The organism is Nostoc sp. ChiQUE01b (assembly GCF_034531255.1).
In the GTDB taxonomy this organism is placed as follows: domain Bacteria; phylum Cyanobacteriota; class Cyanobacteriia; order Cyanobacteriales; family Nostocaceae; genus Nostoc.
On sequence record NZ_JAVRBM010000017.1, the window covers coordinates 57,672 to 115,342 of the forward strand.

General features: G+C 41.4%; 50 protein-coding genes and 1 tRNA gene (1 of these 51 only partly in view). 14 read left to right on the forward strand and 37 right to left on the reverse strand.

From position 1 onward, the window contains the following. From RMY63_RS13885 to RMY63_RS13915, 7 genes are all read right to left on the reverse strand, one after another. Window positions 1-781 carry the 5' portion of a terminase large subunit domain-containing protein gene (locus tag RMY63_RS13885; RefSeq protein WP_322729259.1) on the reverse strand. It extends 482 nt beyond the left edge of the window, so 781 of the gene's 1,263 nt are visible here — the first part of the coding sequence; it begins with the start codon at window positions 779-781; its stop codon lies beyond the left edge, outside the window. Further along, complete coding sequence (locus RMY63_RS13890) at window positions 782-1,285, reverse strand: hypothetical protein (RefSeq protein ID WP_322729260.1); 504 nt, start codon at window positions 1,283-1,285, stop codon at window positions 782-784. It abuts the gene before it with no gap. Window positions 1,286-1,343: 58 nt separating this feature from the next. Continuing rightward, window positions 1,344-1,718 carry a hypothetical protein gene (locus RMY63_RS13895; protein WP_322729261.1) on the reverse strand — a complete coding sequence of 125 codons (375 nt, stop codon included), beginning with the start codon at window positions 1,716-1,718 and terminating at the stop codon, window positions 1,344-1,346. Window positions 1,719-1,754: 36 nt separating this feature from the next. Continuing rightward, the gene (locus RMY63_RS13900; protein WP_322729262.1) at window positions 1,755-2,147 is read right to left on the reverse strand and encodes a hypothetical protein; all 393 of its coding nucleotides are present in this window, start codon (window positions 2,145-2,147) and stop codon (window positions 1,755-1,757) included. A gap of 189 nt (window positions 2,148-2,336) precedes the next feature. Further along, complete coding sequence (locus tag RMY63_RS13905) at window positions 2,337-3,467, reverse strand: hypothetical protein (RefSeq protein ID WP_322729263.1); 1,131 nt, start codon at window positions 3,465-3,467, stop codon at window positions 2,337-2,339. Between the two features lie 148 nt (window positions 3,468-3,615). Next, window positions 3,616-3,780, reverse strand: coding sequence for a hypothetical protein (locus tag RMY63_RS13910; RefSeq protein WP_322729264.1), 165 nt, complete (start codon window positions 3,778-3,780; stop codon window positions 3,616-3,618). Window positions 3,781-3,892: 112 nt separating this feature from the next. Further along, window positions 3,893-4,111: a hypothetical protein gene (locus RMY63_RS13915; protein WP_322729265.1), complete on the reverse strand. Its 219-nt coding sequence runs from the start codon at window positions 4,109-4,111 to the stop codon at window positions 3,893-3,895. 935 nt (window positions 4,112-5,046) lie between these two features. Here RMY63_RS13915 and RMY63_RS13920 point away from each other — a divergent pair. The 4 genes from RMY63_RS13920 to RMY63_RS13935 all read left to right on the forward strand — a co-directional run bounded on the left by RMY63_RS13920 (window position 5,047) and on the right by RMY63_RS13935 (window position 8,159). Then, window positions 5,047-5,280: a hypothetical protein gene (locus RMY63_RS13920; protein ID WP_322729266.1), complete on the forward strand. Its 234-nt coding sequence runs from the start codon at window positions 5,047-5,049 to the stop codon at window positions 5,278-5,280. 131 nt (window positions 5,281-5,411) lie between these two features. After that, complete coding sequence (locus tag RMY63_RS13925) at window positions 5,412-5,558, forward strand: ribbon-helix-helix protein, CopG family (RefSeq protein ID WP_322729267.1); 147 nt, start codon at window positions 5,412-5,414, stop codon at window positions 5,556-5,558. Between the two features lie 77 nt (window positions 5,559-5,635). Beyond that, complete coding sequence (locus RMY63_RS13930) at window positions 5,636-6,367, forward strand: phage regulatory protein/antirepressor Ant (protein WP_322729268.1); 732 nt, start codon at window positions 5,636-5,638, stop codon at window positions 6,365-6,367. A gap of 172 nt (window positions 6,368-6,539) precedes the next feature. Then, complete coding sequence (locus RMY63_RS13935) at window positions 6,540-8,159, forward strand: hypothetical protein (protein WP_322729269.1); 1,620 nt, start codon at window positions 6,540-6,542, stop codon at window positions 8,157-8,159. Window positions 8,160-9,713: 1,554 nt separating this feature from the next. Here the strand turns inward: RMY63_RS13935 and RMY63_RS13940 are convergent. From RMY63_RS13940 to RMY63_RS13960, 5 genes are all read right to left on the reverse strand, one after another. Next, window positions 9,714-10,346 (reverse strand): hypothetical protein, encoded by a 633-nt coding sequence (locus RMY63_RS13940; protein ID WP_322729270.1) that lies wholly within the window; start codon window positions 10,344-10,346, stop codon window positions 9,714-9,716. A 62-nt stretch (window positions 10,347-10,408) separates the two neighbouring features. Next, window positions 10,409-10,555, reverse strand: coding sequence for a hypothetical protein (locus RMY63_RS13945; RefSeq protein WP_322729271.1), 147 nt, complete (start codon window positions 10,553-10,555; stop codon window positions 10,409-10,411). A gap of 110 nt (window positions 10,556-10,665) precedes the next feature. Continuing rightward, complete coding sequence (locus tag RMY63_RS13950) at window positions 10,666-11,820, reverse strand: tyrosine-type recombinase/integrase (protein ID WP_322729272.1); 1,155 nt, start codon at window positions 11,818-11,820, stop codon at window positions 10,666-10,668. Between the two features lie 123 nt (window positions 11,821-11,943). Beyond that, window positions 11,944-12,017, reverse strand: a tRNA-Val gene (locus RMY63_RS13955). Window positions 12,018-12,240: 223 nt separating this feature from the next. Continuing rightward, on the reverse strand, window positions 12,241-12,819 hold the full coding sequence (locus tag RMY63_RS13960; protein ID WP_322729273.1) for an NAD(P)H-dependent oxidoreductase: 579 nt from the start codon (window positions 12,817-12,819) through the stop codon (window positions 12,241-12,243). 104 nt (window positions 12,820-12,923) lie between these two features. Here RMY63_RS13960 and RMY63_RS13965 point away from each other — a divergent pair, with 104 nt between their 5' ends. Next, window positions 12,924-13,412, forward strand: coding sequence for an NUDIX hydrolase (locus tag RMY63_RS13965; protein ID WP_322729274.1), 489 nt, complete (start codon window positions 12,924-12,926; stop codon window positions 13,410-13,412). Here the strand turns inward: RMY63_RS13965 and RMY63_RS13970 are convergent. From RMY63_RS13970 to RMY63_RS13980, 3 genes are all read right to left on the reverse strand, one after another. Then, window positions 13,409-14,143, reverse strand: a complete 735-nt coding sequence (locus tag RMY63_RS13970) for an amino acid ABC transporter ATP-binding protein (protein ID WP_322729275.1) — start codon at window positions 14,141-14,143, stop codon at window positions 13,409-13,411. The genes RMY63_RS13965 and RMY63_RS13970 overlap by 4 nt on opposite strands. Further along, a complete protein-coding gene (locus RMY63_RS13975) occupies window positions 14,136-15,620 on the reverse strand; it encodes an ABC transporter permease subunit (protein ID WP_322729276.1) in 1,485 nt (494 codons plus the stop codon). The genes RMY63_RS13970 and RMY63_RS13975 overlap by 8 nt, the downstream gene beginning before the upstream one ends. 273 nt (window positions 15,621-15,893) lie before the next feature. Further along, on the reverse strand, window positions 15,894-16,484 hold the full coding sequence (locus RMY63_RS13980; RefSeq protein ID WP_322729277.1) for a TetR/AcrR family transcriptional regulator: 591 nt from the start codon (window positions 16,482-16,484) through the stop codon (window positions 15,894-15,896). Window positions 16,485-16,534: 50 nt separating this feature from the next. Here RMY63_RS13980 and RMY63_RS13985 point away from each other — a divergent pair, with 50 nt between their 5' ends. Further along, window positions 16,535-17,089 (forward strand): hypothetical protein, encoded by a 555-nt coding sequence (locus RMY63_RS13985; RefSeq protein ID WP_322729278.1) that lies wholly within the window; start codon window positions 16,535-16,537, stop codon window positions 17,087-17,089. Here RMY63_RS13985 and RMY63_RS13990 read toward each other — a convergent pair. The 5 genes from RMY63_RS13990 to RMY63_RS14010 form a co-directional block, all read right to left on the reverse strand. Further along, window positions 17,072-18,253, reverse strand: a complete 1,182-nt coding sequence (locus RMY63_RS13990; RefSeq protein ID WP_322729279.1) for a 2-dehydropantoate 2-reductase — start codon at window positions 18,251-18,253, stop codon at window positions 17,072-17,074. The two genes, RMY63_RS13985 and RMY63_RS13990, sit on opposite strands and share 18 nt — an antisense overlap. A gap of 35 nt (window positions 18,254-18,288) precedes the next feature. Then, entirely contained in the window at window positions 18,289-19,158 is an 870-nt protein-coding gene (locus RMY63_RS13995; RefSeq protein ID WP_322729280.1) for an inositol monophosphatase family protein, read from the reverse strand. Window positions 19,159-19,751: 593 nt separating this feature from the next. Next, entirely contained in the window at window positions 19,752-20,354 is a 603-nt protein-coding gene (locus RMY63_RS14000) for a PEP-CTERM sorting domain-containing protein (RefSeq protein WP_322729281.1), read from the reverse strand. 95 nt (window positions 20,355-20,449) lie between these two features. Continuing rightward, window positions 20,450-21,817, reverse strand: a complete 1,368-nt coding sequence (locus RMY63_RS14005; RefSeq protein WP_322729282.1) for a protein kinase domain-containing protein — start codon at window positions 21,815-21,817, stop codon at window positions 20,450-20,452. Window positions 21,818-21,930: 113 nt separating this feature from the next. Next, the gene (locus RMY63_RS14010) at window positions 21,931-23,478 is read right to left on the reverse strand and encodes a serine/threonine-protein kinase (protein WP_322729283.1); all 1,548 of its coding nucleotides are present in this window, start codon (window positions 23,476-23,478) and stop codon (window positions 21,931-21,933) included. A gap of 200 nt (window positions 23,479-23,678) precedes the next feature. Here RMY63_RS14010 and RMY63_RS14015 point away from each other — a divergent pair, with 200 nt between their 5' ends. After that, window positions 23,679-24,323: a hypothetical protein gene (locus RMY63_RS14015; protein ID WP_322729284.1), complete on the forward strand. Its 645-nt coding sequence runs from the start codon at window positions 23,679-23,681 to the stop codon at window positions 24,321-24,323. A 223-nt stretch (window positions 24,324-24,546) separates the two neighbouring features. Here the strand turns inward: RMY63_RS14015 and RMY63_RS14020 are convergent, their stop codons facing one another. The 8 genes from RMY63_RS14020 to RMY63_RS14055 form a co-directional block, all read right to left on the reverse strand. Continuing rightward, on the reverse strand, window positions 24,547-28,959 hold the full coding sequence (locus tag RMY63_RS14020; protein WP_322729285.1) for a beta strand repeat-containing protein: 4,413 nt from the start codon (window positions 28,957-28,959) through the stop codon (window positions 24,547-24,549). A 784-nt stretch (window positions 28,960-29,743) separates the two neighbouring features. Next, window positions 29,744-30,472 carry a HEAT repeat domain-containing protein gene (locus RMY63_RS14025; protein ID WP_322729286.1) on the reverse strand — a complete coding sequence of 243 codons (729 nt, stop codon included), beginning with the start codon at window positions 30,470-30,472 and terminating at the stop codon, window positions 29,744-29,746. Window positions 30,473-30,642: 170 nt separating this feature from the next. After that, window positions 30,643-31,488 carry a HEAT repeat domain-containing protein gene (locus RMY63_RS14030; RefSeq protein ID WP_322729287.1) on the reverse strand — a complete coding sequence of 282 codons (846 nt, stop codon included), beginning with the start codon at window positions 31,486-31,488 and terminating at the stop codon, window positions 30,643-30,645. Then, window positions 31,485-31,748 (reverse strand): phycobilisome linker polypeptide, encoded by a 264-nt coding sequence (locus RMY63_RS14035; protein WP_322729288.1) that lies wholly within the window; start codon window positions 31,746-31,748, stop codon window positions 31,485-31,487. Before RMY63_RS14035 ends, RMY63_RS14030 begins: the two co-directional genes overlap by 4 nt. 82 nt (window positions 31,749-31,830) lie before the next feature. Beyond that, window positions 31,831-32,700 carry a phycobilisome linker polypeptide gene (locus RMY63_RS14040; protein ID WP_322729289.1) on the reverse strand — a complete coding sequence of 290 codons (870 nt, stop codon included), beginning with the start codon at window positions 32,698-32,700 and terminating at the stop codon, window positions 31,831-31,833. Window positions 32,701-32,850: 150 nt separating this feature from the next. Continuing rightward, window positions 32,851-33,663 carry a phycobilisome linker polypeptide gene (locus RMY63_RS14045; RefSeq protein ID WP_322729290.1) on the reverse strand — a complete coding sequence of 271 codons (813 nt, stop codon included), beginning with the start codon at window positions 33,661-33,663 and terminating at the stop codon, window positions 32,851-32,853. A 656-nt stretch (window positions 33,664-34,319) separates the two neighbouring features. Continuing rightward, complete coding sequence (gene cpcA, locus RMY63_RS14050; RefSeq protein WP_322729291.1) at window positions 34,320-34,811, reverse strand: phycocyanin subunit alpha; 492 nt, start codon at window positions 34,809-34,811, stop codon at window positions 34,320-34,322. 87 nt (window positions 34,812-34,898) lie between these two features. Then, window positions 34,899-35,420: a phycocyanin subunit beta gene (locus RMY63_RS14055; protein WP_322673570.1), complete on the reverse strand. Its 522-nt coding sequence runs from the start codon at window positions 35,418-35,420 to the stop codon at window positions 34,899-34,901. A gap of 842 nt (window positions 35,421-36,262) precedes the next feature. On the opposite strand from RMY63_RS14055, the gene RMY63_RS14060 reads away from it, so the two are divergent. Continuing rightward, window positions 36,263-36,919 carry a class I SAM-dependent methyltransferase family protein gene (locus tag RMY63_RS14060; protein WP_322729292.1) on the forward strand — a complete coding sequence of 219 codons (657 nt, stop codon included), beginning with the start codon at window positions 36,263-36,265 and terminating at the stop codon, window positions 36,917-36,919. Between the two features lie 263 nt (window positions 36,920-37,182). Here RMY63_RS14060 and hpnH read toward each other — a convergent pair whose 3' ends face one another. The 3 genes from hpnH to RMY63_RS14075 are packed head-to-tail and all read right to left on the reverse strand — an operon-like array spanning window position 37,183 to window position 42,077. Continuing rightward, complete coding sequence (gene hpnH / locus RMY63_RS14065) at window positions 37,183-38,202, reverse strand: adenosyl-hopene transferase HpnH (RefSeq protein WP_322729293.1); 1,020 nt, start codon at window positions 38,200-38,202, stop codon at window positions 37,183-37,185. 42 nt (window positions 38,203-38,244) lie between these two features. Beyond that, window positions 38,245-39,297, reverse strand: coding sequence for a hopanoid-associated sugar epimerase (gene hpnA, locus RMY63_RS14070; RefSeq protein ID WP_322729294.1), 1,053 nt, complete (start codon window positions 39,295-39,297; stop codon window positions 38,245-38,247). Then, window positions 39,297-42,077, reverse strand: a complete 2,781-nt coding sequence (locus tag RMY63_RS14075; protein WP_322729295.1) for an efflux RND transporter permease subunit — start codon at window positions 42,075-42,077, stop codon at window positions 39,297-39,299. Before RMY63_RS14075 ends, hpnA begins: the two co-directional genes overlap by 1 nt. Window positions 42,078-42,480: 403 nt before the next feature. Here RMY63_RS14075 and RMY63_RS14080 point away from each other — a divergent pair, with 403 nt between their 5' ends. Together RMY63_RS14080 and RMY63_RS14085 are read left to right on the forward strand one after the other, a co-directional pair. Then, entirely contained in the window at window positions 42,481-43,170 is a 690-nt protein-coding gene (locus RMY63_RS14080; RefSeq protein ID WP_322729296.1) for a phosphorylase, read from the forward strand. 448 nt (window positions 43,171-43,618) lie between these two features. Further along, the gene (locus RMY63_RS14085; RefSeq protein WP_322729297.1) at window positions 43,619-45,319 is read left to right on the forward strand and encodes a bifunctional diguanylate cyclase/phosphodiesterase; all 1,701 of its coding nucleotides are present in this window, start codon (window positions 43,619-43,621) and stop codon (window positions 45,317-45,319) included. 288 nt (window positions 45,320-45,607) lie between these two features. On the opposite strand, the gene RMY63_RS14090 is transcribed toward RMY63_RS14085, so the two are convergent. Further along, complete coding sequence (locus RMY63_RS14090) at window positions 45,608-46,270, reverse strand: LuxR C-terminal-related transcriptional regulator (protein ID WP_322729298.1); 663 nt, start codon at window positions 46,268-46,270, stop codon at window positions 45,608-45,610. A 222-nt stretch (window positions 46,271-46,492) separates the two neighbouring features. Here RMY63_RS14090 and RMY63_RS14095 point away from each other — a divergent pair, with 222 nt between their 5' ends. Then, window positions 46,493-46,909: a DUF6220 domain-containing protein gene (locus tag RMY63_RS14095; protein ID WP_322729299.1), complete on the forward strand. Its 417-nt coding sequence runs from the start codon at window positions 46,493-46,495 to the stop codon at window positions 46,907-46,909. Window positions 46,910-46,965: 56 nt separating this feature from the next. Then, window positions 46,966-47,799, forward strand: a complete 834-nt coding sequence (locus RMY63_RS14100; RefSeq protein WP_322729300.1) for a sulfurtransferase — start codon at window positions 46,966-46,968, stop codon at window positions 47,797-47,799. A gap of 38 nt (window positions 47,800-47,837) precedes the next feature. Here the strand turns inward: RMY63_RS14100 and RMY63_RS14105 are convergent, their stop codons facing one another. Then, window positions 47,838-47,963, reverse strand: coding sequence for a hypothetical protein (locus tag RMY63_RS14105; RefSeq protein WP_322729301.1), 126 nt, complete (start codon window positions 47,961-47,963; stop codon window positions 47,838-47,840). 523 nt (window positions 47,964-48,486) lie between these two features. On the opposite strand from RMY63_RS14105, the gene RMY63_RS14110 reads away from it, so the two are divergent. Then, window positions 48,487-49,611, forward strand: coding sequence for a site-2 protease family protein (locus RMY63_RS14110; RefSeq protein WP_322729302.1), 1,125 nt, complete (start codon window positions 48,487-48,489; stop codon window positions 49,609-49,611). 903 nt (window positions 49,612-50,514) lie between these two features. After that, entirely contained in the window at window positions 50,515-50,664 is a 150-nt protein-coding gene (locus tag RMY63_RS14115; protein ID WP_322729303.1) for a hypothetical protein, read from the forward strand. A gap of 38 nt (window positions 50,665-50,702) precedes the next feature. Here the strand turns inward: RMY63_RS14115 and RMY63_RS14120 are convergent, their stop codons facing one another. The 4 genes from RMY63_RS14120 to psb34 form a co-directional block, all read right to left on the reverse strand. Next, complete coding sequence (locus RMY63_RS14120; RefSeq protein WP_322729304.1) at window positions 50,703-53,240, reverse strand: calcium-binding protein; 2,538 nt, start codon at window positions 53,238-53,240, stop codon at window positions 50,703-50,705. A 357-nt stretch (window positions 53,241-53,597) separates the two neighbouring features. Continuing rightward, on the reverse strand, window positions 53,598-54,320 hold the full coding sequence (locus tag RMY63_RS14125) for a choice-of-anchor K domain-containing protein (protein WP_322729305.1): 723 nt from the start codon (window positions 54,318-54,320) through the stop codon (window positions 53,598-53,600). A 555-nt stretch (window positions 54,321-54,875) separates the two neighbouring features. Then, window positions 54,876-57,089 carry a tetratricopeptide repeat protein gene (locus tag RMY63_RS14130; RefSeq protein ID WP_322729306.1) on the reverse strand — a complete coding sequence of 738 codons (2,214 nt, stop codon included), beginning with the start codon at window positions 57,087-57,089 and terminating at the stop codon, window positions 54,876-54,878. Between the two features lie 266 nt (window positions 57,090-57,355). After that, window positions 57,356-57,535 (reverse strand): photosystem II assembly protein Psb34, encoded by a 180-nt coding sequence (psb34, locus tag RMY63_RS14135; RefSeq protein WP_322673558.1) that lies wholly within the window; start codon window positions 57,533-57,535, stop codon window positions 57,356-57,358. Window positions 57,536-57,671: the final 136 nt, after the last annotated feature.

The following is a 57,671-nucleotide window of genomic DNA, read 5'->3' on the forward strand; positions in this document are numbered from 1 at the left end:
CTACAACGCATGGATTTCTATCCCCCCAATCTCCTCCAATGTAATAAGAAAGGTTATTAGGTATATCTTTTAAATAATGTTTATTAGATAGCTGGTCAAACAACTGACCTGAGAAGTTTTCAAAACTAGCTTGATATTCTTGTTTATATGATTTCTCAGGCATCTGAGCCTTTGCTTGCCTAAGTTGTTTTAGGGGGAAGTGAGGATTATCACGGGTGGTGAAATGGTAATAACTCCACTCTGCTAAATCTTTTATCTTTAAATAGAATTTATATAGTGGATGATTTTTTCCTTTGGGAGTGGCACATAATGTAGCTGTTGAACCTGGTGTATCTCCTAATGCTGGGAAAACTACTTGTTCCCAAACATCAGGTTTGATATCTTGAAATTCATCTGCTGCTACAAAATAAAATTTAAGTCCTCTTAACCCATCCCCAGCATCGTCATTTGTACCCCTTAAAATGATGTCTGGTTTGGAACCTTTAAAAGTTATTCTATAATCTGAATGGTTGATATTTTTTACAAAAGGAGCGTCCTTTAACATTCCTACAAGTGCTTTCCAATGTACTGCCTTACACTGTTTTAGGGTTGGCATAATTAGAGCAATTGTTGGAGGAAAGTTAGGGTCAATTGGTTGGTTATAGGTTAAGGCGCTAACTATAAGTTGAGTTCTTAGTAAATGACTTTTACCAAAGCGTCTACCGCAAACCAGCAGCCTAAATCTATTTGGGTCTACAAATATCTCCTTTTGTTTGGCGTGTAGTTTAATCTCAAAGCTCATTTACAAATCCTCATCTCCAGCCAAGGATTCTTCTTGTACAGGTTCTGAGTCTTTAACAATAATTGTGTAAGAAGATGTAGGTTCAATCCTCTCTGCCCATTCTTCTTTGAGAGCCTTAATAGCATCAACTGCTGTCTTTGGTTCCCTCTTTATAAGGTTTACTACCTCTCCTCTGCTACTTTGAGTTTGGTAGTCATAACCATCTAGGCACATCCTCACAATACTTTGTAGCTCAAGGGTTCTGCTGATTTTAGAATGTAAATTTACTAACCCTACTTTGATAGCTAACTCTAAAGTTAAAGCTTCACTCTTCTGAAGTTCTTCAACTTTACTTTTGCTATTTTTGATTAATGTTTTTAACTGCTGTACTGTCAGCTTTATCTCAAACTTATCCTCAAACAAGGCAGTCATTTGATTTTGAGTTAGATGAGGCTGAATTGATAAAAGTAATATTAAAAAATCTCGCTGAGCTGATGTCAGCATTAGTGCTTTATTCGTTCCCATAAAAAAAGGATGCTAAGGAGCACCCATATAGTTTAGATATCTATTATTAAAATCTGTCCTAAATCAGCTTCATGGCCTCGAAGGAGAGGAGTTCAAGTGCCTCCAAGTATGTTGTACCTAACCAGGAATCTAAGCTGGTCTGCTGCTTATCCTGGAAGTACTCATGTCTCACTATTAACCAAGATTTCTCAGAAGCTGTAAAGTGATATTCAAGGATAGCCCTATGTAATTTACCTAGTCCCCAAATTGCACTCTCAAGTTCATCAGAATCAATTTGACCAAACAGTGAGTTACCTGGTTTTAGCTCAGAAGAATCTTTGTAGATGCGAGGTAAATATTGGTCAATATTATCAAGCTCCCCTTCAAAAAATAACTGTAAACATTCTTCCAAATTTGCTGTATCAATATAAGAAGTCAATAGTTGAGTAGTCATAATTTTAAAATCCTTTATTTATTAGTAGAATTAATATTAATAAGTTGAAGTTAATGTGTTCTCAAATAACTGTTTCCAATCACCTTTTTTGTAGGAGCACTCTAACTCAGTTAATTGTTGGAGTTTTCTGTTTGTGTATAAGGGTTTATCTAGGTTAGCCCTCTCACTTTCAATAATTTGATTGAAGTTTTGATTCATCCAATCCCGTATCTGTTGCTTATCCCTAGCTGATAAAGATTTATCATTTAAATACTCTTGAACTATTGGTATGAGTCCCCAGTGATTCCTTTGTTCTGCATAATCTGCCCCATAAGCCTTTCTGAATTTGTAACTTAGTGTACTTTTAGGAATCTTAAATATCTTTGCTAATGATCTTAAGGAATACCCTTTTAAAAATAATTCATAAGCTCTACTAATGACGTTGCTCATTTGAATTCTCTAGCTCCTTTATCTTCTAAAAATAGCCTTTTTGCATTAGTAAAAGGTAGGATATATCTATTAACTAAAAGCACCTTAAGCGCTGCGCTAGGCTATTAGTAGAATAAGAGATATTGGCTTAAATTTAGACATTAAAAACCTCCCTGATTAAAGGAGGCTTCTATTAGTTACTTATTTGATTTATGCTGCTTTAGCACTCTTCAAAATAGGTAACTGAATAACGTTGTCTGTCTTAGCTGACTTTATTAATCTCCCAGTCCTGTAAGCTTCAACAATAGAATTATTTAACTTTTCTATTGTTCTACCGCCTACTACACAATTGAACCCTTCTTTAATTAATTTACTCTTAAACCAGAAGTGAGATTCAATGCAAGAATTAGTAAGGTAGTTATTAACAAGCCTCTCTGAGATAGCCTGGGTGTCTATAAAACTTACTTTAACCTTTGCTCCAGGAAACATAGTAGAAGCATTGTCATTGATCTCCTGGATGTAGCTTTTAGCCTCCCAACTGATTCCTACGGGTGAGGTGAAAACTAACTCAATGGGTTTACTTTTGTAATGTTGAAGTGCTAACTCAATGTAATGCTTATCAAGTATTGTAACCTTTACATTTTCCTCTGAGATTGTTCTTGATTTTAACTCATAAATTTTGGTTACTTTTGGAAGCTGCTCTACAAAATCAAATCTTCTGTGAGAACCAGGGTTAAAGGTGTCATAGACTGGTACTTCAAATTTGAGATTAATATTTGAGTGCCCAGCTAATTCCATAAGCTTCAATTGGAGGGTTGGCTCAATAGTATGAGTGGATTCTTCAATCTCTTTTTTAACTGAAGTTTCAATAGCTAACGAACCAAGTGTTTGGAAATCTTGGGCAGCTTGAGAAGAACCTTGAGTTAAGTAACTGTAAGCGTGTAAAAAATCACCAACCCAAAGTGCTTTTATTTTACCTAGTGATACCTTATTTTGCTGCGCATACCTAGCTTTAAAATCAATTAATAATTGACCCTCTAATTTACAGGCCTTACCAGCTAAGGTTCCCAACGACCTCTCTTTTGTAGAGGTTGCTAAATCTGTTTTATTAGCCCAATTTTTTAAGTAATCTTCACTACTTAAACCTTTAGCAACACTTAGGCTACTCATTATGTAAATTGCATTTTCACCTTTACTATTAGTCGTCCATTTTAAGTCATACTCTTCAGTCAATCTACAAAGTTCATTAACTATAGTTTGGTCAACATTAGGGTCTGCTGATTTAATAACTGATTTCAATCTAGCTGTGGAATTTGAAGGGGAATTAAGAATAAGTGTCATTTTTTAATGTAGTATTTAGTATTGATAATTAGGTCTCTTTCAACCTTTCTGTATTAATACTAACTTGACTGTACATGCTAAATGTAGGCAACACAACAGCCTCCTATTTGCGGTAGGAGGCTGTTAATTAGAAATCTGTGTGTGGATGTTAGTTACGGTCAGATAAATCAGCAAAGTCACGTTGAAAGTCAGTGTAAGCAGCCAAGTTATCTTCTATTAGCTGGGGCTGTAAAATTAACTTTCCTACAAGTACTCCAAGTACAAAGCTGAATAAAATCAAAGTAAAAATAATCAGCGTAATAATTTCTATCATTTTAATATCCTTATTATGTGGTGGGAAGTTTTTAGGCTTCCCAATTACTCAATTTACTTTAGGGGGTTTCTGATGTCATCTACTAACAGTTGAATGATGCCAGCTACCAAGCTTAATTGATATACAGCAAAGTTACCTGGTATTTAGTGTTCTCTTTAGTCCTTAGTGACTTAATAATTAGTTTATTGAACAAAATATCATTCAGCAATCCTATTAAGCTTTCACGACTAGCTACCATCATTCTGTGAGTGGAATCTACAGTTAACCAGAAGGCTGTGACTTCTTCACCTTTGTAACCTGTAATTAGAGCGCGGTCAGTTAAGTTAGACATAAATTTAAATTCCTTATTTAATCTTATATGAATATATTAACTGTTAGCTATGTGAACAATGTAGGCAGTATTCTATTAGTAAATATCTATGAAATTAGTTTTAAAATAATTTACAAATGCCTATATTTTACCTATCAAACTATTGACAGTTGTAATAAAATGTAGTATAATAGTAGTATAAGGGTGAGGGAGGGAATACATAAACTCCAGCTAGATACGCCTCAAAATGATCTAGCAACGATGAGGTCACAACATATTAACCTTATGCAGCTAATAGGGGTTCTGCTAAAACAAGTCCACCTGGTCAATTAGCCTTTCACCACCTAAAGTAAAAAGGACGCTGGTAGAGACTCCCGCAGAAAACTTGGATAGGTCAGTGTTAGAACGTTATCCTGTAGAATTTTTAAATTAGTTTTTACTAATAAGTTTTAAACATATATAAACTGAAAATCCCTGGTAGAGAAATCTACTGGGGATTTTTTAATAGTGTCTACACTCAGGAGATCCATTAGGCTGCTGAAGGTAAATGAGGTGCAGGAAGCTCAAGCTGAAGGGAACTGAAACTGTGTTAACTATATGCCTGCGGCGCTATGAGGGGAATGAGGAATTACCTGCACATTTTTTTTAGATTTCTCACTCCTGATAATTAAGGAATGAGCCTTAACTCTGCCGCCCAAAATTAAGGTTTTTTTTCAATTTTCTTAGGCAAAGGTAATAGAGGAAAAGAAGGTAAGAATAAGGAATAAGAGGAGATAACTAAAGGGAGAAAAGGGATAAAGAAGCACAGTATAGTATAGGTGATTATCTAAATACTCTACAATATATACCCTGTACAGTTTTCAGCCTCTAAAATTGCTTCGTTTTAAACACTTAAAATAAATAACTGGGACAGTTTTCATTAGTAGAAGACGTTATAACTTTGTTGATACAGACTAATGAAAGACACAAATATCACCATTAGAATCAATCCTTCTATTAAGGAACAATGGCAGCAGGTAGCTGAAGATAATAATACCTCCCTCTCCGCCCTTATAGTGACTGCTGTAACCAGATACATCACTGAATTGACTACTAACACAGAAAAATTGGATAGGGGTGCTATGGGAATAGCCAGGTTAATATTATCTGAAATAGAATCACAATACTCTGAATTTCAAAAGTTAAATTGATTATTATAAGTGCTCATTTAATACCACTTTTTAGTGGCCATTTATAATACAATTTGCTACAATAGATATATACAAAAGGGAAGAGAAAACAAACCCTTACCAAACTATATTGAAAACACTTTTATAACATTATGGCAAACGATAAACACATCGCAGTTAGAATTCCTCTTCAACTTTGTAACTTAGTAGATAGTGAAGCACAGGATGAGTTACTAAGCAGGGCTGACATCATCAGGAGAGCATTACTCCACTACTACAAGTCTAAAGGTATTGTTTAACTTTCGAGGGGCACCTAAGCCCCAGCTACTATTCTCAAATTAACTAATAAACTTTTAATAAATCAAACATAAATAAAATGACAAACATTACTATTCAAACCATCAATTCTACTCTAGTTATTGACTCTCGTTTAATTGCTGCTGAATTAGGTATTGAACACAGAGCTTTGAAGAAGACTATTCAAACTTATCAATCTGATTTTGAAGAGTTTGGTACTTTAGACACTGTGAGTGCTGAAAGTACTTTTGGTAGACCTGAGACTTTCTATTACTTAAATGAAGACCAATCCTACCTATCTCTAACTTATAGCAATAACACTCCTCAAGTTAGACAAGCTAAAGTTAACTTGGTTAAAGCATTTAAAGCAGCAAGAGAAGCTACTATTCCTAAACCTAATACTGATATTCTTTACTTACTAGAACAGTCAGCAGCAGCTATCAGAGAAGCTAGGGCACAAGCTGCGATCGCTGAAGAGAAGGTGGCTTTAATGGCTCCTAAAGTTGATGCTTATGATGTGGTCTTAGAGTCAGGGAAGCTACTGTCATGGGGTGAGGTAGCCAAGATTATAGATTCTCCAAATTTGGGGAGAAACAACTTACTAAAAGTTCTGAGAGGTGGGAAGATATTAGATGATAATAATATCCCCTACCAAAGTTATGTTAATAGAGGATTTTTCAAGGTAATTGAAACTGATACCTTTGCTGGTTTTAAACTAGTTAGCAAATGCACCCAGAAAGGGCTAGACTACCTTATTAAATACCTTAAGGGTGAAGGGTTCATTATTCCAGATAAATCTAAGGCTGCTTAAGTCTAATATCTGACAAATAACCAAATTAAGGGGACTTTAATAAGTCCTCTTTTTAATGTTTACTAATGCCTAATTAGTGTAACTTTCGTGTGGCCATTTGTAACACGACTTGTTATAATGATAGGTATAAGAAATATATTTATATTTAACTTTAATATTTTAATTTAAAATTATGACAGCTACTAAAGTAAAGAAATCAGCTCCAGTTTGTAAGGGTTATATAATTTCAACTTATAGAGTTATTAAGTCTCAATTAGATTTTGTTAATAGTGTACTGGGTAATGTTAATGAAGATACTAGAACTTTATTCTGCCACATCTTAGTTAGTGTTATCATCAACATCAAGAAGATTGAGTGGATTCCAGTATCCTCAACCTTAATTAAAAAGAAGATTCAGAAAGCAAGCTGGAAGGCTTTAGAAGAATTAGGTTTAATTGAAGTAACTAACTACTCACATGAGAATGGGTTATCTAGAGAGTTCAAGGTCACTGATGTTATCCTAGACCGCTTCCTAGAGCTATCTAATTTATCCCCTGAGGAAATTATTAGCAGCACTAAATATAATTTATTTACTGGTAGAAAATCTGATAGCAAACTGACTAACCAAAAGTATGATGAGAATAGAAATGAGGAACCTATATTAATTACCAGCGCACTTGACTTGATAGCTCAAGGATTCTTCAATATGAAGGCTATCATTGTACATTTAGATGAGTTACAGAGAGAAGAAAATAAAGCTGCTGAAGAATATGGGCAATATTCTAAAGAACATAAGAAAGCTAGAGCAAGATTTATTAATGATGATCATTGCTTTAAAGCTATCCTCAACCAATCTCCTGTTAGAATTAGTGAAGATATATGGTGCTACAGCCCTGCTTATAGAGTTCAGATGAGTGGAAGGGTTAGTCATATCTTAGGAGGTTTACAATCTGCTAGTAGAAGGATGAAGGCGGCTGCTTATATGGGAATAGAAGATTTGAGAAATTACGATTTGAAAGCTTCTCAGGTTAGTGGATTAATTCAACAATTTAAATTAGCTAAATTAGATACCAGTTGGTTAGAAGACTACAAAGAAAGACCTAGTGCTAAAAAATACTATGCTGCTCAAGTTGGTATCAGTGTAGATTGCTGGAAGAAATGCCTCTGTGCCTTAATGTTTGGAGCTTATGTATCAACTGCTAACGATCGCACTAAAGGTAAACTGAAGGACTTAGAAGGTACAGTAGAAGGGGAACCTAAGAAAAAACCAAATGCAATAATAGATGCCTTATTTGAAGAAGCTGGTGATATAGATTTGGCTTTAGAATACATCACTAAATTTTTTCAAGTAGTAGCTCCTTTAAAAGTTGAGATTGATAAATGGCATAACTGGTTACTAAACACATGGGTAATTAAAATAGGTTACTTAGGTAAAAATGGAAAGCGTTATATAAATAATCCAACGGGTAAAAAACTTTGCATAACTGACTTAGAAAACGATTATCCACTTTGGAAAGTAAAAGCTATGGTCTCTGCTTTTGTTCTTCAAGGCCAAGAATCCTGCTTTATTCATAACCTGACTCTAACAAGTATAGAATATGACTTTCAGGTTATAAGTAATGAGCATGATGGGTTAGTTACCTTGGGTCCTATACCTGCTGAAGCAATTGAAAAGGCTGCTGCATTGTCAGGTTTAAAAGGAGCCATCTTAGAAGAGAAAGCTTTAGAAGGAATGGATTTGATAGCAGAACTTATAGAGAGAGAAGATAGTTCAGGAGAATTAGAAGTAGAGGAACTACTAAATTATTTCTAAAGCTGAAGATTAATTAGCAGACCCTGCGGGTCATTTGAGAGGGTGGTAGAACTTAGCTTCGCCGCCCTTTTTTTCAATTTTCTTAGGTAAAGGTAATAGAGTAGAAGAAGAAAGGAAAAGTAGAGAAGTAAGTAGGTAATAGAGTAGAGAAAGAAGGTAAAGAAGCTAAGTATAGTATAGGTGATTATGGTAAACAGCTAGAACCTATACTGGGTATACCTTACAACCCCTAAAATTGCTTCGTTTTAACTTGTAAATCACCTTCATTTTAGGCCCCCACATTAAGCGATCGCACCCAAGGAAAATTAATTAATATCTAAAGCTAGGGGTTGGGCACTCAGAATAACCACAAGGTCCTACTCTACTAGGTGACTCATATTGATAAGTTGTATTAGGTTGATAATTACCTCTAATACAGGATTTAACCCCCATCATTATTAATAGTGTAAGAATCCCTCCAACCACTTGACCACCTGAATTATTATTACTACTCATATAGCCTACTTGAAAATATTTCAAAACTTCTATCTCAAACTACTATATATAATAGCTACCTAATCAGAGAAGAAATACTGAAATATAATTTTAAGTAAAACCACTGTTTATAGGTTTACCAAGTCTACGGTTATAATGTATACCACCAGTCACACAGGGTAACTCCCATCTGCAGATGGTTGTAGTTTAACTGTGTAAAACGCTAAAGGGTACGGCCCATTTCTTAAGGATGGTTGAACGTTAACTTTAGTGCGGCTACTTATGAATATCCAGTCTCAGGCTAGGTTAACCTCTTAGTCTTTCTTAATTAATTGCTTTGTGAGTTACCAGGTGTAAGTCATCTCCAATGTGCGATCGCTGCAAGTATAGTATCCTTGAGTATAAATACTACTGAAGTTTGGGTGGCACTTACAATATAGGAGAGAAGAGAGACAACTACAGTAGATAACTGAAATAGATAACTGGCAGTAGAAATCTGATTAGGTATTTTGAATAGTTATCTACCTATCCCTGACCCTGAAGAAAACACAGCCACAGAAAACTTCAATCTCAGTTTTCTATTTTAATTTACTTAATACTCTAACCATTAGGTTTCCTAACCTTAGTAGACTCATAAAGAAAAGTGATTTAATGCCCCTTAAGCATAAGGATACTTTGTTAAGGGAACTTGAGTAGAAAACTATTTCCAGTAATTAAACTTCCTAAAAGTTATCTAAACCTTACCTGAATCAGCTATCTACCCACAAGCCACCACAAGGGTCAACACATTACTGCTGCTACACTTCAGGCATATTTGTGTGGTGGAAAATACAGGCTGCTAGAGGGTCAATATAGCTCTGGTACTCTTAAAAAAGATCCAGATAAATTTAGCAGAACCAGACAATTTACCTACTAATTTACCCTATCACCCTCTCCTTGCTATATGGGGTAATTTAACAGGCTAGTTATTTTTGCTCTATTTCTGGTTAGATTTCAAGGCAGTTGTAGAGTATGTTAACTGGATCTGGTATTTTAGTACCAGACCAAAATTAAAATAGAACTAGACTTAGCCCTAATAAATTAACCTTTTTTGGTAGACATAATTACCTTTGTATACTTAATTTCAAATCCTAGCTGATTTATAGACAGAATTAGAGATAATGCATCTGGATGAATAGAGGGACCCACCAATCGACCTTTAGTCTTGCCACTGCTTTTAAGATAGCGCAGTAATTGTCCTAATGTATTGCAATCTATAGTCTTTCTTTTAAGCTCAATCACTTCACCATCAACAACAATATCTGCTCTGCCTGAATCTAATTTAAGTTGTCTGTGACCCCCAAAATAAAATTGATATTCCTTTTCAATATCAGTTTCTTTAAATCTCATACCTGTAGGCTCTAGACAGGTATTTAACAACAGATAGCTACACGCGCCTAAAGAATCAGTTATCCATAATCTTCTAGACTTGAATAAATCATCTCCATGTTTATGGTTAAAAGTATATTTAAAAACTTTCAATCTATTTCCATTTATTATTTCAAAGTTTCCTGGGAGTAAGCACTTCCCGTTTACTATAAAATTCTTAGCAAAGTCCTTTGAATCTTTTCCTTTAGCCTTTGTTAAATGACCCACCACAAACTTCATTTCACCTTCAAATAAAATCCATTGAAGGTTATATCTTTTAATTAGAAAACTTAATTGTTCTAACACTGTCTTTGCTGCATCAGGCTGCTTTTAAAATAAGTTTGATTATACCTAATAATGGTTAGTCTTTAAGTTTCCTCTTCATCTTCACCATTAATTTCATCTTCTTCCTCAATAAAAAGTATGCTTTCCCAAATTACGCCGTCCATTCTTCGCAGAATCTTCCCATCAGCAAAATGAACTTCATCTCCTTCATTCAGTATCTTTGTGTACATTATTATTAATTCGAGGTCTCTCATAATAACTCCTTGTTTATTTGATTGATGTATATATCAAAGTTCAGGCAGCTTAGGTTTTCTAATATAGTGGTTAATGAATTACTACTTTAAAAGTATTCTGGTATTTCAGTCTTCTTAATACAGGCAGCATAATTCCTCAACATTGTTCTAAGGTCATGTCCTGTTTGTTCACTCAATTCTAGGGGAGAAACCTCAGCAGTTAATGCATGGGAGATATAAGTTGATCTTGTGTAGTAGAATTTTCTATAACTGATACCTAATCTTTTTAAAATAGTTTTCCATGCTCTCTGACAGAAATTATGGTCATCAACAGGGTTCCCTTGTCTTGTAGTAAAAACAAAGGATTCTGGATCAGGATTACTGAGACCTTTTTCTATTAATATTCGCTGCATGTTAGGGCTTAATCTAACAGTCCTATCCTTATTATTTTTAGCAGACTTCCTTATTTTTCCTCTTCCTAAACTTTCACCCACCCATACAATTTTATAATCTGGGGATATATGTTTCCATAGAAGTCCATTAACCTCACCAGTTCTCATCCCTGTACCAAAAGCAAAGGTAACATAGTCTGAGTAGTGTTTGTAGTGTGGGTCATTTTTGAATGCTTCTATAATTTGCTTAACCTCTTCTGAGGTAAATGGTCTAGGTTTTTGCTTAGGGGATATTTTGATGGATTGATATATAGGAAGCCAGGGATTAGATTCCACCCAATGTTTAGATTTACTCCACTCCCAACAGGCACTGAGTAAACCTATTCGCTCCTTAAATACTCTGTCACCTGACTTTTGTTTAACCCAGTCAGCAAACTGTTCAGAGCATATAGAACCTAGTAATTCAGCATGTTTATTTGCTAGACATTCTTTATCTAGACCATTATCACAAACAAACTCTTTTAGATAATGTAGGGTCGCTGTGTATTTCTGGGAGGTTAGAGGGTCATTATTTTTGGAGCGGTGAGCAGTGAACAGGTCAAACATATCCGCTATGGATATCTTATTTTGATTAGTATCTGATTTAGTATCAACATCTCCTCTGTAATGAATTAGTTTAGAAGAGTCAAAAGTCTTAAGTAGTAAGTCTCTACTTATCTCTGAGGCTATACCCTCTGCCACTTTGCGGTTAACTGGGGTGTCAGCTAGTTTAAGAGCTAAGGTGTGTTGCTTGCTATTGTAGGTGAATCTTAAACGCAACCTGTCCCTGAAGCACTCTATATGAACAGTCCCTGCTGGAGCCTTGGGCATAGGATAGAATTAGGATACTAATCTGATACTAAAACTAGGTCAGATTTGTGTCAATATGGGGTAGTAACTGGCAATATTCAAATCCAGTTATTTCTGAAACCCTTACTATATATGGATTCTTAATGGACGTAACTGGATTCGAACCAGTGACCTCTACGATGTCAACGTAGCGCTCTAACCAACTGAGCTATACGTCCTTAACCTTTTTGCCTCTCCCAAGTATACCATCTGAGACCGATTTGGGATAATGCGAGAGATTAAACCAATAAATCATAGTGGCTCCATACAGCTTAAGTTTACCTTTGGGGGTAAAAAGCATATTTTCAACCCTATACTCGGTGGGCAATTTGTGATAAAAGGGATATGGCTACGGCGCAGGCGATCGCTACTAAAATCCAATTTACTGAACACCTGAAAAATTTAGTTAAGCTTCAGCAATATCTTTGTTAAGCCATCGCCTAACTGCTCAATAGATTCTTGCTGTTTGGGATCTTTTAAGGTGCCATCAGCATTAAAAGCTTCGTAAGCTTTGGGTAAGGCTATCTGGTCGGGAAGTACTAAAACTTTGATGTTTCCCAAAATAGACCGCAGGTGAACCAATCCCCGCAAACCACCAAGAGCACCAGGGGAAGTACTCATAATAGTAGCAACTTTACCTGCAAAAGCAGCTAACGGTGCTTCGTTTGGTGCTGGACGAGATGCCCAGTCAATGGCATTCTTCAAAACTGCTGTGAGTGAACTGTTATATTCTGGCGAAGCAATCAGCAATCCTTGATGAGAAATTAGCAAATCCTTGAAAGTACGGGCATTGGCTGGTAGTCCTTCTTGAGCTTCCAAATCTTCATCATACAAAGGTAAAGGCAAATCGCGCAGGTCTATATAAGTCACTTCTGCGCCTGCTGCCTTCGCGCCTGCTGCCGCAATTTTTACTAATTTTTTGTTGTAAGAATCTATACGCGTGCTGCCGGCAAAGGCGAGGATTTTAAGTGTAGATGCCATAATTCTAGGTTGAATAGGAAGGATTAACCTGTTCAGGTGCATTATCCTGTTTTCAGGCGATCGCTATTTGCTACCTTTAGAGTTTCTTTACAAACTTTCTGGTTATGGCGAATTGGTCAGACTCTTATCTTGGCAAATTACGACAAGTTGTGGGCGATCGCCTACTTCTATTATTTGGCGTACGTGTGATTATTGAAGATAGCTTAGGGCGCGTTTTGTTGCAAAAGCGGAGTGATTTCGGAATTTGGGGGCTACCTGGCGGTTGTCCTGAAGTCGGTGAATCTGCTGAAGAATGTTCAGCACGAGAGGTTTTTGAAGAAACTGGTTTAACGGTTAAGCGTTTTGCAGGTGTGGGGTTTTCTTCTAACCCAGCCTTTGAAACTGTAACCTATCCCAATGGCGATCGCGTGCAAAACTTCATTTTGATTTTGCGAGCTGTTGAATGGTCAGGCAGTGTCGCTTGCTTAGATGGAGAATCCCTGGCACTGGAATTTTTTGATTTGGCTGATTTACCTACGTTAATGCCAAACGATCGCCCTGTTTTGCAAAAGTTTCAAGAATATAAAAAAAGCGGCGAATTTCTGATGTTCTAAAGCATTTTTTCTAAGAACTGCTTGGCGCGATCGCACTGAGGATTTTGGAAAAATTTGCCAGGAGTAGTATCTTCTGCTAAACTACCCTGGTCAAGGAACATAATCCGATTGGCAACAACTCTTGCAAACCCCATTTCATGGGTAACGATCGCCATTGTCATTCCAGATAATGCTAAAGCTTTCATCACTTCCAGCACATCTTTAACCATTTCTGGATCAAGAGCAGAAGTGGGTTCATCAAACAAAATCATCTCAGGTTGCATTGCTAATGCCCGAGCGATCGCTACTCGTTGTTTCTGTCCCCCCGATAGTTTAGATGGGTACACCTCAGCTTTTGGCTCTAAACCTACCTTAGCAAGCAATTCTAAGCCATGTTCTTGTGCTTTTTGCTTATTTATTCCTTTCACCTTTATAGGCGCGTAGGTGACATTTTGCAGCACATTCATGTGGGGAAACAAATTAAAATGTTGAAATACCATCACCAATTGCTGGCGTACTTTAGCAATGTTTGCCTTGGGCTTGGTAATTTCTTGGTCGTGAAAGTAGATTCTGCCTCTGGTGGGTTGTTCTAGCAAGTTTATGCATCGCAGAAAGGTAGACTTACCTGAACCAGAAGGGCCCAGTATAGCAACCACTTCCCCTTGGTAAAACTCAGTGGAAATATCTTTGAGTACCTCAAGTTTGCCAAAGGATTTACATAAGAATTCCGTGCGAATTAGTACATTACTCACTTTCCCGTAACCTCCTTTCTAAAGCGGATGCACCCAAGGTCATACCCATTACCAAAACATAGTAGATTAACCCTGCAAATAGCAGTGGTTCAAAATAAATATACTTATTTGCACCAACGATTTGGGCGCTGCGTAATATTTCCACCACCCCAATCGTTGACACCAGCGCCGAATCTTTGAGCAATCCGATAGTTTCATTTACCAATGCTGGGAGAATGTTCTTTAATGCTTGGGGCAAAATCACATCCCACATCATCAACCAATAGGGAACACCCATAGACATCGCCGCTTCACTTTGCCCTTTATCCACCGCTTGAATCCCACCCCTGATGGTTTCCGACATATAAGCACCAGAATTTAGGGTAAAAGTTAGCACCCCAGCTTCCAATGCGGAAATGTCATAACCTGTAAGCTGGGGTGTTGCGTAGTAAACTAACGCCAACTGTAATAACAAAGGCGTACCTCGGAAAACAGAAGTGTAGGCGTTAGCAACCCAGGTAAGCGGTTTGATGCTGAGAATTTTTAATAGAGATAGGATTGTTCCCCAGATTAACCCCAAGGTTACAGATAATAGCGTGAACAACAAAGTTAAAGGGATTCCCCGCAGAATAAAGGGAATGTCGGGAAGAATTCTGGTGAAGTCAAGATTCAATCCGCCTTTAGCAGGAGTTGAGGATGCAGGATTAGCGGTAGTGTTCTGTGAAAACCATTTGGCAACAAGCTTATTCAATGTGCCATCGTCTTTCATTTGTTGAAGGACTTTGTTAAACAGTTCTACAAAAGAAGAACCTTTAGGAAAAGCGATCGCCGATCCACTTGCTTCCTCTGAGGGAATAATGTTAAATTCTAAATCTGGGTTAGCTTGGGCAAATCCCTTAGCAACAGTATCCTCAACAATTGCTACATCAATTCGCCCAGATTTGATTTCTTGAACTACTTCCGGCACTTTGTTGAGTTGCTTTAGCTGAATATCTGCAACTTTTTTAGCAATTTTCTGAGCATTTTGTTCTTGTATCGTTCCTAGTTGCACCCCAACTTTTTTTCCTGATAAGTCTTGGGGCTGCTTCAGATTGCTACCTTTAGGAGCGACAATTGTATCTTTGGCTTCGTAATAAATAATTGAAAAATCAACATTTTTTTGACGTTCTGGAGTCGGAGTCATCCCAGCCATTACAAAGTCAGCGCGATTTGCTTGGAGTGCAGGGATTAATCCATTAAAATCGGATTCCATTATTTGAAGTTTAAACCCTAGTTTTTCAGCAAGGGTTTTGGCAATATCTATATCAAAGCCAATGATTTGGCGATCGCCTCCTTTTGTATCATAAAACTCATAAGGAGGATAATCTGGCGAAGTAATCATCGTCAGCGTGTCTTTCCCTAAAGATGAGGCAGCTTTTAGAGAGTTACTATGTCCGATGATGCTGATTTCTACTACTGTTAGAACCAGTATCGTTAATAGCCATACTTTTTTTTTCATGAACTTGATATTTCTTTAGAGACAGCCTCTAAAAAAGAAGGGTCAACATAATTCGTAATTGATAATTCGTAATTCGTAGTTATAACCAGTGGGCGCTTGAACCCACCACGCTCTTGAAGACCACCAAATATTTGATTTAGTGGGGGCTTGCACCCATTTAATTACGAATTACGAATTACGAATTAGTAATTATTTGGTCATATTAGCAGCTAGCCAAATATTTTAGTGGATCTAGAAGTTTTGTGCAGAAGTTTTTGAATCTGCATTTGTTTTTTAAACCACTTTATCTTTTAACAGAAAATCTAGAAGACGGCGAACATAAGCACTCCACGATTCAGCAACAGGTGGAAAAACTGATGCATAAAGCATAATACTGCTGATTGTGTCGAAGAATAAATCAGAGTCGGCATCGGCTTGAAATTCACCTCGCTCTTTCGCACGTTTTAGCACGATCGCAAAAGCTTCCCGTCGAGGCTGTAGATATTTTGTCCAATACATCTGAGCAAACTGAGGATTGGTTAATGCAGTACTAACAATCATGGCAACAGTCTGTTTTCCTAAAGAGTTGAGTGTAAGTTGTGCAGCATTCTCAATCAGAAAATCTATGTCACCCCAGAAACTCCCTGTATCAGATATCGCAACTTCTTGTCTAAGACTTTCAATCGCATCTGCAATCAACTCTTCCTTGGAACTATATCGTCGATAAATCGTAGTTTTGCCTACTCCAGCACGGGCAGCGATCGCATCAACACTCATCTCAGTAAAACCAACCTCTATCAGTAAATCAATTGTCGCTTGCAGAATTGCCTGATGAGACTCAACACTGCGAGGTCTTCCAGGTCGCTTTTTAGCAGGTTCACTCATGTAGCAAGAACTTCATATTAATTTTTATCTCTGACAAGCTACAAATGTGATTGACATTTGTATTTAATATTATCGATACTAATAGTATCGATAATATTATTGGCAAACCTATGTCTTTGCGAACTCGACCCCAATATACCAACAAAAATAGCACTCAAACTTTACGTCAAGGACTAGAGGAATACTACGCGGTCAATTTCGATCTCACTCATCCCAGTACTCAACCAGAGGATTTTGCCAAAATCTTATTTGCTCATGATGCTAGTCACGTCATTTATGGCTGTGATACAGATATGTACGACGAACTTAAGATTTTGCCTCTGACATTTTGGACAAGTGACTTCAAATTTAGAGATTGGTTGCGTGAGCGGCAAAATCCATCTGTAAATGTGATGTACGAAGACTTGATCAAACGTCATGGTGTGATTTGGTTGTATAGTTCCATCTTTTTTGAATTACTGCGATTAATGCCAGAGTTGATTTCAATGTGGTTAAAAACTCGCAATCATCAGATTTTTGTCCCATTTCTTAACTTTGAACCAATGTTAGACCGTTCACTGTTAGAAATTCGTCAAGAGTTTGACCTTTTACCTTTCATCAAATAGACTTTTGTGTTTGGTTGCCTCTAACAACTTAACACTGGCATAAATCGCATCAATATAAGGTGTGGGAATTTGAGTCAGTTTTCCCAATTCTGCCACCGCGCCAACGATCGCGTCTATCTCCGTAGCCCGTCCGGCTTCAATATCTTGTAGCATTGAGGTTTTATGGGCACCAACGTTTTCTGCACCATTAATTCGCGCCTCCAAAGTAATGCCAAACTTTATACCCAAATTTTCGGCGATCGCTTGAGTTTCACTCATCATTTGCCGCGCTAGTTCACGGGTGAGGGGATAGCGGCAAATATCCTCTAGAGTAGCACCAGTTAAAGCACTGATCGGATTAAATGCCACATTTCCCCACAACTTGATCCAAATTTCCGTGCGAATTTGATTGCGGATTGGTGCTTTGAATCCTGCCTGTTTTAAAGTCTGTGCTAATGATTGAATGCGTTCTGTTTTAGTGCCGTCGATTTCACCGAGAGTAAAGCGATCGCCTTCAATATGTTTAATTACACCTGGTTCAATTATCTCAGTTGCCGGGTAAACCACACAACCAATGGCACGTTCAGCACCGATACTAGTTTCAATAATCCCATCTGGATCGACAGATTGAATCCGCGTACCTTCATATTCGCCGCCATGCTGACGAAAGTACCACCAAGGAACGCCATTTTGGGCTGTCACCACCATCGTCTGACGATTGTAGAGTGCAGGAAGAAAAGGTGCGATCGCAGGTACACTGTGAGCCTTCACAGTTAAAATTACTACATCTTGTGGCTTTGCTGACTGAATATCGCTAGTTGCCAAAGTCGGAGTAGCAATTTGGCTGGAACCGTCTGCCATAAGCAACTTCAGCCCCTTTTTTTGAATTGCTTCCAAATGAGAACCACGCGCGATTAGTGTCACCTCTTCACCTGCCAGTGCCAGTTTTGCCCCTAAATATCCACCAATCGCACCAGCGCCAACAATACAGATTTTCATTTTGTCAAAAGAAATATTAAGTCGTGGAAGACGGTATCCAGTCGTTTGTGATCTAGACCGAATACCTTGGACTAGCTTACCTTCAACATCAACCTGTGAATATAACAGTACCCATCGGTGAAAGTATCCTTTTCTTTGTCGGTCATCCGCCTTACCTTTGTCATAGGCGACACTAAAATGGTACAAACAATCGAATTATCATCTCCAAACCGATATTGCCCTCAAACAGCTACGCTTTGCAGCGCTGACAGCAGGTCTTGATGAACATATTTTGAGGCAGCTACGATCAATCCAGGCAGACTATAGTTTTGACAAGTATGCAGTGGCGGTAAAGTCGAACCGTCCAGAGTAGTTACAATCCAGCCAGCCTCTTTCGCAATAAAAGCGAGTGCAGCACTATCAAGAAATTTACCCGCTTTAATGACTGCTCCACTCAAGTCGCCACTGAGAATACCATTGAGATTGGGAATTTGAATATCACTAGAGTAATCAGTTGCTATATCGATTACTTTATATCGATCTTTTAAAAAATGTGCGATCGAATTCATTCCCCATCCCAACAAAATAGAAGAATTGGCGGATGTTATATGTAAAGGGGCACAAGCTGCTAAGTTCATTTCCAGCGTCCCTTTAAAAGCACCTTCACCTCGAAGGGCATAAAAATAAATGTTTTGGGCAGGAGAAATGGCAATTACTGCTTCAAAGTCATCCGAATTTAGAATACTGAGAATAATTTGGTAATTAGAATGTCCATCCATATAAAACTTTGTGCCATCAATCGGGTCGAGTGTGACTAAATAATCACCTTTTGATCCGAGGTCGATACCGCGAAAATACTTGGTATTATTAGAACCTTCATATTCTTCACCATAAAAGCGAATATCTGGGAAAGTTCCTAGTAATACTACTTCTACCAGATTTTGAATAGCCACATCTGCATCAGTAAGGGCGGCAGCAAAAAAGTTTTTTGCTTGTTCTTTGGCAGGAAGTGCAGCAATTTTTGGTTGAAGAAAATGGGCATAGGCTGCTGCCACTTTGAGATGGGGGAGTAAAGTCTCTAAAATTAATCGAGTAGTTGGTTTTGTGGACATTGCAGCAAACTCCTTTTAGAAATAATCTACCGTTGGCAGGGCGATAGAATTCTATATCTAGACAAAATTACGGTATCATTTTGATGCAATGATACCACCGTTGCTATATTACTTTAATCTGTATGTCTCAAAAAGCCTATAGAGAGATTGCAATTTTTATCGTCAAATTAAAGGTTTAAGACCGAACGTCAACATTTAGTACAACATTTCATTAATTCATAGCGAATTAAATTTGGCAATATCCTACAATCCCAATGCGTCGGCTTACATTGTTAACAAAGTGTAGGGGTTTAAATCCCCGGCTTTTATCAAGCCGCAAGTGTTGTGGCTCTTGTCTTTATTCCCGTTACAACACGGAAAAAGCGAATTGCCAATTGCGAATTGCGAATTGTGAATTGCGAATTGGTTTAATGGGTTCCCCTGCATTAAAAACACTACGCTTTTACGCAAAACTGTACTTAGCTAAAGTTACCCTACAAAAAGCAAGCTACAATCGGGTTTTAAATTCCTATCTGAAACTCTCTTTTCTACCAAGACGCTATGCGTAGCTTGCTTCCCTGTAAGGGTACAATTTTGAATTGTTATTGATGGTATTAGGAAACTTTTTCGAGCTTCTTCTGAGTAAATTTGGATAGCTTGTGGCGTTTGAGTAATGAAAGTGGGCCAAGAGTACCAAGAATAAGTAAGCTAAGGATAGAAGCGGGTTCAGGAACAGTGATTATAGTTGCAGAAAAATTAATGGGTAACTCACTATCTTCCAATCCCAAATTTTCAAAACCTGGTATGATTGGCGGTGCAGAAAAAACCTCTAAATAACCTGGTGTCGGCAAAAAACTTGCGAAAAATGGACTAGAATAGTTTCCTTCCGAAGTGGAATACCCAAAACCATCACCTGTTAGCTGCTGACTATTAAGACTAATTAAATTATCAACATTAAAAGGTTCGTTTCCTGGTATTGGAGTCCCGGCGGATTGCAGACCAGTAATTGTTTCACCATTTCGTGTACCAGTAATTTCAGTAATCAAGTAAAAACCCAAATCGTTAGGGGTGTCATTAGTGGTAAAAGTACCGTTCGCCGCTACGCCAGTACCAAAATAATTCCAACTCCAACTTAAAGCAGAAGCAGCTGGCATTGTCCCGAAAACTGATCCAGATATGGTGGCGAGGGCTATGGCAGATAGAGTTAGATTTTTCATGGAAGTTGTTAGTGCGATCGCGGATCATAGTAGAAGGTTCCCGTGTATTATACGGAATTCGTAATTCACATAGATAAAAACTGCTGTAAACTCTACTATGACAACGCACTTAACAATGCCCGCTTAAATTCAGCTGCACTCTTAAAATGGATTTCTGGCTTATCAACCAATGCCAAATCAATCACCTGCGCTAGGGGTTGGATAATTGTTGCATCTCGTTGGCGAATTGGTATGGGATTATTCTGTAAAACTGCCAGAAAAGGATCGCCTGTGAAGTTGCGGGGGAAACAACCTGTTAGCATATTGTAGAGACAAGCCGCAACTGCCCAAATATCTACCTCCGGTTGGGCATATTTAAAGTTAAGCACCTGCTGTCGCGGCATGAAAACGGGAGTACCTGCTTGAGTTCCAGTCAAAGTTTGACCACTTAAACCAGCCAAGTCAAAGGCTTTAGATAAGCCGTAATCACCGATTTTAGCCACCAGTTTTCCGTCAATATTAGTCAAGAAGATGTTACTCGGTTTCAGGTCGCGGTGAACTATACCTTTACCTTTGCCAAACTTCCCATTAGCCAGTTTGACATAGGGAAGTTCAACATTGTGGGCATATTCTAAAGCGTCTAAAATTTGCAGAATAATCGGTACAGCAATATCAACAGACAATCGCCCACCCAGTTGTTGCATGAAATCCCAGACAGTACCGCCCTCACAGTATTCCATTGTAAAAAAGAAGATGATTTCCGAAAAGCCACAATCCATCAGTTGCACTACATGAGGATGTTGCAAAGCCTTGGTGTTTTCCGTCTCCCGGAGAAACATCTGCACAGCGAAGTTATTCGCCGCCACTGCTGGTAACATGACCTTTAAGGCTATGAACTTGCCAGAGTGATTATCCCGTGCTAGGTAAACTTCGCCGAATTCACTAGTGCTGAGAAGTTTGACAAGATTATAACCCCTAATTGCTTTGAGGTTGCGATCGCCACTCTCAGCCAAATTCAGAAAGTATTTGATGATATCTAAGAAATGAGGCTGTTGTACTGGGTTATTTTTGACAGTAACATCGTCAGGGATGAGGGTTGGTGGACTTACTTCTTTTTGGTATACTTCTGTACTAACTTGAAAGACAGTGTGACCTAAGTTGATTTCGTCGCCTGTTTGTAAGTCATACTCTGGAAAGTTGAATTTTACAGCTTCTTCAGCCGTTTGATTTGGTTGGCGTTGTCCGATGTTTTTACCGTTAATGTAAGTGCCATTTTTACTACCAAAGTCCCGCACCCGAATATTAGGAGGATTAATATCCAGTAGACAGTGATAGCGAGAGATGCCCCGATGATTCTGATCATCTGGTAACTGGGGATTGCAATCTGGACTTCTACCGATGATGCAGCTAGTGCGGCAGTCAAAAATATATTTCTGTCCTAATAATTGTCCTTGGATAACGGTGAGGATGATTTTAGCTGACATCTGAACAATAAAAAATTAATGTCCACGATCATAGCTTACCTGTATCAGATGTCACATTGGTGAACCACTGATGTCCCGCAAAGTCTCTGAGATTAAATCCGGTTAAATACTGATTACAAATCTTGATGGGAAAGAAAACAGCCACAACCCCACATAAAACCATGATGAGGGAGGGGGAGGTGTCCGTATGGTGCATTTAAATTCCAAGTACACAGGTGTCTGGAGTATAAGATCCATTCTCCATCTTTTTTCCAACCGACGCGATCGGCAAAAGCTTCCCAAGTTTTTTTATCGTAATTTCTAGTTCCACCCAGACTTTGATGAATGCGCTTTTGCACCGAAAAACCAAAGCGTCCGTCGCTGTATTTTACCCACAACTTGTCAATGGTACGGATGTCCTCACAGGGAAAGTCGTCAATGTCTTGAGGGCGAAACCAGCCTTCCTTTTCTCTTTTAGGGACTGCTAACATAACTCGCGTCGCCTCTTCATTTGCTTCTTTCCACTCTCCATCTGCTAGTAAATCTCGCAATCGGGTGTAATCTATGCCTACAGCAGAGATTAACTTCATCTCAGGCGATTTTTCTTCAGACTCCGGCACTGATTTTAGACCTTTTTGGGATGGCAATCCTATATGTTTAACAATCCAATCCTTTACCCTGTCGCTAATTTGAGGATTAAATTGCCTTGGCAACACTACAGTTATGCTTTCCTCTGATTTTTCTTTATCTATCCCCAGCAATGCTTTAGACTCTGACGCCAATTGCTGCAACTCTGGAGATGCCAACGCCAAACTTTTGATATCTGAAATTAACTGTTCCCTCTCCTGTTGACGTGGTTTGGTGCTAGCAATACCCAGCAATTCTCGAAACTCTAATACAGACTGTAGACGCTCTTGAGGTTGCAACGCCATTCCCTTGATAATCGCATCATTTACTTTGTCGCTAATTTGGGGATTAAATTGCTTTGGTGGTGGTAAGGGTATACCCTTATCCCTAAAATTAGCAGGAAAAGGTACCTCGTTTGTGAGCAAACTATACAGCGTCGCAGCTAAGGCATAAACATCAGTATAATGACCAAAATTGCCCTGTCTTTCATACTGTTCAATGGGTGCATAACCATTGGTTCTTTCGTTAGTCATGCTTCCCACTTGTCCAATGGTATATTCTCTTGCTAACCCAAAATCAATTAAAACTGCTTCTGATTTACCAGAACGCAAAATAATATTGTTGGGTTTGACATCTCGATGTAAAAACCCCTGTTTATGGATATATTCTAAAGCCTGACTTACTTGGTCAATGGAACGTAAGGCTTCATCTTCTGACAATTGCCCATGTTGTTCAAGATAAACACCTAAATCTTCTCCATCAATATATTCCATTACCATGCCCCAGAGGGTATCTTCTTGGATAACTTCATAGACTTGGACAATATGGGCATGGCTGCATCTGGCTAACCGCAAGGCTTCATTGACAAATTTTACCTGTCGCTGCTGGAAGTCTTCTTTACTTTGTTGAATATGGTTGAGGGTTTTGATAACAACTAATTTACCTGTAGCCTGTTCTATGGCACTATAGGTGACACCAAAGCCACCGCCACCAAGGACTTTTTGTATAATGAATCTTCCGTTGTCCAGATGTTGATTGGGCGTCCAAAGTTTCATTGATTTATAGCTTGATTTATAACTTGTAAATATATTCGCGTGAACTCACTCCTAATCCTTCGCTGCAAGTAAGGGGAGGAAAATTTTTCCCTCTTTCTCCTGGCAGAGTTAAAAGGTGAGGTTCTACTTGAAGTCTTCTATTGCTGTTTTAACAGCATGTACTTATTTTTTCCAATACTCAGAATGGTTATACTGCCTCTATGCCTACAGAAAACTTTATGGATATTTTATTTTATAACTGGCAATATACACTCCAACCCTTTGGCGTTGACCAGGTAGCGGCTGAGAAAGCCTTTAATCTCTTGGTTGAAGCTTACTCTACCCCTGGTCGTTATTACCATACACTGAAACATATCGATCGCGTCCTCAGCACAATTCAGATTTTGCAAGGCTACACGAATAACCTAGCTGCTGTTCAACTAGCTGCCTGGTTTCACGATGTAGTGTATGACACTGAAGCTAAAGATAACGAAGAACGAAGTGCAGACTATGCTTTTGAGTTGCTGAGTAAGTTGGGTATTCTAGAAAGTACTATAATTACTGTCACTCGTCTGATTCTGAACACTAAAGACCATCAAGCTGCGGTAAATGACTATGATAGCCAAGTCCTAATTGATGCAGATTTAGCGATTTTGGCTATCAACCCAGTTGATTATCAAGAATACGCCCATGCCATTCGTCAGGAATATGCCTGGGTGGCAGAGGCAGAGTATATCACAGGTCGTCGGCAAGTTTTAGAACGATTTGTACAGCGATCGCGTATCTATTTTACGCCTTTAATGTTAGAGTTCGCCGAACCATCTGCCCGCAATAATATCCAGAGAGAAATTCAGTCTTTAGGTTAAACTGACCAAATAAGAGAAAAGTAAAAAGTTAAAAGGTGAGCCACTGCGGTGGACGGGTTCCCTGGCATAAAGCAAGTGGCGTTAGCGAGCTTGCGTTCGCGTAGCGTCTCGTAGAGAGCGTCACCCGAAGGGCAAAAGAAAGAAGATAGGACTAACCTTTAATGAAATAAATGATATTTTAACGTGAGTCTCTGTTGGAGACTCACGTTATAGTTAGCTTTCGTTAGGCAATGACAGTAATATTTGCACTACTAAGCACTGCCTGATTGGAGAAGAGGGCAATTTGAACTTGTGCAGCCTTACCAACCCCATCAGCGTCAAAGAAAAGATTACCGGTAGTTTGATCGTAGATAAAGCGATCGCTTGCTATTGTAGCACTAGTCCCAAGTCGGAACAAGCTGGTATTGAGGGTAGTATTCGGAGATTGGCTCAGTGCGAATTCTGCCTTGGAAACGAAGATAGTATCATCTCCAACAGTAAAATCAGCAATGGTATCATAGCCTCCAGTGCGGCTACCAGCCAGATCAAAACTATCTCGCCCAGTTCCACCAGTCAATACATCTCGACCAACTGCACCAGTGAGTACATCGTCACCTGCACCACCGAACAAGGTGTCATTGCCTGAGTTCCCAAAGAGGCTATCGTTGCCATCTCCTCCTGTTAACGTGTTAGCAGCATTATTTCCTGTGAGGATATTATCGAGGCTGTTACCAGTACCATTAATTGTCCCAGTTCCAGTCAAAGTCAAGTTCTCCAAGTTATTTCCCAACACCCAGTTCACCGAAGACTTGACTAAATCTGTACCTGCATTTAAGCCTTCAGTAATCAAATCGTTGAGGTTGTCTACAGTGTAAATGTCATTGCCGACTCCACCATCAAGACTGTCAGTCCCTGCACCTCCATCCAAGGTGTCATCGCCTGCACCGCCGAACAAGATGTCATTGCCTGAGCTACCAAAGAGGCTATCGTTGCCATCAACTCCATTCAAGATGTTAGCACCAGTATTTCCCGTCAGAATGTTGTTAAGACTGTTACCAGTACCATTGATTGCTGTGCTTCCAGTCAGAGTCAAGTTCTCCAGATTATCTGCCAACACCCAAGTTACCGAAGACTTAACTAAATCAGTGCCTGCATTTAAGCCTTCAGTAATCGCATCGCTGAGGTTATCTACAGTGTAAATATCATTGCCGACTCCACCATCAAGAGCATCAGCTCCTAAACCTCCATCTAAGATGTCATCACCTGCACCGCCCAACAAGGTGTCATTGCCTGCACCACCAATTAGGCTATCATTGCTATCTTCTCCGCTTAAGATGTTAGCGCCAGTATTTCCCGTGAGGATGTTCTTAAGGCTATTACCAGTACCATTGATTGCCCCACTTCCAGTCAGGGTTAAGTTCTCCAGGTTATTTCCCAACACCCAAGTTACCGAAGAATTAACTAAATCTGTACCTGCATTTAGACCTTCAGTAATAACATCGTTCAGGTTATCTACGATGTAAGTGTCATTACCGATTCCACCATCGAGACTATCAGCTCCCAAACCTCCACCTAAGGTGTCATTGCCTGCACCACCTAACAAGGTATCATTGCCGTCATCACCAAAGAGGTTATCATTACCACTTTCTCCACTCAAAATGTTAGCGGCAGTGTTTCCTATGAGGATGTTATTAAGACTGTTACCAGTACCATTGATTGCTGTGCTTCCAGTCATAGTCAAGTTCTCTAGGTTATTTCCCAACACCCAACTCACCGAAGACTTAACTAAATCTGTGCCTGCATTTAAGCCTTCAGTAATCGAATCGCTCAGGTTGTCTACGATGTAAGTATCATTGCCTTTACCACCGATGAGACTGTCAACTCCTGCACCACCATCTAAGGAATCATTTCCATCACCGCCATCAAGAGTGTCGTTATCACCTAGTCCTTTGAGGGTGTCATTGCCCTGCAATCCAGAGATGATATCCATGTTCACGGTACCAGTTAGGTTGTCTATACCTTGAGTACCATTAATCACATTAGTAGGTTGATTAATGGTCAAGTTGACAGTAGCAGTACTGCTACCTCCATGCCCATCATTTATGGTGTAAGTGAAGCTGTCAGAGCCATAATAGTTGGAGATAGGGGTATACGTGTAAGTACTGTTGCCGTTGTTAAATAAAGTTCCTTGACTAGGTTGAGTGAAGCTAGTAATGCTCAATACGTCACTGACATCCACATCTGTATCATTGCTCAACAGAGTAGTAGCACTAATGACAATAGGTGTATTTTTGTCTGTGGTGATGCTGTCGTTAACAGCAACGGGTGCATCATTCACCGCCGTAATATTAATATTGCGGGTAACGGCAGTACTATTAGCAGTCCCATCATTGACCACAAAGCTGACGGTACGAGATGTAGTACTGGGGTTGTCGCTGCTATTGGTATAAGTAATAGAACGCAGTGCGGTTTGATAGTTAGCAAGGGTGGCACTGCCGATTAAGGTTAAAATGCCTGTGCTGCTGTTGTAACTGCCGATAATCCCATTTTGGTTGGTGAAGGCGAGGGTATCTTGAGTAGAGGCGAAACCACTGCTAATGCTGATAGTGGCACTAACTAGGTTAGCGGAGTCTACGTCGCTGACGGTGATGCCTGAATCGATAGCTGTAGTGGCGTTCTCGGTGTATGCCAAGGCAGAGTTACTGGCAGTAGCAACGGCTGCATCATTCACTGCCGTAATATTAATATTGCGGGTAACGACGGTACTATTAGCAGTGCCATCATCGACTACAAAGCTGACGGTACGAGATGTAGTACTGGGGTTGTCGCTGCTGTTGGTATAAGTAACAGAACGTAGTGCAGTTTGATAATTAGCAACGGTGGAACTACCGATTAAGGTTAAAACGCCTGTGCTGCTGTTGTAGCTGCCCGTAATCCCATTTTGGTTGGTGAAGGCGAGGGTGTCTTGAGCAGAGACGAAACCACTGGTAATGCTGACAGTGGCACTAACTAGGTTAGCGGAGTCTACATCGCTGACGGTGATACCTGAGTCTATGGCTGTAGTGGCGTTCTCGGTGTATACCAGGGCAGAGTTGGTGGCAGTAGCAACGGGCGCATCATTCACCGCCGTAATATTAATACTGCGAGTAACGGCAGTACTATCAGCAATGCCATCATTAGCAACAAAGCTGATGATACGAGGTGTGAGATTGGGGTTATCACTGCTGTTGGTATAAGTAACGGAACGCAGTGCGGTTTGATAATTAGCAACAGTGGCACTGCCGGTTAAGGTTAAAACGCCTGTGCTGCTGTTGTAGCTGCCCGTAATCCCATTTTGGTTGGTGAAGGCGAGGGTGTCTTGAGCAGAAATAAAGCCACTGGTAATGCTGACGGTGGCACTAACTAGGTTAGCGGAGTCTACATCGCTGACGGTGATGCCTGAGTCGATGGTTGTAGTGGCGTTCTCAGTGTATGCCAAAGCAGAGGCAGAACCAGAGGTGATTGTCGGGCGAACTCCAGTGTTGTTGTATAGTTGGGCATATATCCCATCGTTAGACCCATCTTGCTCAAAGCTTTGCCAGGAAATGACAAAGTTCCCATCTGTTGCGATCGCAACAGATGGGTTATTTTGATTATCGGTGGTGGTGTTATTGACTTTAAATTCGTTCCCTTGAGCGACCCCAGAACTGTTGTAGCGTCGGGCATATATCCCATTGTTATCCCCGTCCTGACCTAAGCTAGTCCAAGAAATAACAAAATCCCCATTTGCATCCATCGCTACTGTGGGGTTCTTTTGATCGGATATCGTAGTACTATTGACTTTAAATTCGTTCCCTTGAGCTACCCCAGAACTGTTGTAGCATCGAGCATATATTCCATAACCAGACCCATCCTGACCATAGCTTTGCCAGGAAATGACAAAGTCCCCACTTGCATCCATCGCTACTGTGGGGCTAAGCTGATAACCGGTGGTGGTGGTGGTGTTATTGACTTGGAATTCGCCCCCAACAGCTATCCCAGAACTGTTGTAGCGTTGGGCATATATCCCATAGTAATCCCCGTCCTGACCATAGCTTTGCCAGGAAATGACAAAGTCTCCATCTGCATCTATCGCTATTGTGGAGTTATTTTGATTGCTGCTGGTGGTGCTATTTACTCTGAATTCGCTCCCAACAGCTACCCCAGCATTGTTGTAGCGTTGGGCATATATCCCATTACCAGAACCATCTTGACCAGTCCAAGAGATGACAAAATCCCCATCTGTATCTATCGCTATTGTGGAGTTAAATTGATTACCGCTGGTGGTACTATTGACTCTGAATTCAGTCCCAACAGCTATCCCAGCATTGTTGTAGCGTTGGGCATATATCCCGTTACCAGAAGCATCTTGACCAGTCCAGGAGATGACAAAGTCCCCATCTGCATCCATCGCTATTGTGGGGTTAAATTGATTACCGCTGGTGGTGCTATTGACTCTGAATTCGTCCCCAAGAGCCACCCCAGCACTGTTGTAGCGTTGGGCATATATCCCATTGCTAGACAACTCGTCTTGATCAAAGCTTTGCCAGGAAATAACAAAGTTCCCATTTGTATCTATCGCTACTGTGGAGTTAGATTGACTATTGTTGATGGAACTATTGACTTGAAACTCAGTCATAAAAAAACCTTTCTTAAAAACTAATAATTTGATTTCAACAATTACGCACTGATTAAGCAGACTCTCTACTCATTAGGAATCACCGCACTTGGTCGCAGCCAGTAGTTCAACTCTGGTGCAGTAAATGCTTGGCGGATTTCTTTTCGTTGGTAATTTCAAACCATCGGACGCTGTACACCAGGGAGAAACGGTTTCGCCCATGAGCGACTGGCGTGAGCTAGGGCGGATCTAGATTTCATGCTTTAGTGTGTAAATACTAAATGTTCTACTGGTAAGTCTTATTTGGGATATTATTGTTATAATAATGACTTTTTTATTAAATAAAAGTAGTATATATACTGAAGATAAATTTGGTGAAAACTTGATAATTGGCAACCCGCGTCAGCAGATTGTCGTATAGCCGTAAGTCCCGTCCTTGGGCTTAAGAAAGTGCGTAAGCGTAGCCCGTTGTAGGCCCTGGTGTTAATGTTGTTGTGCTGTTATCTTTTTACTTTTTAAAAGAACTGTTATGTGTGTCAACTTTAGCCAAAACCATAGACCTCTTGCAAAAGTCCCCTAAACCCCACCCCCAGCCCCTAAGAGCCTGCGGGGAGCTCGGGGCCCCCTCTGGGGATTAGGGGCAGGGAGACTTTGACGTAAGTTAAAGGCGGGGTGGGGTTCTTATTTTGGATTTATGCAAGAAGTCTCATGATGATATCTCGTTTTCAGTCAGAAACTGAAAACGAGGCAAAAACTAGGCAAAATTCAATCCTTATTATCTGGTTAGTTTTGAATTTTGAATTGTTTAGCGTCTACCAGCACCACGATGAGGTATTTCAGACACTTCAGTATCTTCTAGCTTTCTTTTTGGTGCAAAAACTTCTTGATGTTGTTGCTGTTGAATTTTTTGCTGTGCAAACTTTACACGAGTGCGAACTCCGAGGTCGGCATCTGTATCGAGCATTTGCTGAAGTTGATTTGTAATCCGCAACGCTTGATCGGGTAAAGTGACTGCTATGGCAATGGCTAATGTTTCTAAACTCGTCACTGCTGCATAGCGCACTACCCACTCTGGATCTTGAGAAATTAGTAATAGCGCTTCCAATACTTGAATCTGAACAGATTCCACTTTCTCAGCAGGTAGTTGATGCCAGCGTAAAGTGCCTAATCCTCTGGCAGCTGCCCGTCGCACACTTAAGGAAAAATCGTTTTTAGCTGCCTCCAACAAGGTATCCAGCGCCCGAACATCGCCAATTCCCGCTAAGGCTCGAATCGCCCAGGCTCTAGCACTGTAGTTGTAGTCATCAATTAGTTCCAATAGTGATGGTACTGCGACTTCTCCGATCGCAATTAGTCCATCTACTGCCGCCACTGCTGCCCCTGGATTATTGTAGCCCAAAGCTGCAATCAGAGTGGGAACAGATTCCTCAATACCAGCTGCCGCTAACTCCTGAACTGCGTCTAATAAGCGATCCGAGGAGTCTGCTTCTTCCACAGCACGGATTAATATTTGGGCAAGGTCACTGTTGTTCATAATAATTTTTCATGAGTCATTAAGGATCTGCCAATTGTAGCTTAAGTCCTCCGTAGTTGACATCATACATAAACCCCCTAGCCCTGATTTTGCAGTTGGGTTGGGGGTTTATGTGTGGTAAACATTTGCTTTAAACGTATTAATAACAACTAATTCCTGGGAAGTTATGACTACAACAGCGAGTCCATCAAATTTATCACTTTAATCGCACCTGCTGATAAAGTGTTTGTTGCTGTGTGCTTAACTTGATATTCTAGTAATCCTTTAAGAGAAATTAGCTTTAGACTATTTTCAGCAAGAGTTTCGGCGATCGCATCTGCTGCGGGTAGATAGCCAATCGCTCCCAAGTCTGCTAACACTGCTCGACGCAATTGCAATTTATCTCCTGCCAGAGCTTTTACTAACCGTTCTCCATAAACTGGTTCTTGGGTTAATTGATACATGGCTCGTGCGGCAGCATATTGCACCAATTCGATTGGATGCTCTAAAAATGGTTTTACCAAAGGGATGCACTCAGTCGCTCTCAAGGCTCCTAAGGCTTCCAAAATGGCCTCGTAGGGTTGAGATAAATCAGGCTGTTTTGATATCAGCTGTTCTCCCTGCAAACCTACTTTTAATAGCTCGCTCAAGGCGGGAATACAAATCGGATCGCCCAGTATTTCTAAGGATTGTGCCGCTGCTTCCCGGACATAAAAATCTGAGCAGTCTAAACACGCAATTAAAGGTGAGACTGCCTGGCGATCGCCTAGTTTCCCTAAAGATCTAGCTGCGTTCCGTCGCAGAGGATATCCGCCTTCTGGTGTTCTGTCAGCTTCATCTTCTAACGCTTTAATTAATCCTGTAACCGCAGCTGCTTCACATATCCGAAACCTACCCAACCACCAGGCAGCATAAAATCGCAGACCTAAATCTGCACTCTCAAGATTAGCGATCGCTTGCTCTACTGTTAAAGATTTACCGTCGCCAAAGTCATCTGTCGGGGATAAATCTTCAAATTTGTGCGGACTTGAATTCATTTAGAAGAAGGAGGATCGCTTTGTTCGCTATTTGTTTTAGCTTCAGCGTTCAATGGCTGAATGCTGACTATTTTGCCACCCAAGCGAGTAATTCGCTGCATTTCTTGATTCATCCGGTTCTCAGCTACTGTGAAAAACACAGTGGCACTAGAACGAATGGGATAGTTGGTTTTTTCAGTTTCTTCGCTTTGGCGTAAACCCACTACTTCATATCGAAAGTAGCGACTACTCTTTGTTGTACTACTAAGTGCTCCAACCATAAAATTAATTTCCTATTCTAAATCGTCATTAGCCTTTTGCCCTTAATAATGACTAATGACTAATGACTATTGACAAATGACACTAAAGGGGTTTTACACTAGCTATTTTACCACCTTGTTTTAACACTCTCTGGAAGTAACTAGATAGTTCTTCATAAGGTATAACCACCGCTTGATTGACGCGGCGTGTGCTAGGATATCCAGCTCCAAAAACACCTGCTACTTCAATGCGGTAAAGTCTGCCTTCTTTACCAAAAGTTCCTGCACCACCAAAAGTGCTGTTGGGGGTAACGCCTTTTTCAGAAGCAACGTATGAAAAACCGGAGCCGCTACCAGAAGGAGGAACAACGACGGATGCGCTATTGCGACCTAGTTCGCTAGCAAGACGGGAGGATTTGCCTTTGAGTTGGGAGGTATCGCTACTGGCATAGCCACGATAAAGTTGGAATATCCGGCTAAATCCGACAGTTTTCTGTCCTGTTTGGGTCTTAAAGCCACGATAGTAAGGCACTATATTTTCACCAAAGCTAGATTGATACTCTGGCGAATCAATATAGGAATCAATGTCGGCTTCATATCCCTTGGTTTGATACAAGTCTAAGTGATAGACGACATCAGACTCATCATAAGGGGCACGACCCAACAAATGTTTGTAGTTCAGTTCGATGACACGAGTTTGGAAGTTGTCATAGAAAAATTTGGATTTGTACAGTTCTGATTTAGCTACTTGACGCACAAACTCTTGCACTGTATTTTTTCCATCGCGCAGGATAGATTCAGCGCTTGTCAGGCGGTCAGATGCCAATATGTAGTTGTTGCCCAAGACTTGACGATAGACGGCAGCAATTACTCTCTCAATGTCTTCTTTGGTTGCATTCGGACGCAATTCCACAGGAGACTGATCGGTAAAAGGTTCTGTTCCCAGACGGGAAGCTGCTGTTGTAATAGCCATTGATAATTTTCCTTTTGTAATTAATAATTGGGGACTGGGGATTAGGGATCGGGGATTGGGTACTGGGTATTGGGTATTGGTTATCCCCTTTCTCCTCTTAGTCCCCAACTCCTAGTCCCTAGTCCCTAGTCCCCAGTAAAGAGTCCCTATTTATACGGCTGTAATGCTAATAACCTTACTGCCCTTGCGATTCAACTGCTGTAATTTACTAGAAAGTTGCTCGTAGGGTACGAGCAATTCCGCAGTACCACGCCGTACTACAGCTGAGTTTGGGGAAGCTGCTTGTAGCACTCTGATCCGGTATGTTTCGCCGCGACCACCTGTAGAGAGACCTGTTAAGGCTCCGGCAGAGACTGGGTAAATGGGTGAAGCTAGATTCTTAGCCACTTCCCAAGTTAGCCGTCCTTGTTTTTGTCCTTGAGCGCGATCGCTATTGGCATAACCCCGATACAGTTGGAACAGTCGGCTATAGCCAACGTTTTTCTTTCCTACTTGACTTTTAAAGCCTCGATAGTAGGGGACAATATTTTCGCCAAAACTCTCTTGATATTCTAATGAGTCAATGTAGGAATTAATCTCAGCTTCGTAACCTTGTGAGTTGTAAAGCTCAACATGGTATGAAATCTCTGACTCATCTTCCGGGGCACGCCCCAAGAAATGCTTATAATTCAACTCGATAAACCGAGTTTGCGAGTTGGAGTAGAAAAACTTATCCCGATAGAGTTCTGATTGAGCAATAGCTAGCACAAATCCCCGAACGGTGATTGTACCTTGCTGCAACAGTGATTCTGCACTCTCTAGACGATCTCTTTCTAGTAGATATGCATTACCCAAAACCTGACGGTAAGCCGCCCGGATAACTACTGCTACATCCGCTTCTGTTCTATCAGGGCGTAGTTCTACTGGTGCTGTATTTTCAAACGCTGCAATCCCTAACCTTGCTGCTTGTCCCAAAGCTGCCATCTTTAAACCTCCTCAGTTTTAACTGCAAAACTGAAAACTTTTTAGAAAATTTTTTCTAGTCTTTTAACAGTCTTTTTGAAATTGACACTCACCTTACTTAAAATAAGGTGATTTTTAAGACATCGCTGCCTTAATATCCTGTTTCCACATGTTCCCAGGCTCACCCTACGGGTTTGGCAGTCCCTCATGGGGGAAAAAGAAACTTCCAGATATTTTCTGCCAGACACTGCACGTAGCAAGATCCCCGTAGTGGACGCGGACTCGCTAACGTTGCACTAGCGTCAAGGAAGAAGATTGCGCTCGCTGCCTCACCACATTTGCCACAAGGGCGTAGTGATATCTCCTCACGTTATTTCGGGCGTATACTTTCCCCCAGTCTGAGGGTAGGTTTTTAAATCTTGTACTGACAAAAATATTGTGCCAATTGACGGTAGCTTAAAAGAGGCACTGGGTTGTGAATTTTCCCAAAGTTGTAGCAAGTACCGTGCTACGTCGGTAGCTTTCATCCCTGTTCTAAAGCAAAAAATACAGAACTACGTTCCTCTTTCTCCAGGGTTTTTAGCTAGCTTTTCTTAAAAAACTGCCCGGAGAGGTAAACAACTCATAAAACTTACTTGTCATAAGAGCTGATTTCCTCTCCGGGCTAAAGAAACACTCTAGCTTAGAGTATTGATTACATAGTCGATGTAGGAATTTGCTTCAACACCTGGATCGCCGCTTAAACCGTGGTTAGCTTTGATGTACTTGAGAGCTTCAATGTACCAGCTAGGAGACAGTTCAAAAGTCCGGTTGATTTCAGCCAAGCCAGAAATCAAGAAATCATCCAAGGGGCCTGTACCACCAACAACTAAAGCGTATGTGATAATCCGCAAGTAGTAGCCTACATCACGTACACACTTGCTTTTGCCGCGTGAATCAGCCGCGAAGTTAGGGCCTTGCTGTTGAGTGGTGTAAGGGTACTTGTTATACACCGCTTGAGCTGCACCTTCGGTCAAGCGTTGAGCATTAGCGCTCAATGCTTTTGCTGCTTGTAAGCTAGCTGGTGCTTGGCGGAAGCGACCAAAAGCAACTTGAATTTCGGTGCTGCTGAGGTAGCGTCCTTGAGAATCAGCCGATGCAATTGCTTCAGTTAGAGGTGTTTTTGACATTTTGCTATCTCCCTTTCACAAACTTTATGGTTGAAATTTTGTTTTGTCCTATGGACAATTATTTAGTCAACATCAGCAATGCTTGGCTTAAGCCACAGCAGCAGCAGCACGATCGAAATAGCTAGCTATTTCAGATGACAGAGCGCTGCAATCTCCTCTGGTGATGTTGTTGGTATCGTTGACAATGGCCAAAGAAGCTTGTTTCAGCTTTTGAATACCAACAGCAACTGATGCTCCTGGAGTTCCCAATGCTAAGTAGGTTTCCCGCAATCCATTGAGGGCACGATCATCTAGGACGCTGGAATCGCCAGCAAAGATAGCGTAGGTGATGTAGCGAAGAATGATGTCCAAGTCTCTGATACAAGCAGCTGCACGACGGCTGGTGTAAGCATTACCACCCGGAGTGATCAATTGGGGTTGTTCTGCCCACAAATCACGAGCAGCAGCAGCAACAAGAGCAGATGCATTGCTGGTAATACGGTTAACGGCATCTGTACGCTTGTTACCATCTTTGACTAGTTCGCTCAATGCATCTAATTGTGCATCAGAGAGATATTCGCCGCGTGTATCAGCTTGGGAAACTACTTTTGCAAATGCATCTAAAACCATTGCGTTAAATCTCCTAATTTGCTTGGTTAAGAATAAATTGGACTCAAAACTGAATGGTTCAGTTGATTTTTGATGTCAGCACTGCCTGACGAGTTACGAAAGGTTTAAAACAGACATCCAAGAAATAAGTTTACGATCTCCAGGCTTTCAGATTAAAACTTTTGTTAAAAAACTTCAAACTTCTGTCAATGACTGGAAAACCTGATTAAGATGTTGTTTTTTACTTCCAAGTTCTCTTTATACAATGCTGCCGTATCATTATTTATTACAAATTATTGTTATCTTTGTGAAATTTGTTTACATAACTTCATATTTAGACCTCTGTACGGCGGAAATAACTATCCAGTTGAAAACCAGTTGAAAAAGGCTAAAAAGCTGATCAAACAAGCAGGTATCTGTAGTTTTTAAGACTAAATATAAGTAATAATATTGAGACAATAGAGTACTCAACCAGCTAACCGAACCGTACTCACTTATCTCCACCCCAAAAGATAGGATAATTTAGTTCTGGGAAATTCCTTAAAGAATGCGTAGGCGTAGCCCGCCGCAGGCATCGCACCCGGAATTTGGTAGCATTGGCTACTTTCTAGCTCCTGCAAAGGGCAGGCGCTATATTTTGCGACTGCATTCCAGCCTTAACTTGTCAGTTAAGGAAGCTCTCTATTGTTAAATTGCAAGATTTACAAACCAAAGAAAAAGGACTTGATTTTGGATAAATTTCCATGATAGTGTGCATTCAACCATAAAATACGGTTTACTTATGTATTTACAGTATTTTTGAATTGCATAGTGTGTTTGTGACTTTGCAAACTTATAGTTAATGGAAACAAAAATCACCTCTTATGGTAAAAGACTGGTTTGAATGGCACGACCTCTACAAGAACGAACCGAAATTGCAACAACGCTTGCAAATTGTGCAGGAATACATTTCTTATAGCTTGAATTTGTCCCAACCAGGGTTAATCCGTGTGGTTAGTGTTTGTGCGGGGGATGGACGAGATTTGCTAGGAACGCTATCAAATCATCCACGGGCAAAAGATGTTCATGCTCGACTTGTAGAGCTAAATCCACAACTAGTTGAACGTGGACAAGAAACAATAGAATCGTTGGGTCTGACACAACAAATTGAGTTTATCAATGGTGATGCAACTATTTCCTCGAACTATGTAGGAGCAGTACCAGCAAACATTGTGATTGTATGTGGTGTATTCGGCAATCTTGCAGATGAAACAGAACTCAATCGCTTACTGGCAAACCTGAGTTTTCTCAGCAAACAAGGTGCTTTTGTGATTTGGACTCGTGGACACTCTAAGGGTATTGCCCACTCTGAGACTGTTCGTAAACTTTTCTGTGAATCTGGATTTGAAGAAGTGAACTTCAAACTCACTGCAACAGGAGACATGGGAGTAGGTATTCATCGTTACCTTGGTGAAAGTTTGACCCCAGCAAAAGAGCAACAGTTGTTCGCTTTTACTGGTGTTCCAAGTAAAGCCAGTTAAACCAATTCGCAATTCGCAATGACGCTCGCGGACTCGCTAACGCAATTCGCAATTACGTTTTGTGACGGGGATTTAAACCCCGACACAAAACGTTCTGCCTGTAGAGGCAGGGGACTTAAACCCCTAAACTTTGTTAACAATTCAAAATTCACGCATTCAAACATTTTAGGTATTTTCAGATGGGGATTTAAACCCCAACTGAAAATATGTTACGTGTTTTGGTTGGGGTCTTAAACCCTTTAATATGTAGTATTTACTACTTACTAATTCCTACCAAAGACACTGCCAAGGGCACGCGCCATATTTTGCGGCTGCATTGCATCCATTGCGGCAGTGGGTTCATAGCCACAATGAACCATACAATCGGCACACTTAGGATTACCACTCTTCTGGCCGTATTGACTCCAGTCAGTTTGTGCGAGTAATTCCTTAAAGGTAGAGTAATAACCTTCGTTCAGCAGATAGCAAGGTTTTTGCCAACCGAGAACGCTATAACTAGGGCTACCCCAAGGTGTGCATTCGTAGTCCTTCTCACCAGTGAGAAAATCTAGAAACAACGGATTGTGATTGAAGTTCCAGTTTTTTGCACCACTTTTGTATGGAGCCAGAATTTCTCGGAAGAGGGCGCGGGTTTGTTCGCGGTGGAGAAAATGATCTTGATCTGGGGCCCACTCGTAACTGTAGCCGGGAGAAATCATCATCCCGTCAGTATTTAGTGTTTCCAGAAAGTTAAAGAACTCTTGCATATCTTTAGGTTCAGTACCTTCAAAGATAGTGGTATTAGTGGTGACACGAAAGCCTTTAGCTTTAGCGGCGCGAATGGCTTTGACAGCAATATCAAAAACACCTTGGCGATCAACGCAGCGATCGTGTAACTCTCGCATTCCATCTAAATGCACACTGAAAGTTAGATAAGGGGAAGGTTGAAACTTATGTAGGCTCTTTTCTAACAACAAACCATTGGTACACAAGTAAATATATTTCTTGCGCTCAATTAATCCCTGGACAATCTCATCAATTTGGGGGTGTAGCAGAGGTTCTCCACCAGGAATTGAGACAACCGGTGCGCCGCACTCTTCCACTGCGGCAAAACACTGTTCTGGAGTGAGATTTTGCTTTAATATTTCCTTGGGATGTTGGATTTTACCACAACCAGTACAAGCTAGATTACATCGAAAAAGAGGTTCCAACATCAACACTAAGGGGAAGCGTTTACGTCCTTTCAACCGCTGAGTAACAAGATACTTCCCAATATCTATAGCTTGTTGTAGATTAACTGCCATTGTTGCGATCGCTCCTCTTTTAAAGATAAATACACCACTTTCTCAACCCCAAGATTTATCTATGGGGTCTTCAATTTTGACTTTTGACTTTTGACTTTTGACTTCCCCAAAGGGGTTGACATATCCCTGAGCAACAAACCAATCCACAGCATCTTTGAGTGCGGCGTTTAGCGAAGATTGGGGTAGACCCAACTCTCGTACAGCCTTGGCAGCATTGTAATACATCGGTTGTTTCGCCATCCGAACGCCATCCAATGGTACTGAGGGCGATTTCCCTAAAGGTGCGAGAATCTTTTCATCAACCCAGGCAACACTCAGGGGTAGCAAAGCGGGTACTGTTCGTTGAGGTGCGCTAAGACCTGTGATATCGGCGAGTTGTTCGAGTAGTTCTTTGAGACTGAGATTTTGATGACCTAAGATATAGCGATCGCCAGATTTACCCCGTTGCAAAGCCAGTAAATGCCCCCATGCCACATCCCGCACATCGATAAAATTTAGACCAGTATCCAAGTAAAAAGGCATTTGCCGTCGTAAAAACCGCAGTATTATATCACCCGTCGGGGTAGGTTTGATATCCAACGAGCCAATGGGGCTGCTGGGATTGACTATAACTACTTCCTGACCTTTAGCAACAGCTTGTATAGCTTCTTGTTCAGCCAGAAACTTAGACTTTTTGTAGTTACCCACCAACTTTTCTAAGGGACTCTGATGTGTTTCATCTACAACTTCCCCTGACGAGCCTACCCCAATCGCCGCTACTGAACTCGTGTAGACGGTGCGTTCAATATTAGCCTTACGAGCTGCTGCCAACACATTACGTGTACCCAGGACATTGTGGCGGTGCAGTAACTCCTGGTCTTTTTGCCAGAGGGAATAATGAGCTGCGACATGAAATAGGTATTGACAACCTCCCATCTGTTGCCAGAGATTTGGATCGTTCAAATCGCCTTTGACAATTTCCACTTCTAAACCGCGTAGATTCTCCAAATTGCTGCTATGGCGTACCAGTGCTTTGACTGTGTAACCCTGTTGTAGGAGCAACCGTACCAAATGAGCACCAATAAACCCCGTACCCCCCGTGACAAAAACCTGCATCAACTTCCCCCCTGCTCCCCTGCTCCCCTGCTCCCCCTCTTCTTAAACCGGGGAAACCAATCATCCAAAATGGTGTAAACTACTGGCACAACAATCAAACTGAGAATAGTTGAAGTTACTAATCCACCTGCGATCGCTACAGCCATAGGCGATCGCAATTCGGAACCAGCACCCAAACCTAAAGCGATCGGCAGCATCCCTAAAATAGTGGAGGCTGTGGTCATCATAATTGGTCTGAGGCGCACTAGTCCGGTATTGAGGATTGCTTCGGTACGCTCTAAGCCAGCGTTGCGTAACTGGTTGATGTAATCTACAAGCAAAATGGCATTTTTATTTGCCAGCCCTAGCAAAAAGACGAAACCGATCAGTGAGATCATGCCAAAGTCGCTCTTGGTGATTAGTAGCGCCAACATCGCCCCCACTAGTGCTAAAGGCAAAGAGACACCAATAACTAAAGGGTCTACCCAGCTTTTGAACAGCAAAATTAGTACCACAACGATACACAGGGCAGATAGAGCTAAAGTACTGCCGAAACTGCTAAAAACCTTACTTTGGTTAGCAGAGTCTCCCCCTAGATTTAAAGAAACATTAGAGGGTAACACCGCGTTTGCTTCAGCTACCACTTTGTCAGTGGCATCACCTAAAGACAGATCCTTGCCAAGATTAGCACTGATGTAGGCTACGCGCTGATTATTCAGACGCTCGATCTGAAAAACTGTGCCCTGTGGATTCGTTTCACCTGTAACTGTAACATCAGCGAATCCTGGTAGCCTTTGAATCCTTTCTTTAATTGCTTTGACTGCTTTGCTCAAAGCTTGGAGATTATCACCTTGCAATGCTATTTGCAGGGGTTTTTGACCGCCGGAATCGACAAATTGAATATCTTCAACACTAGTAGTTACCCCAGAAAGACTAGGTAAGGAGGAGCGCAATTGGTCTTGTAATTCCGCAGTTGTGATTGTGCGGTTTTCCTTTAACTTTACATATAGCGTCCCTTTATTTGGTTCACCCTCACGAGAACCAACAGTGGTAAATACCGTTTCAACTGCCAGTGATTTTCTGACTACATTTTCTAATTTCTTCGCAACATTTAGAGAATCATTTAAAGGGTTGGGAATTGGGGATTGGGAATTGGGGATTGGGGACTGGGGACTGGGGACTGGGGACTGGGGACTGGGATTTCTCCCTTGTTCCCCTGCTCCTCTGCTCCCCTGCTCCCCTGCCCCTCTGCTCCCCTGCCCCTCTTCTCCACTAGGAATACTCGGCAAAGGAGCCGTATAAGCAATATTAAATTCGCCGCGATCGAGTTTGGGAATAAACCCTTTGGGAATTAGTGGAATCAGTGCTATCCCTGCGATGAAGCTGAGTACGGCTAACCCGATAACTATCTTTCGGTGATTCAAAGACCAACTCAGTAAGTTTCTGTAAGATTGGGTAAACGCCACCCAGGTTTTGGCTTCTCGACGCGGGGAGAGCGAGGATTTAGGTTTCAGCCAGTAAATAGCCAGAACTGGAGATAAAGTCCGAGCAACTAGCATAGAAGCAAGCATCGCAGCAGATACAGTGATGCCGAAAGGCTTGAAGAACTGACCAATTACCCCACCCATCAAACCTATGGGTAGAAAAACTGCTACTGCTGTTAAAGTGGCGGCGGTAACTGTCAACCCAATCTCATTTGTCGCTAAAAGCGCTGCTTGGCGAGGAGTTTCCCCATCTTCAACGTGTCGCATGATGTTTTCCACATCAACGATCGCATCATCAACAATGCTACCAATCACCAAAGCTAAAGCCAGCAGGGTGATTGTTTCTAGGTTGAAGCCAAAAATCGCCATGACGATAAATGTCGCCAACAAAGATGTGGGAATCGCCAAGGCAGAGATCAGAGTTGCCCGCCAATTCCACAAAAAAGGAAAAATCACTACGATAGACAACAAGACTGCTTCCAGCAAAGCATCGATTGTTGACTGCGTGGCTTGGCGGATATATTTTGCTTGAGTGGCAGCTAAGGTGAGTTTGACATCTTTGAGGGTAGAGCCTAGCCTTTGAACTTCTTTCTCAACTTGACTCACTACTTCTAAGGTGTTAGCACTACCGCGTTTGATTACCTGAAATGCGAGTGCATCTTGACCGTTAAACCGGACTAATGTCGTCCCACCTTGGGGGAGAGCCGTTGCACTCGCATTTGCTGGATTTACCGGAGGAGTCGCCGTAGCAGCGCCTAGTAGTGAGACTTTTAGTACTCCTGGTAATTTAGCGATCGCACTGACAATCTCATCTTGCGCTAACTTCGTCAAATCTTTGAGATTCCGTGTAGGACTCTCTATGGCATAGCTAATGGCGGCTGACTCGTTTAGATTCAAAGGAATAATTTTAGAAGTTGCTCCTTGAGGTAGATTCAACTGCTTCAGGGCAGTTTCAACCTTTTTGGTCGATGTTTCTAAATTCGTCCCAACGGCAAAAGAGAGGCTAACAGCAGTTTGACTAGGATAGGTGGATGAGCGGATATCCTCCAGTCCATCTAAAGAGCGGAGGCGTTTTTCTAGGGGTTTGGTGAGCTTCGCTTCTGTATCCAGGGCAGTTGTCAGGGGAGCTGTAGCATTTACAACTACCACTGGAAAGGTAATATCTGGAAACAAGGCATATTTAAGGGAACTGAAAGCCAGAACACCAGCTACCGTTACGGCAATCCAAAAACTCACCGTCAGCCACGAAAATTGAATCGCCAATTTGGAAATATTGAAGAGTTCTCGTGCGGATTTGGAGTTATCAAGCTTTACCATCTTGGAAAATTATCGTGTGGGTGACACAATTATTTAGTCATGCTACAGCAATCATCTTCGGTTTGCGAATTTTGGTTACTACCAAACGGCAATATTACTTATTGTCACTCAAATCTGACCTTTATAGGCAGGGGAGCAGGGAGCAGGGAGCAGAGGAGATTCTAGGATTCCCCTGCAATCAAGGGATACAAGCCCCTAAATTTATTTATGCTCAAAGTAAAAACACTTATGAAGACGCGAAGCGCGAACGCGAGTGCGTCTCGCAGAGAGAAATAATACTTTCTCAATTAGGCCCCTACATTTATGTATGGGGTTCTCCCCCCTGCCCCCTGCCCCCTGCCCCCTGCCCCCTGCCCCTTGTCCTCTTGCTGACCGTTAAAACTTGAAACTATCGAGAGAGCTAGTGCCTAATTTTTTGCCCATCAACACAATTTTGGTGCCTCAAGGAGCGGAATATAAAGCTGTACGTCGTGGATTAAGCGGCATTACTACCTCGATCCCAACGGTAGTAGCCATACCTGTTGGGATGAAGCCTTTACTGAAATACCTGCAACAAGGACAATTTCTGACTCCAAAATCCAGAGTGCTGATTATGGGTATATGTGGCAGCTTGAGCGATCGCTACACAGTTGGTGATGTTGTGCTGTATCAAGATTGTATTTATCAGGGAAAGCAGCAAGAATGCGATCGCACTTTTACAGCACAATTGCACTCTTCTATATCAAAAAAAGTATCTTTAGTCAAGTCACTGACAAGCGATCGCGTAATTTGGTCTGCGCCGGAAAAACGCCGTCTGGGTGAGACTTTGGCGGCTGATGTTGTTGATATGGAAGGATTTACCGCTTTAGAATTTTTCAATGCGGCTGAGATATCTGTGGCAATGCTGCGAGTAGTCAGCGACGATTGTCAGCATAATATCCCCAATCTCACACCAGCAATTAACTCTGATGGCTCTCTAAACCCTTTTATTTTAGCGATCGCTATGCTTCGACAACCTTTTGCCGCTACTCGGTTGATTCGAGGTTCATTAACAGCATTAAAGGTGTTAGAGCAAGTTACAAGTCTGCTTTTTTCCGGCTCTAGCAATCAATAATCTGTTGCGTCTTTACAGCCATTTTTAGGTAAATAACCATGCAGTGGGGGCAGAGCTTTGGTGTGCCCTTACAAAATATAGCAATCCTAAATCATTTGTGAAAATATCTCTTTACTCTTTTTGCATTCTCTGCGTCTCTGTCGTTAGTTATAAAAAATGATTTTTAGCCAGTAAAATCGAATTTGTATATATTTTTTACTCTTAGATCATTTGAAGACAAAGTAATAAAAATCAACATGATTTAGGTATTTATTGTGAAATTGTTTATGGATAAGTTTTACATAAACTTTATCGTTAAACATCTAAATATAAACCTAGATTGGGAAGCATAATATATAACCTTATCAGGGTTGGGTTCCATAAGAGCTAATTGCACTGAATTGTAAATCAAAAATACCCTTTTGCCAGAAAAGCTCGGAACTAATTTACCAACTATCGAACAGAATTTATGAAGCTCAATCTATACTCGTTTCTAGCTGGTTTTCCATTACTCAAAAAAAGTTACACCGGTAAAATCATGTTGGTGGCATTTTTGGGTACTCACATACCACTTCTAAGCTTACTCTTGAGTTTCGTGATCTCAAACTCCTATTCCTTGCAGATGGCGATTCGAGTTATGCTTATTGCTCTGTTGGCTACCTTAGCAGGTACAGCCGCCACCCTCTACGCACTACACCACCTTCTCAAACCGGTTATTTTGACATCTGCGGCATTGCAAAATTATCTAAACACCAAAACCTTACCTGAATTGCCCACAGAATTTGCTGATGAAGCGGGTACATTGATGGCGGATACCTCACAAACTCTTTACAAATTAGATGAGTTAATTCATTACATCAGTAATTATGACGATCTAACTGGATTACCCAATCGTGATTTATTCCGAGATCGCCTCCATCAGACTCTATCTCAACCTGAAAACAACCAGCGCTTTGTAGCTGTTTTTTTACTAGGTATTGATGATTTCACTGCTCTGAGTCATGGGTTGGAGCATCAAACAACAAATTTGTTGTTAAGAGCAGTTGCTCAGAGGTTATCACTCTGCATGATACAAACAGATGTTATTGCCCATTTGAGTGGAGATGAATTTGCCATTGCTCGCATAGACATTGTTTCTTTTGAAAGTGTAATTAAGCTATCTCAGATGCTGTTAAGCACCCTGAGCAAACCCTTTTCTATAGAAGGGAACTTAATTCATATCACCGCCAGCATCGGGATCACAATTAATGGAATAAATGAACTTAATAGCGTAGATCAACTTTTGCAACAGGCTCATATCGCACTATACCAAGCGAAGCCGCAAGGGCGTAGCAAATACCAATTCTATTCACCGGAAATTAATGCTCAGTTGCAGGAGCGAATAACTTTAGAAAATGAATTACGTGGAGCGCTTGAGCGCAATGAACTGCTGGTTTATTACCAACCTCTGATTGATTTACACAGCGGACAAATTACAGCTATGGAAGCGTTGGTTCGCTGGCAGCATCCGACATTAGGTTTGGTTTCTCCAACAAAGTTTATTCCCATTGCTGAAGGCAATGGTTTAATCCTACCAATTGGTGAATGGGTCTTGCGAACTGCTTGTGCCCAAAACCGTGCTTGGCAGCTTGCTGGATTTAACCCAATTCGGATATCTGTAAATCTGTCAGCTCGACAGTTTGAACTACCGAATCTGGTTGAGGTCGTCAGTCAAATTCTTAAGGAGACTGGACTCCAAGTATCTTACCTGGAATTGGAAGTGACAGAAAGCTTCTTGATGGCTGATATGGAGCGATCGGTTAAAACCTTAAAACAATTACGAGAACTGGGTATATGGTTGGCTCTAGATGACTTCGGTACTGGTTATTCCTCCCTCAATTACTTGAAGCGCTTTCCTGTGAATATGCTCAAGGTCGATCAGTCATTTGTACAGGATGTCACGTCCAATCCTGATAGTGCTGCCGTCACGAATGCGATTATTGCCCTGGCAAAAAGCCTGCGGTTGAACATCACGGCAGAGGGTGTGGAAACCCAAGAACAGCTTGACTACCTGAAAATGCAGGGATGTGATGAAGGTCAGGGTTACTACTTCAGTTGTCCTGTGCCCGCCGATCTAATTACCCCGATGTTGCAGAAAACTTCTCAGCAGATGGAGACAATTGCAGCATAAGTGGATGCCTCAGCCAGAAAATACACCCCTGATAACGTTTCACTTGAATTTTGCTAGAAATGGTTATCAGGGGGCAGGGGGAGAAAGAGTTTTCAGATTTTTGCATAGATGCAAGCTGCACACAAGTCTTTTTTCTTCTATCCTCCCAAAAAGGGAGGGGCTTGTAACCATTACCATCGGGGCAGGTTTTCTTCCCTACTCCCTACTCCCTACTCCTTACTCCCTACTCCTTACTCCCTACTCCCTACTCCCTACTCCCTACTCCCTACCCCGAAGGGGCTCGGTCATTCATTTTGAAACTGTGGAAAGCTTTGCAACCATGTGAGCGCGAGATGAAACCTCCAGCTTGCGAAACATCCTTTTTAAGGCTTGTTTAACAGAGTTTTCAGTAATCCAAAGTTCAGCACTAATTTCTGCATTGGTTTGTCCTTGAGCCACCAAAGAAGCAATTTGCATTTCACGAGGCGTTAAACGCTTTGTCTGTAATAGTGGTTGTTGCAATCGCGCCATTGCCACACAAGTAGAAATGTGCAGACAAAGCGCACTCAAATCTGTAAGATTTTGTGAATCAAATGCAGGCATTCCTTGCTGACGCGTCAAACCTACCAGACCCACTAACTCACCATTGCTGACAATTGGGCCTGCCATGACGTGCCAGTGATCGGCACGAGGACAAATCAACTTCCATGTTTTCGGTTCTACTACCAAAGCTTCATGAACAGGGGCATGGCGTTCTAGCAAGTAGCGGGCAACTGGATTGTGTTGAGGTGATAAGGCAATTTGCAGTGCTTTTTGAATCTTGCTGTCAACTAAAGAAATTTGGGCAAAGAAAAACAGCCCACATCGTGTAGCTGAAAAATACTCACTCATTTGTGCAGATATGTGCGATCGCAAAGTCTGTTCATCTTGAGCTTGAGCAATTCCATGAAATAAAGCTTGTAAGGCAACCATGATTTGCAAAGTGTACTCGTTCGAGGTCTAGGCGCAGTATCGCAACTAGACTTATCTTAGCTTTAGTCACATCAAACCGCTTCGCGGAGTCATTAGTTATTAGTCCTTAGTCCTTAGTTTTTTTGCCCACTCTGTTGCGAGGTATGTACCAAAAAACTCTTTATTAATGACTAATGACCAATGACCAATGACTAATTTGTTTGGTTTTTTGGATTACTTTACATGACTGTAAATTCTGGCATTGATGACACACAGATATCCGGGCGCTGGATTCAAATCAGTTTTTTGATTGCAGCAGTGCTTTTCAATCTCTGTTTAATAATCCAAATATTCAGTGTTGGACTGGCTTACTTTTACAACTCTGATTGGTGGAACCTACATATTTGGCTCGTGCGAGGATATGGCGGACTCTCACTAATTTTGTTGATATGGGTCTTTTTAATTCCATTTCCTCGAAGAGTCCGAAACCTTACAGCAAGTATGCCAGTGCTGCTAGGACTGCAATTTCTCACAATTCATTTGCATTATTTGCCTTTAGCAGTGTTTCACCCACTGATCGGCTTTTCGTTATTCTCTATTTCCACAACCCTAGTGCATCGAACATCGCACATCGTATTTCCCAACTACAACCAAGACTAAATCGTTGAGGAAACACAAGTTTCAATTCTTTTCGCGCTATTACAGGAGAAATAAAAGTGTCTCAATACGCTGATCCATCTGTTATTGTTGATACCCAGTGGCTTGCAAATCATCTTAACGATCCAAACATCCGCATTATTGAAGTGGATATGAGTCCAGAGCCGTACAAAAATGCTCACATACCTGGTGCTGTCTTCTGGAACATCTTTGCAGAGTTACTCTTGCCCGATTTGAAGATGAATTTGGATGCGCGAGCTTTTGAAAAGCTAATGGCACGTTCAGCCATCACAAATGATACCACAGTGATTGCTTATGGCAGTTATCCGGGAACAGGAGCCTGGATTTTTTGGTTGTTGAAAGTCTTTGGTCATGAGAATATACGAGTTCTCAATGGTGGCTACCAAAAATGGAAATCAGAAGGTCGTCCACTAGCAACTGAATTATCTACGTTTGCTTCTACTGATTACCATGCCAGAGGTATTGATGCTCATCTGCGAGTATTACATAATGAAGTTCAGGCATCGATAGGTAGAAGCGATCGCCTGTTGTTAGATGTGCGAACACCTCAAGAATATTCTGGTGAGTGGTTTTTCGATCGGCCACCAAAAGCAGGCGAACTCACTGGGCATATTCCCGGTGCAGTGCATCTGGAGCATATCTTAACTCTCAATGAGGATGGAACTTTTAAATCATTCAACGAATTGAAAAATCTTTATACCAGTAAAGGCATTACGCCTGATAAGGAAGTGTTTCCCTACTGTGCCATTGGTGGGCGTTCTGGATATACCTGGTTTGTCTTAAAGTATTTATTGGGCTATCCGAATGTTCGTAATTACGATGGCTCTTGGAATGAATGGAGTCGCTTGCCAGATGTAGCGATCAAGAGGTAGTGAGATAAATTGTTAACGTGGCGAAAGAACTCTGCTAATTAAAGAACAATACGGTTCAGATAAGCTTTTTTTTCTCCCCCTGCTTCCCCTGCATCCCCTGCTCCCCCTGCCTGCCTCAACGGATAAATTTCCTTAACTGAACCGTATTGAATTAAAGAAGGCAATACCCTGCAATGCCAATGCGTCGGCTTACATTGTTAATGCGTCGGCTTGCATTGTTAATGCGTCGGCTTGCATTGTTAATGCGTCAGCTTACATTGTTAATGCGTCGGCTTGCATTGTTAATGCATCAGCTTACATTGTTAATGCGTTCTCCTACATTAAAAACGCTACGCTTTTACGCAAAACTGTACTTAGTTATTACTATAGGACTCCTGTTTGATTTTTGAACAAATTAAGTACCAATCAAAAAGGCTTATTCCCTACTCCCCACTCCCTATTCCCTACTCCCAGCCTACGCAAGTCAGTTCAATAATCAAAGCGGATTACTATAGAGTTTATCCTGTTTATTCTCTAGTCTTCTAGTAATCGCTTGAAGATGTGCTCGTAATATTACTAATAACCGCACCTTTACAGACGGACACCACTACCGCTATCAAGATTAAAATCTCTTAACCTTTCGTTACAATAAAAACATCGAGAAGGACTAAAGCAAACCTCTCGAAGCTGAAATCAAAGGTGAGCGACATGAATGGCACAATTCGCGTTGGTAATCTCTTCGGAATTCCCTTCTATATCCATCCGTCATGGTTTTTAGTTCTGGGTTTAGTAACTTGGAGCTATAGCAGTGGACTGGCGGCGCAATTTCCCCAATTGTCTGCGGGATTAGCTTTGCTACTAGGATTGATGACAGCGCTAATGTTATTTGCCTCTGTCGTCGCCCATGAATTAGGCCACAGTTTTGTTGCGATTCGTCAGGGAATCGATGTCAAATCCATTACGCTGTTTATATTTGGCGGTTTAGCTAGCTTAGAAAAAGAATCGAAAACCCCAGGTGAAGCTTTTTGGGTAGCGATCGCTGGGCCAATAGTAAGCTTACTACTATGCGGCATCGTTACAGCTATTGGTGTTACTACTGCTGCATCAGGGCCGTTAGCTGCAATTCTTGGTGTTGTAGCTTCTGTTAACTTAGCATTAGCTCTGTTTAACCTGATTCCTGGCTTACCCTTGGATGGTGGGAATATACTGAAAGCAATTGTTTGGAAGATTACAGATAATCCTTATAAAGGTGTAACCTTTGCTAGTCGAGTTGGACAAATATTTGGTTGGGTAGCAATTCTTTCAGGTGTAGTTCCTCTACTATTATTTGGCAACTTCGGTAACTTCTGGAATTTGTTAATTGGCTTCTTCTTGTTGCAAAATGCTGGTAATGCGGCTCAATTTGCCAGAGTGCAAGAAAAACTCACAGGTTTGACAGCCGAGGATGCTGTAACTCATGATAGCCCGATTGTATCTGCTAATCTTACCTTGAGAGAGTTTGCCGATGAGCGAGTCATAAGTGGGCAAAACTGGCATCGGTTTTTAGTAACTGATGATGATGGACAATTAGTAGGTGCGATCGCAGTTGATAATTTAAGAACCATCCCCACAGCACAGTGGTCAGAAACTCAAGTTAAAGAAGTCATGCGACCAATTACTGAATCTACCACAGTCCAATCAGATCAACCTCTGCTAGAAGTCATGCAGTTACTCGAACAACAAAAACTATCTGTGCTTCCTGTGATTCGTGAGAATGGCGTCCTAGTTGGAATCTTAGAAAAAGCTGCAATTATCCAGCTACTTCAAAGTCGAACCCAACCTAACCCTGCATAAAGACGCAATTTATCGCGTCCATCAAAAAACGGTAAACCTTTGTAGAGACGCGACAAATCGTGTCTCTACATTTTTATTAAAACAGAATAAAGGCGTCAGTCGCCAGAATTTAGAATTGATATCATGTCCGCTTGATTACTTATTAAACCCGAAGAACCCCACCCCGCCAAAGCTACGCTTTGTCTCCCTTCCCGAAGAGCGGCTATCCATTAGTCACATCTTTCTTTACAATCTTGAAACGCTTGCTTTGTAGGCATCTTAAACACGCTCGGCGTGAGGCATACTTGACAAGTTACCTCTTAATATTCTCGCTAAAAGTAGGTTTTTATTGAGAATTAACGACGAACGAATCAGGGTTATAAAAAACGTGAGTGAATACTCTCGAAATGTTAAGAAAGATCCGGGTAATGGATAGCGAAGAGCGGGGAAGGGGATTAAGGGGAGCCAATGCGGTCTTCTCCCAAAGGGAAAGGCTAGCGCCAAGGGGTCTCTCCAAGTGGAGCATCTGGCGTGTGGGGTGCAATGACTGTGGAAATCATAACTAATTATGCGGACATGATATGAATTCTGTGCGACTGGCGGATGAATAAATGGTGAAACACCACACTAAATCAGAGATTTAGTGGTCAACAAGAAAGTGGCGGGTCTGAATCCCCACTAATTGATTCTGACTTCTGACTTCTTCTTCAACGCCCAAATTTTTGATTTTTTTTGAATTGGTATAAATTCAAAAATTAAATCGGATTACTATAATTAGGACTCCGATTTAATTTTTGAACAAGACTTAGTACCGTAAGCGCTCAATAATCCGGGGTAAATCGCTCAGTGACAAGGCTCAAATGGCGTAAACTCGTTCCTGAACTGGTAGTTCGCCCCGATTTATTGAGCGGATAGTAATGATGGATGAGCAGAACAATCAAAATTATTGTTCACAAAGTCGTTACTGACCGTCCCGCACTCAGGGAACCACGAGTTCAAAAACGCCGCCCCAAAGCTTACCCCTTCATGACAAAACCTCGACAAGAATTACGTAAACAACTGCAAACTTCTTAATTGGCAACTGTTTCCGCTTTTCTTAGTACCATTTGTCTTTAGGCTACAGTGACTTCTAGCGTATAAGAACCAGGATTAAAATAGCCAGAACTGAAAGTCCCGCCATTTTGAGGGAAGTAATCATAATCACTTACTGAAATGGAGTAAGTACCTGCCCCTAGTGAAGCAGTGATTGATTGAGAAGTACTGTAAGTCTGTAAGTTCCCGGCACTATTAAATAGGCCGAGAACTGGATAGTTATTGTTATAATTCGGCGTGCCAATAGTCACAGTTCCTGGGTTGGCTAAAGAAAATGTGAAAAAGTCGAAATCAGGCTTGTTCCCTGGAAGTGTTGCCAGTTGAGCAGAGGTATTAACTTCTGAACCTGATGTTAAATTACCTAGCTTCTCAGCAGTGGCTAGTGTATTGTTTGTCCCTTGTCCAGCATCTTCTTTCTCGTAGAACAGGAAGTCGTCACTATCAAGCTTCAGAGACGACGCTTGCACAACACCAATGAGTTCATCTAGCTCTCCTGAGTTGTCCAGAAATACCCTTGTATCGGCTCCCACAGTCTGCAAGCGATAGTCTGCCAGTGTTCCTTTGAGCTGGATTGTATCTTCGTTGGAGTTGAAGCCACTGATGGTAGCGTAGTCTGCTAAACCACTACTTCCACTGTTGTTATCGTCATAGAAGACATTAGTAGCATCTCCAAGTAAGAACTTATCTTCCCCAGGCCCTCCAGTTAGGGTATCAACCTCCCCTAATCCAGGAGAATTAGAACCGTTAGTATCAACGCCTATGAAGACATCATTTCCAGGCCCTCCAAGGAGAGTGTCATTGCCGACCCCGCCACGGAGGGTGTCATTGCCTTCTCCTCCTTCGATTTGGTCATTGCCAGCCCCGCCAAACAGGCTGTCATTCCCATTCTCGCCCAAAACGAGGTCATTACCTTCCTGACCATCAAGAAAGTCATAGCCATCCCCACCAAGCAAGGTGTCATTGCCGCCTCTGCCAAAGAGGGTATCACTGCTGTCTGCTCCAATCAGGGAGTCGCTAAAATTAGAACCAAAGACTTGCTCGATATTGAACAGGACATCATTCCCATCTCCCCCACTAGCAGTTCCACTGCCAAGGTCAACGGTGACTCCAGCAGTGGCATTTGAATAGTCAGCAGTATTAATGCCAGTCCCACCAAAGAGTTGGTCATCCCCGCCTCCACCTTGGAGTTGGTCATCGCCATCCCCACCAAGCAAGGCGTCATTGCCGCTGCCGCCTAGCAGGGTATCATTGCCTTCTCTACTAATGAGGGTGTCACTCCCGTCCTCACCATTGAGAAAGTCATTGCCAGCCCCACCAAGCAGGATGTCAATGCCGCTACCACCAAGCAGGGAGTCATCGCCGTACCCGCCATTGATAAAGTCGTCGTTAGTCCCGCCAAGGAGGGTGTCATTGCCGTTATCGCCAAAGAGGCGGTCATTACCAGCCTCACCATTGACAAAGTCATTCCCGTCCCCACCACTGATGAAGAAGTCATTGCCAGCTCCGCCAAGGAGGGTGTCATTGAACCTAGAACCAACGACTCTTTCAATCTCCAACAGGACATCATTCCTGCCCTCCCCAGTAGCAGTTCCAGTGGCAAGGTTGATCGTGACTCCGGCAGTGGCACTGAAATAATCAACAGTATCAACACCAATTCCACCCAAGAGTTGGTTATTGCCAGTCCCACCACGCAAGGTGTCATCACCAGCCCCACCACGGATAGTATCGTTGCCTTCCTCGCCATCAAGCAGGTCATTGCCAACTCCACCATCAAGCAGGTCATTGCCACCTTTACCAAAGAGGGTGTCATTACCGCCCCCGCCAATTAGAAAGTCTTTGAAACCAGAACCAAAGACTTGTTCGATATTAAATAGGACATCATTCCCAGCCCCTCCACTGGCGGTTCCAGTCGCTAGGTTGACGGTGACACCGGCAGTGCTATTTGAATAGTCAGCAGTATCATTGCCAGTCCCACCAAAGATTTTGTCATCCCCGTCCCCTCCTTCTAGTCGGTCATGGCCAGCCCCGCCAAGGAGGGTGTCATCGCCAGCCTGACCAATCAAGTTGTCATTGCCATTCTCGCCATCAATCTGGTCATCGCCAGCCCCGCCATTAAGCGTGTCAACCCCTTCCCCGCCAAAGAGTTGGTCTTTACCGTCTTCTCCAGAGAGTCGGTCATTTCCGTCCCCGCCTTCGAGAAGGTCATTGCCAGATCCAGCAAGGAAAGCATCATTACCGAACCCACCAAGCAGGGTGTCGTCACCGCCTTTGCCAAGGAGTTGATCGTCGTCCTCCTCGCCATCGAGAAGGTCATTGCTAGATCCACCAAGGAGGACATCATCGCCCAACCCACCAAGTAGGGTGTTCTCGCCCTCATCACCATTGAGAAGGTCATTGCCGTCCTCGCCATTAAGCGAGTCATTGCCAGCCCCACCCAAGAGGTCATCATTGCCGCCCCGACCAAAGAGGTTATCATCACCGCCCTGACCAAGGATAGCGTCATTGTCAAACGTGCCAATTAGAGTGTTATTGGTGTTGTCTCCAATAATGTCTGCCATATCAATCCCCTCGGTTATAAGTTTGATTCAGAGATATTCGCTGGCAGAGGTGTCATCTATGAGTAGCCCTGCCAGCGGGGAGAAACCCTAGATAGGTAGTTCAAAATAAATGTAGCATGTACTTAGACTGGTTTCGTAACCGCTCAATAATCCGGGGTAAATCGCTCAGTGACAAGGCTCAAATGGCGTAAACTCGTTCCTGAACTGGTAGTTCGCCCCGATTTATTGAGCTGATACTTAGTACCTATCTTTTTTCTATTCCTTATTCTCCATTGCCTATTACTACAAATTAGACATCTGGTGAAAAATAATGTAGAGACGTAGCATTGCTACCTCTCTATAAGGGTTCTGAATAAGTCATATTTCTAGGCTCTTAGTCTTTTTTTTCCAAGAATTTTTACGAGATATCAGGTATATCCCTAGTAAGGATAAACCCGCCAGTGGCGCAGGTTCGGGTATAGTTTTGATTTTGGCATAAATAGCTGTTGTAGTTGTAGTTTCTTCAAGAGCCTTAATACTTATCTGGCGACTGTCTGCATTAAAACCGATTAACTCAAGGGTATATTTATTACTTCCAAAGGTGAAACTGCGATTACTCAAATTTGTGTCTAAAAATACTAAGTCTGCACTCTTTTCAGGATCTTTTGGGTCGTTAAGTGTATTTACTAAATGCAAGTTGAAGTCAAAAAGCTGGCTGGTTCCCACAGGAGGGCTGAAAGATACATTGAGATTTAAAGGTACAAATTCAACGCCTGTATCGGGGACTATCTTTCCATTGAAGTAACTTAAATCAGCTATTTTGAATACAGAGTTAATGTCCGCAGAAAATGAAGTTCCATTAAAGGTTAGCTGATTTGGAAGTCCTGACGACAAATTAGCTTTACCCCAAGTAAATGTGTTACTTCCCACACCTGTATATACGGGATTAGTATCGGTGCTTGCTGGAGTAGGATTTCCCCATGTACCACTAGAGATGCCAGAAAAAGTTAGAGCTTGTGCTTGACCAGAGAAACTAAATCCTGTGGTCGAACTCACAAAAAAACTAGATATAGCAGTAGCCAAAACAAAACTTAGTTTCATAATTCTAGGTTGTAATTATCATTCTGGAGCTTCTTTCAAGTTGTTCTTCAGTCTACCTTAGTAAATTTACGGAAAATACGCCAATGTATTATTGTATTTTTTATAAAAAATTTATGTGTATTTCCGAATAATTTAATGAATAATTTATATTTATTAAGTTAAGCTTATGGATTGTTAAAATATATTTCACTAGTTTGTAATTAGTAAAACAGTAAACCTCTTGCAAAATTTCTCTAACACGCCACATTCCAGCAAGAGTGGAGACTTTGACCGAAGAAGCAGGGGAGCTCTTAGCAGGGAGCAGAGGAGAAATCTGCTAGGATTCCCCTGCCAAAAGGGATACAGAGCAAGTAAATTTATTTATGCTCAAAATAAAAACATTTATGAAGAAGACGCGCAGCGCGAACGCGAGTGCGTCTCGCAGAGAGAAATAATACGTCCGCAAGTAAAGCCCCTGAATTTATTTATGGGGTTCAAAATTTTTGACTTTTGACTTTTGACTTTTGAATTCCCCGCAGGGGTTGACATTCCCCGCGCTATGGAGAGGAATAGGATTCATAATTTTGACAAAATCTCTGGCAACAACTGGCTAGGAACTTTAGATAAAGCCAGATTTTGTCCCTGTATCCCTAACTCATTATGAAAAGCACGAATAGTTTTCACCACATAAGTGAAGGTTGTCTGATAAGCCTCTGGTTGTTTACTTAATCCGTTTAAGGCTTGCAAATGGTTATCTAATGCTACTTCTAAGTGTTGAGAGCGTGTCGCTTTGTCGCCATTAAAAGACTTATCTATTACTAGCTGATAATGTGCCAGTCCCAGGTTGTTATGAGAGGCAAGCAAATCAAAACCTAAAGAAGTACCGCTAAGTGAGTGAGCTAAAGCGATAGCTTCTTCGTAAGCATTGATACATAGTTGCAGATATTTTTGCCGTGCTTCTTGAGTAGTCTCAGATAGGTTTGCTAGATGCCAGTAGGCAGTACCTAGATTATTTTGTGTAGCGGCGCAAGCACTGGGAACATTAGCTGGAGTGCGATACTTGAGAGCTTCGCTATAAACATCTATGGCTAGCTGGAGATTTTGGGCAGGTTGTTCGTATTGTGCTAGATTCCAATACGCAGTACCGATATTGTTTTGAATCATGCCATACTTGAGCGGTTCCTCTTCAGGGTTGTAGTGTGCAAGTGCTTCATTGTAAGCTGCGATCGCTTTCTTTAAATGCACAATCGGTTGATTATATTGCCCAAGATGCCAGTAGGCAGTACCCAAATTATTTTGGCAAGCCGCATACTTTAATGAATCCATATCAGCTGTACGGTGGCTGAGTGCTTCACTGTAAGCGAAAATTGCTTGCTGCCAATTTTCAGATGGGTGAGAGAAACGAGCTAAATCACCATAGGCTGTCCCCAAATTATTTTGTACACGAGCGTAAGTTTCCGAATGTGTCTGGGGCGAAATCATCTTTAACGCCAACTGATAAAATTCTATTGCCTGCTCTACATAAGTTTGTCCCTCTTCAGAATTGGGTGGTGTGCGGTATAGCATCCAGTAGAGTGTACCCAAATCATTCAAGATATCTGGGAGTTGCGGTGAGCTTTCGTCATAGCTAATTGCCTCCTGATAAGCAATAATTGCCACCATCAGGTTTTCTAGAGTTGACTCTCCTTGTTCAATGCGAAGGCGGTATAAAGTACCCAAGCGATGATAAGCCTCTGCCAGTATCTCCTCTGAAACTTGCTTTTCGTGTAATTCTTCAATCTCCAATAAAATCTGCTGTGGTTGTAAGGAATCCTCTGTATTTTGAGCAATACTTGTATTTATTGTTGCTATTACTAGCTCCGTTAACTCACTGCTAATATGAGATAAAGACGACAGGGATTGATTATTATTCCCACTACCAGACCGATTTGTAGATTCCTGCTGTTGTGGCGTAGCTTTTAATAAATCCCCTGTGGATGGTGAAACATCCTCAGCTTTGTGTATGCGATTCCCTTGTATCTCTACTGGGAAATCAGAATTATTATCAAACTTGAACTCGGTGGCTGCGGTTTTGAGTTCTGCTTGGTTAACTGATTCATCTAGAATCGACTGCTCAATATTCCCCAAATCTAAGCTTCCTGAACGTGAAAAACGTTCTGGATAAGCCAAATTCTGAGTTGCTGGTGTGGGTTCTCCAGCAAACACAAATACGCCAGTACGACAACGCCAAAACTGTGGTGCTGATTGCTTGATAGCCGATAACCAAGGACGTGGAATCCACAACAGCAAATTAGATTCTAGGAATCGGCTGGATTCTTGTGTAGAGAAATATTGTTCGCTTAAGCGGAGATAGTGTAAAAATAAACGCTGTGTCGCCACTGGTTGCTTCGTAAGATGCTCCACACCGACAATCTGAAATGCTGGTACTGGAAAAGGTCTACCAGGAGTATCTTTTGATGCCCCAACAATTGGCGGTGGATAATTAGTCAGCCATTGATTAATCTGGATTATGGGATTAGGATCGTTTAAATTCAAACGCAACGTGACTAATCGCGGATAAGCTGGAGTGCTATTTTCTTGAGCATTTGATGATTGATATAGCACCTGTCCAACAGGATAAGCCAATGTAGAATGCAAACGGGCTGCTACCTGATTTCTTAAGTATAAATCATCACATACCGCTAAAAGAATTTGTCGTCGTAAGCCAAGACTTAAGGCAAGTTTCAGGCGGTGGTATACTTGCCGATTCCAAGTAGAATTATTGTTGTGTGCAGTATCATTCACGCTCATAGCGGCTAAAAAGCCAAAACATAGTAGATATCACCTTTCTGGGTGCATTCAAGTGAGCTAAAGTCATAATAAAAATGATTTTTAATAAATAGATGTTGTGCTGCTCAGGATATATTGAGCCTTCAATTATAGTAGGAACAATAAAGTATAATTATATACTTTAATTCCTAGTTCAATTTTAACAAAAAATAAAAAAGCAGGCCCCTCTTAAAATCGGAACCTGAAAAACTATAAAAAAGATGAAGTTTTTTTAAAATGTTTTACGATCAACTGCTCTTAGAAACAAAGAAGGCGACTAGAATTAAGCCGGCAACCAAAGCTGTAGCGGCAATTCCTAGTATTATATAAGTTCGCTTTTGCCCTTCTGTGAGAGGTTCTGCTTGATAAACTTTTGGTTCGCGGGCAAAATTATTCAGAAGACCGCCTTCTTCATTGGTATAGGGCATGAATGAATTCCTTTATCTTTATCGTTAATTTAATGTTACATAAATGCTAAATCTGGTCTTAAACTGCTAGATAAATCGTTACATTTGTCATTTGTCATTTGTCATTTGTCATTGGGGAAGGTGGGGCCCCCTCTGG

Coding starts and splice junctions, on each gene's coding strand:
- RMY63_RS13890 (WP_322729260.1), bottom strand. CDS start 1,285: ATGGGAACGAATAAAGCACTAATGCTGACATCAGCTCAGCGAGATTTT.
- RMY63_RS13895 (WP_322729261.1), bottom strand. CDS start 1,718: ATGACTACTCAACTATTGACTTCTTATATTGATACAGCAAATTTGGAA.
- RMY63_RS13900 (WP_322729262.1), bottom strand. CDS start 2,147: ATGAGCAACGTCATTAGTAGAGCTTATGAATTATTTTTAAAAGGGTAT.
- RMY63_RS13905 (WP_322729263.1), bottom strand. CDS start 3,467: ATGACACTTATTCTTAATTCCCCTTCAAATTCCACAGCTAGATTGAAA.
- RMY63_RS13910 (WP_322729264.1), bottom strand. CDS start 3,780: ATGATAGAAATTATTACGCTGATTATTTTTACTTTGATTTTATTCAGC.
- RMY63_RS13915 (WP_322729265.1), bottom strand. CDS start 4,111: ATGTCTAACTTAACTGACCGCGCTCTAATTACAGGTTACAAAGGTGAA.
- RMY63_RS13920 (WP_322729266.1), top strand. CDS start 5,047: ATGAAAGACACAAATATCACCATTAGAATCAATCCTTCTATTAAGGAA.
- RMY63_RS13925 (WP_322729267.1), top strand. CDS start 5,412: ATGGCAAACGATAAACACATCGCAGTTAGAATTCCTCTTCAACTTTGT.
- RMY63_RS13930 (WP_322729268.1), top strand. CDS start 5,636: ATGACAAACATTACTATTCAAACCATCAATTCTACTCTAGTTATTGAC.
- RMY63_RS13935 (WP_322729269.1), top strand. CDS start 6,540: ATGACAGCTACTAAAGTAAAGAAATCAGCTCCAGTTTGTAAGGGTTAT.
- RMY63_RS13945 (WP_322729271.1), bottom strand. CDS start 10,555: ATGTACACAAAGATACTGAATGAAGGAGATGAAGTTCATTTTGCTGAT.
- RMY63_RS13950 (WP_322729272.1), bottom strand. CDS start 11,820: ATGCCCAAGGCTCCAGCAGGGACTGTTCATATAGAGTGCTTCAGGGAC.
- RMY63_RS13960 (WP_322729273.1), bottom strand. CDS start 12,819: ATGGCATCTACACTTAAAATCCTCGCCTTTGCCGGCAGCACGCGTATA.
- RMY63_RS13965 (WP_322729274.1), top strand. CDS start 12,924: ATGGCGAATTGGTCAGACTCTTATCTTGGCAAATTACGACAAGTTGTG.
- RMY63_RS13975 (WP_322729276.1), bottom strand. CDS start 15,620: ATGAAAAAAAAAGTATGGCTATTAACGATACTGGTTCTAACAGTAGTA.
- RMY63_RS13980 (WP_322729277.1), bottom strand. CDS start 16,484: ATGAGTGAACCTGCTAAAAAGCGACCTGGAAGACCTCGCAGTGTTGAG.
- RMY63_RS13995 (WP_322729280.1), bottom strand. CDS start 19,158: ATGTCCACAAAACCAACTACTCGATTAATTTTAGAGACTTTACTCCCC.
- RMY63_RS14000 (WP_322729281.1), bottom strand. CDS start 20,354: ATGAAAAATCTAACTCTATCTGCCATAGCCCTCGCCACCATATCTGGA.
- RMY63_RS14005 (WP_322729282.1), bottom strand. CDS start 21,817: ATGTCAGCTAAAATCATCCTCACCGTTATCCAAGGACAATTATTAGGA.
- RMY63_RS14010 (WP_322729283.1), bottom strand. CDS start 23,478: ATGAAACTTTGGACGCCCAATCAACATCTGGACAACGGAAGATTCATT.
- RMY63_RS14015 (WP_322729284.1), top strand. CDS start 23,679: ATGCCTACAGAAAACTTTATGGATATTTTATTTTATAACTGGCAATAT.
- RMY63_RS14020 (WP_322729285.1), bottom strand. CDS start 28,959: ATGACTGAGTTTCAAGTCAATAGTTCCATCAACAATAGTCAATCTAAC.
- RMY63_RS14025 (WP_322729286.1), bottom strand. CDS start 30,472: ATGAACAACAGTGACCTTGCCCAAATATTAATCCGTGCTGTGGAAGAA.
- RMY63_RS14030 (WP_322729287.1), bottom strand. CDS start 31,488: ATGAATTCAAGTCCGCACAAATTTGAAGATTTATCCCCGACAGATGAC.
- RMY63_RS14035 (WP_322729288.1), bottom strand. CDS start 31,748: ATGGTTGGAGCACTTAGTAGTACAACAAAGAGTAGTCGCTACTTTCGA.
- RMY63_RS14040 (WP_322729289.1), bottom strand. CDS start 32,700: ATGGCTATTACAACAGCAGCTTCCCGTCTGGGAACAGAACCTTTTACC.
- RMY63_RS14045 (WP_322729290.1), bottom strand. CDS start 33,663: ATGGCAGCTTTGGGACAAGCAGCAAGGTTAGGGATTGCAGCGTTTGAA.
- cpcA (WP_322729291.1), bottom strand. CDS start 34,811: ATGTCAAAAACACCTCTAACTGAAGCAATTGCATCGGCTGATTCTCAA.
- RMY63_RS14055 (WP_322673570.1), bottom strand. CDS start 35,420: ATGGTTTTAGATGCATTTGCAAAAGTAGTTTCCCAAGCTGATACACGC.
- RMY63_RS14060 (WP_322729292.1), top strand. CDS start 36,263: ATGGTAAAAGACTGGTTTGAATGGCACGACCTCTACAAGAACGAACCG.
- hpnH (WP_322729293.1), bottom strand. CDS start 38,202: ATGGCAGTTAATCTACAACAAGCTATAGATATTGGGAAGTATCTTGTT.
- hpnA (WP_322729294.1), bottom strand. CDS start 39,297: ATGCAGGTTTTTGTCACGGGGGGTACGGGGTTTATTGGTGCTCATTTG.
- RMY63_RS14075 (WP_322729295.1), bottom strand. CDS start 42,077: ATGGTAAAGCTTGATAACTCCAAATCCGCACGAGAACTCTTCAATATT.
- RMY63_RS14085 (WP_322729297.1), top strand. CDS start 43,619: ATGAAGCTCAATCTATACTCGTTTCTAGCTGGTTTTCCATTACTCAAA.
- RMY63_RS14090 (WP_322729298.1), bottom strand. CDS start 46,270: ATGGTTGCCTTACAAGCTTTATTTCATGGAATTGCTCAAGCTCAAGAT.
- RMY63_RS14095 (WP_322729299.1), top strand. CDS start 46,493: ATGACTGTAAATTCTGGCATTGATGACACACAGATATCCGGGCGCTGG.
- RMY63_RS14110 (WP_322729302.1), top strand. CDS start 48,487: ATGAATGGCACAATTCGCGTTGGTAATCTCTTCGGAATTCCCTTCTAT.
- RMY63_RS14115 (WP_322729303.1), top strand. CDS start 50,515: ATGAGCAGAACAATCAAAATTATTGTTCACAAAGTCGTTACTGACCGT.
- RMY63_RS14120 (WP_322729304.1), bottom strand. CDS start 53,240: ATGGCAGACATTATTGGAGACAACACCAATAACACTCTAATTGGCACG.
- RMY63_RS14125 (WP_322729305.1), bottom strand. CDS start 54,320: ATGAAACTAAGTTTTGTTTTGGCTACTGCTATATCTAGTTTTTTTGTG.
- RMY63_RS14130 (WP_322729306.1), bottom strand. CDS start 57,089: ATGAGCGTGAATGATACTGCACACAACAATAATTCTACTTGGAATCGG.
- psb34 (WP_322673558.1), bottom strand. CDS start 57,535: ATGCCCTATACCAATGAAGAAGGCGGTCTTCTGAATAATTTTGCCCGC.